The sequence below is a fragment of the Ruegeria sp. CDSA033 genome (assembly GCF_059612305.1).
Map to the genome: position 1 here is coordinate 281,545 of NZ_JBXWQI010000003.1, position 56,354 is coordinate 337,898.

A 56,354-nucleotide genomic window follows, 5' to 3' on the forward strand; every position below is an offset into this window, starting at 1 on the left:
AAAGACGTCCTGCTAGTCAGCGTCATCCGGAATGAGAAAATTCGCCTGCCGTATTTTCTGACCTACTACCGGCAGCTGGGCATCAACCATTTTCTGTTCGTTGATAACGCCAGCAATGACGGGTCACTTGAATATCTGGCGGGTCAACCCGACGTGTCGGTCTGGCGAGCCGATGCAAGCTATAAGCGTGCGTCGTTTGGAGTGGACTGGACAAACTATCTGTTGCGCAAATATGCACACCGCCACTGGGTTCTGACCGTCGACCCGGACGAGTTCTTTATCTACCCGTTCTGCGATACCCGGCCGATCCGTGCCCTGACCGACTGGCTGGACGGCTGCGCCGTGCGCAGCTTCAGCGCAATGCTGATCGACATGTATCCCGAAGGGCCGGTCGAAGGCGCCATCTATTCCGAGGGGCAAAACCCGTTCGAAATCGCCAAATGGTTTGATGCAGGCAATTATACGATCACAAAAAACCCGACCTACGGAAATCTCTGGATTCAAGGCGGACCCCGCGCGCGGGTATTCTTTAAGGACACGCCGAAAAAAGCGCCTGCGCTAAACAAGATTCCATTGGTGAAATGGGACAAGCGCTATGTCTATGTCAGCTCGACCCATGCGTTGTTGCCACGCGGATTGAATCAGGTATTTGATGAATGGGGTGGTGAAAAAACAAGCGGTGCGTTGTTGCACGCCAAACTTATCAGCACATTGGGCGAGAAGGCCCAGGAAGAGATGGAGCGCGGCCAGCATTACCGCAGCTCTGACGAATATCGCGCCTACGCCGAACATCTGGCGGACATGCCCGAGTTCTGGTGCGACAAATCCGAAGCCTACATCAACTGGCGACAGCTTGAGATTCTGGGCCTCATGTCAAAAGGAAACTGGGCATGAGCAATCTGGGCATCATTATGCTGGTTCACACCGCGCTGAACCGGGCCGGGCAAGTGGCCCGCCACTGGACAGCCTCTGGGTGCCCGGTGGTGATCCATGTGGATCGCAAGGTGCCAAACAAGGTCTATGCGGAATTCGTTGCCGCCTGTGCGAATGACCCGCTGATCCGGTTTTCTGACCGTCATGTCTGCAACTGGGGTGGGTGGGGCATCGTTGCCGCTTCGCAATCTGCCGCCGCACTGATGCTTGAGACATTTCCCGATGTCCGCCATGTTTTCCTGACTTCGGGGTCCTGCCTTCCGTTGCGGCCAGTGGATGAACTGGTCAATTACCTCTCGGACAGGCCGCGCGTGGATTTCATCGAAAGCGCCACAACCTCTGATGTGAGCTGGACTATGGGGGGCTTGGACCAAGAACGCTTTACCCTGAGATTTCCCTTCTCGTGGCGCAAGAACCGCAAACTGTTTGACGCCTATGTGAAACTGCAACGCGCATTGCGCATTCGACGCTACATACCCGAAGGGCTGGTTCCGCATATGGGTAGCCAGTGGTGGTGTCTGACCCGCCAAACCCTGTCGGCCATATTGCAGGATCCAAAACGCGAGACCTATGATCGGTATTTCCGGCGCGTCTGGATACCTGACGAAAGCTACTTCCAGACGCTGGCGCGCCTGTATTCCACCCATATCGAAAGCCGGTCTCTGACCCTATCCAAATTCGACTATCAGGGTCGTCCGCATATTTTCTATGACGACCACTTGCAGCTACTGCGCAGGTCCGACTGCTTTGTTGCCCGCAAAGCCTGGCCCAACGCGGATCGACTGTATCAGGCTTTTCTGACCGATCAGGCCGGCGCCATGAAACCCACAGAGCCCAACCCAAGCAAAATTGACCGGGTGTTTTCCAAAGCGGTCGAACGGCGCACACGTGGGCGTGACGGGTTGTACATGCAAAGCCGGTTTCCACGGCACGGCAACGAAAACGGGCTGACGTCCTCTCCGTATTCGGTTTTTCAGGGCTTTTCCGAAGTGTTCGAAGATTTTGAACCCTGGTTGAGCAACATCACTGGCGCGCGCGTCCACGGTCATCTGTTTGACCCGAAGCGCGCTGAATTCGCCGGCGGAGAAACCATCGTCAACGGCGGCCTCAGCGATTGCGCAAAGCTGCGGGATTACAACCCAACGGCTTTCCTTTCGAACCTGATCTGGAACACGCGTGGCGAAAAACAGTGTTTTCAGTTCGGCCCCGCTGACACGCAAGAGATCAACTGGCTCTTGGCTCGGGACAAGAATGCGCTGATTTCCGTCATAACCGGGGCCTGGGCAATCCCGCTGTTTAGATCAAACCTGAACTTTGCCGATATCCGCGCCGAGGCCGCCCGGCTGCAGCAGATCGAAACCAAACAACTGGAAATCCTGTCTTCTGTCTGGACCAAGGCGCGGGTTCGCAGGTGGACACTGGCAGAATTCGTTGAATCTCCGGTCGAGCCTTTACAGACCGCGGTCGAGGATACCGGAACCACCCAAACCAGCCACCTGACCGAAGCGCCAAAAATGGTGGATCTGTCCGGGTTTGGCCAGTTCCTGCAAAACCTGAAGAACCAGGGCATGCACCCTTATCTGATGGGCGATTTCCCACCGGACGACAGCTTTGCAGACCGGGTCCGGCCATATCGAAAACCCTATCTGGTGCAGTAAAGATAAATGACGCCCCAATTTGACTATTTTATCATTCTTGCAGCCATGCGGACCGGTTCCAACCTGCTTGAGGCGAACCTGAACGCCATCGAAGGAGTCACCAGCCACGGCGAGGCGTTCAATCCCCATTTCATCGGGCGTCTGAAATCCGACACCCTGCTGGGCATCTCGGTGGAAGAGCGGGATCGTGACCCTTCCACATTGCTTGAGGCAATCCGGCAGGCACCAGGGGAACTGAACGGGTTTCGCCTTTTTCAGGGACATGATCCACGTGTGTTAGAGCCAGTTTTGGGCGATCCGCGCTGCGCCAAGATCATTCTGACCCGAAACCCTCTGGACAGCTTCATCTCGTTGAAGATTGCGCGCGAAACCAAGCAGTGGCAGCTGAAAAACATCAAGCGTCGTCGCGAAGCACAGGTTGAGTTCGATGCCGAAGCGTTCATGAAATACCTGAACCGGCAGCATGAATATCACCTGATGCTGTCGCAGCGTTTGCAGCAAAGCGGCCAGACCCCATTTTACATTGCTTATGAAGACCTGAATCAGGTGCACCTGTTGAATGGTCTTGCCGCCTGGCTGGGTGTGTCCGGCAGGCTGTCGGCGATCGACGAAACACTCAAACCGCAAAACCCCGAGCCGGCGCTGGCGAAAGTGACGAACCCCGATGAGATGGAGCAGGCGTTGTCACAAATCGACAGCTTCAACCTGCACAGCACTCCGAATTTCGAACCGCGCCGACGTCCATTGGTGGCGAATTACGTTGCTGCACCAAAGACGCCGCTGATGTACATGCCCATCCGCGGGGGAATTGAAAGTCCGGTAGCAAGGTGGATGGCCGCGCTGGACCATGTTGATGTTGAACAATTGCTGACCAATCAGAACAGGAAACAGACGCGTCAGTGGTTTCTTTCCAATCCCGGGCATCGAAAGTTCGCCGTACTGCAACACCCATTGGCGCGCGCGCATCGGGCCTTTTGCAGACATATCCTCAACACAGGTTCCGGCGCCTATCCGAAAATCCGACACGTCCTGCGCAACCGGCTAAAAATTCCGATCCCCGGACAATTGCGCGATGGCAATTACCCGGTTGAGCAGCATTACGAGGCGTTTTCGGCGTTCCTGACATTCCTGCGTCAAAACCTTGCCCAACAGACCGCCATACGCGTGGATGCGGCATGGTGCAGTCAGTCGCAGGCCCTTGAGGGGATGGCGTCCTTCGCATTGCCCGACCTGATCCTGAGGGAGGATGAGGTCACGACAGCCCTGCCCGACCTGGCGCGCCGGATGGGGCACAGCACACCGCCTTTACCCGAACTCAGTGAACCGGATACCCCGTTCACCCTGGCCGAGATTTATGACGACAAACTGGAAACGCTGGCCGCCCAGACCTACCAGCGTGACTATATGCAGTTCGGATTTGAGCCCTGGAAACCGATTAGGGACGCAGAGTAATCAGCGTTCCCCGGTTTACCATTGAATAGATCTCTTCGATCTCGTCATTCTTGACAGCGATGCAACCTGCAGTCCAATCCGACGTCTTTTTGGCGCGCTTACGCTCTTTGCGACGGTTCGGTTGTCCGTGGATAAAGATATCGCCGCCCGGATCGACACCCATAGCCTTCGCTTTCGCAACATCTTCAGAATTCGGGTACGAGATCCCCAGCGACAGATGATAGCGGCTGTTGGGATTGTGCCGATCAATCAGGTAGCTGCCTTCCGGTGTACGCCCGTCACCGCGCTTTGCTTTGGTGCCGTTGGGCGCAAATCCAAGATCAACCCTGTATTCTTTCAGGATCTTATCATTGTGCAGAAGATATAGTTTCCGCGAGCCCTTGTTGATGACCAGAGAGGTCACTTCGGGTCCGTTGTAAGTTAGAATTCTGGGGTTGGCCGAGGCACAAGCTGAGAGGCTCAGCGTTGCCATTGCACCCAATCCAAATGCTCGACGATCCATGTTCACTGCCTGCTGCTCTTTTTTTCTGTATTATGCCAGAAAATGTGAAAACTGAAATCACTTTTTGATGTTTTGCTGCTCTGTCAGGCGACGTTCGATGCTTTCAAGCCGCTCCAGCACTTCGTCACGATAGGCATCGGTTTTGACTTCGTCCTCGGCATGGTGCGCGTCTTGCATCGAATTCACGATCAGGCCAACCAGCAGGTTTACCACCGCAAAAGTGGTCACCATGATGAATGGCACAAAGAACAGCCAGGCGTAAGGATAGATCTCCATTACCGGGCGCACGATCCCCATGGACCAGCTTTCCAGCGTCATGATCTGGAACAGCGTATAGGCTGAAAGGCCCAGATCGCCGAACCAGTCCGGGAAAGTCTGCGAGAACAGTTTGGTTGAAATCACCGCACCGATGTAAAACAGGATCGCCATAAGAAGGAACACGCTGGCCATGCCGGGCAAGGCCGAAATAAAACCCTCAACCACGCGGCGCAGGCGTGGCGCGACCGAGATAACGCGCAGCACCCGCAAAATCCGCAATGCCCGCAGCACCGAAAGGCCGGACCCACCCGGTACAAGAGCGATGCCGACAATCACAAAATCAAAGACATTCCAGCCGTTGGTGAAAAACCTGCGCCCTGTAGCCAGCAGTTTAATCGCAATTTCAACAACGAAAATGGTCAGGCAAAGGCTGTCCAGTGTTACGATCAATGGACCTGCAACTTCCATAAGGGTGGGTGATGTCTCCATCCCCAGCAGCACGGCGTTGAAGATTATGACACCGGTAATGAACTTCCCGAAAGCTGGTGCTTCGACAAGGGTCAGCAGGCGTTGGGTGATCCCCATTCGGGTAGTCTCCTGTAAGTCTTAAGGGTTCAGGGTGAACCGTGCCGCAAGTTCGGTGTGTGACGACCATCGAAATTGGTCAACAACCTGTACCCATTCAAGGGTGTAGCCCGCATTAACAAGAATTTTCGCATCGCGGGCGAAGGTCACCGGGTTGCAGGACACATAAGCAATCACCGGGCGCAGTGCCTGCGCCAGTTCGGTCACTTGCGCCTCGGCCCCGGCGCGTGGCGGGTCGATCACCACAGCATCAAAAGACTTTAGCTCATCCGGCATCAGCGGTCGCCGAAACAGGTCTCGTGCTTCGGTCGTTATCCGTTTGAGGCCCTGCGCCCTACGCCATCCTTGATCCAGCGCTTGCGTCATCGCTGCTTCGCCCTCGACGGCGTGAACCTCGGCCTCCTCTGCCAGGGGCAAAGAGAATGTGCCGCTGCCGGCAAACAGATCCACAATGCGTTTGGAACCACCCACAGCTTCAGAAACCGCCTTTAATAGAGCCTGTTCTCCGTCTTTTGTCGCCTGTAGAAACGCGCCGGGCGGCGGAACAACACTTGCCTGACCAAAACGCTGAACGGGTGGCTGGCGCATGGCAATCACTTCACCGTCCCAGCTAAGCCGGGCAAGACCGTGTTTCTCGGTCGCTTGTGCCAAAGCCGACTCAAGCGGGCCGTCCAGCGCTTTGCCGCCTTTGACCGCCACATCAAGCCCGGCCTCGGACAAGGTTAGCGTCACCGCCAACACGCCTTTACGGCTGCCACCCAGAACCGCCAGTGCTTCGGCCACCGGAATGGCCGCGATCAGGGCCGGGTCGAGCAAATGGCAATCCGGGATCTCGGTGATCGTGTCTGACGCACGGCCATGGAACCCGGCCAGAGTACCCTTTTTGGTCCGTCGAACCGCAATCGTCGCGCGACGCCTGGACCGTTCTGGTGACGTCTGGATCGGGCGCATCAACGCCTCCAACCCCTGCGCCGCCAGCGCGGTGCGCACCACCTCGACCTTCCAATCCGCAACGAATCCATCTGCGGCGTGCTGCAACTGGCATCCACCACAGGACTTGTAGTGACGACACGGTGCCTTGACCCGCTGGTCCGAGGGCGTCTCGACACGGATATCCGTCAGGAATTGATCCAGCAGCGTGCCGCTGACGACCTCACCCGGCAAGGTGCGCGGAGCGTAAACGGGGCCATCAGCGATGCCGTCGCCCTGATGACCAAGGCGGGTAATAGTGTAGGTTTGCGTCATGGGGTGCCTGATACCGGGGCTTGGCCGGCAACAAAACCCTTATTCCGCAGCTTCAGCCTGAATGAACCCGCCTGACTGACGATGCCAGAACCGGGCATACAGCCCACCCTGGTCCAACAACGCGTCATGTGTGCCGGTTTCCACGATACGCCCTTGGTCCAGGACAATAATCCGGTCCATCTCGCTGAGTGTGGACAACCGATGCGCGATAGCCAGAACCGTCTTGCCTTGCATCACCCGATGCAACGCCGTCTGGATCGAGGCCTCAACCTCGGAATCCAGCGCCGAGGTTGCCTCATCCAGCACCAATATTGGCGCATCCTTCAAAATGGCGCGCGCCAGCGCAATCCGCTGTCGCTGGCCACCGCTAAGCTTCACTCCGCGCTCGCCCAGATGTGCTTCATAACCGGTGCGTCCGTGGGCATCCTGAAGGCTGAGGATGAATTCATGCGCCTCGGCCTTTTTGGCCGCCTCGATCATTTCCTCTTCCGAGGCGTCAGGGCGGCCGTAAAGAATATTCTCCCGCGCCGACCGATTGAACATCGCGGTTTCCTGCGTGACCATGCCGATCTGACGGCGCAAGCTGTCCTGCGTTACTCCGGATACGTCCTGACCATCTATCAAGATCGTGCCCTTTTCACCGTCGTACAGGCGCAACAGCAGCGAAACCAAGGTTGATTTCCCTGCCCCCGAAGCGCCGACAATGCCCAGTTTCTCGCCGGGGTGCACGGTCATGTTCAAGCCTGATACACCGCCAACATCCCGACCATAGGCAAAACTTACATGATCAAATGTGATCTGGCCTTCGGGCACGGACAACTCCGCCGCGCCCGTTTGATCCTCAACCCGTTCACGCTTGGCCAGCGTATTCATGCCGTTCTCGATCTCACCCACGTTGGCGTAAAGACCCATGAGGGTGAAACTGACCCAGCCGGTCATCTGGGCAATGCGGATGGAAATGGCACCTGCAGCCACAATGTCACCGGCTGTCGCAGACCCCGCTTGCCACAGCCACAGCGTTGCACCTATCAGCAAAACCGGCAGAACCCCGGCCAACAGCATCAAGATAAAGCGGAAACTGGCCGACAGACTTCCGAACGCCAACATCTTTTCACGTAGATCAACCATGGAATTCCGCGCGGCATGATCTTCGAATTCCGAATGAGCGAACAGTTTAACGGTCTTGATATTGGTGATCGTGTCGACAACTTGCCCGGACACCATCGCGCGAGCGCCTGCCCGCGCCGCTGAGCGTTTACGGATGCGCGGCAGATACCAACGGACAAGCAGGAAATACACAACCAGCCAAGCCGCAAATGGCAACATAACCAGCGGATGAATAGACCCTAACAAAAGCAATGAGCCCGCCAGCGAGGCCAAGGCAAACACGATCGCACTGATCGTCTCGGACACCACCGACGCCATCGCGTTGGATGTTTGCATCTGCTTTTGCGCGATCCGCCCGGCAAAATCGTCGTCGAAATATGTGACCGACTGGCCCAACGTCCATCGGTTCAGCTTGGCCAGAACCAACGGCGTGATATTGGGCATGACGATATAGTTGTTGGTCAGCGACGAAAGCCCGAACAGGGCCGGGCGCAGTAGCATAAAAAATGCAACGACCCCAAGGATCATCCAGACGTTGTTGGCGGTCAGAAAGTTCCCAGGCCCGCTTGTGGTTGCTGCGTCAATGACCAGGCCCAGCATCCACGCTGTGCCCGCCTCCATCGCACCCGCAGTAGCCGAGAAAAACGCTGCGACGAAGATCATTGGCCATGCGCCAGACAGACACCAGCGAATGAACGCCCCCAGCGTTTGCGGCGGGGGCGTTTCGATGTTCTTGAACGGGTTTATGAGGTCGGCAATCCTCATTCAGCGGCCTCCGGGTTCAGGAAGCCCCCAGATTGCCGTGCCCAGAACTGGGCGTAAAGCCCACCTTGCGCCAACAATTCGGAATGCCCGCCCTGTTCAACGATCCGACCACCATCCATGACCAGAATACGATCCATCTGCGCAATGGTGCTCAGCCGGTGGGCAATGGCGATCACGGTTTTTCCTTGCATCATACCGTAGAGAGTTTCCTGAATTGACGCTTCGACCTCGGAATCTAGGGCGGATGTCGCCTCGTCCAATAGCAAAATGGGTGCGTTCTTCAGGATCACCCGCGCCAGCGTCACGCGCTGCCGCTGACCGCCGGACAGTTTCACACCTCGCTCGCCCACATGCGCATCATACCCCGTGCGTCCTTCTGGGTCTTGCAGATCAAGGATGAACTCATGCGCCTCAGCCTGTCTGGCGGCGGCGATCATCTGTTCTTCAGTGGCATCGGGGCGACCATAGAGGATGTTGTCACGCACCGACCGATGCAACAGGGCGCTGTCCTGCTGAACCATACCGATATGGCTGCGCAAACTGTCCTGCGTGACCCTGGCGATATCTTGATCGTCAATCAGGATCGCGCCCTGTTCAACGTCGTAAAACCGCAAAAGCAGCTTAACTAGGGTCGATTTTCCCGCACCCGACCGCCCGATCAGGCCGATCTTTTCGCCTGGGTGGAGGGTCAGATTGATGTGATCCAGCCCCCCGGTCTTGCGACCGTAATGGTGTGACAGATCACGGATGTCGATCTGGCCCTTGCTCAGCTGCAAGGACTTGGCATTCGGAACATCCAACAGGTCAACGGGCTGGGCAATGGTCTGCATGCCTTCGGCCACGACACCAAGCTGACGAAAGAAGCTGGTCAGCGCCCACATGATCCATCCAGTCATCGCGTTCAGTCGCAGGGTCAAAGCAGTCGCCGCCGCAACGACACCCACAGATGCACTCCCTTGCATCCACAGGGAAATGGCCCAACCAACCACGCCGACGATCAGCAAACCGTTCAGAGCGACCAGTACCGCATCCATTATGGTGAAAATCCGCATTTCGACCTGAAAGGTACGACGCGTTTCTTCAATGGCTTCGCGGGCATAGTCCAACTCTTGTTCGTTATGGGCGAACATCTTGACCGAATGGATGTTGGTATAGCTGTCCACCACCCGACCCGTCACAGCCGAGCGCGCATCGGACGCAGCCTGCGAAGCCGGACCGACCCTTTTCACCGTCCAGCGCACCAGAATGGCGTAAAGCGCGAACCAGATCAGAAGCGGCAACAGCAACCGTGGATCCGCCGCCATCAACAGGATCGCCGCGCCAATCAGATAGGCTATTGAAAATGAGATGGCGTCAAACACCTGAAACACAGCCTCGCCTGCGGCAGGCGGCGTTTGCATGATCCGGTTGGCAATCCGACCGGCAAAGTCATTTTCGAACCACCCAACGGATTGGCGCAGAACGTGTTTGTGGGCACGCCAGCGGATCAAGGTGCCAAAGTTCGGCAGGATCGTGTTGTTTAACAACAGCACATCCACGACATGCAGCATCGGGCGCAGCAGCAGCACAAACGCCGCGACCAGGATAAATTCGGTGCCGTGGTTCTGCCAGACCTCGGCCGGAGGGCCCGACAGCAGGTCAACCACTCGGCCCATGTAGTAAATCAGGCCAACTTCGACTGCCGCAACAACGACAGAGATTAAACCAGCCCAGAAGAACACCCGCATGAACGGTTGCGAGTAATCCAGCATGAATGGCCACAACCGCGTCGGCGGCGTGTCGGTTTCCTTGTAGGCAACAAAAGGGTCAACGAGGTTTTCGAAATAGCGAAACATGGAGAGTGCTCCGGTTGAGCAAAAAGTAAGTCATGCGAAGAAAGATGGCGTCAGAACACCACCCCTACGGGTCAAAGTGTTCCAGCCTTAGCTGTCCCAGATCCCGTAATACATTCGCATCCCTCCATTCATGTGACAGGGGCAAATAATCATAAACTCTTTTACTTGTCATCCCCTTTTGAGACTTCCTTTATCCGCCAAGCAGATCTTCGCGGCCCAGTGTAAACCCCGAGGCGATCCACTTCGCCTCAAGATTGGCCAGTTTCTTGCCCAGCGCAGGGCCGGTAAACTCGGGGATCAGATCGGTTGCCCTGATCGGGAAGGTCGCGCCCGCACCAACGTGGAGATCGTGCTTTATCGAGTCTAACCAGGGTTGTTCCAGAAAGGCACACCGCAATAGTGCTTCATGAAGCCCGTCTGTTTCACCGTACCGAAATCCCAATTCGGCAAAGCTGGCCGGGCTGGACGCTTCATCCCGCATTCGGGTCAGGCGCTGCAATTGCGCGCGGCTCAGGCGCAGAGATTTTGCGACTTCGGGCGGCGCGATCGCCGCCAGTCGCCGCACCGGTTCCGGATCAGCGCCAGCCTGCTGCTCTAGTGCAATCAACGGGGCCAATGCACGATCATCAGCACCCGGCAATAGTTGCACCAGTACTCCGGCGCTGCGCATTGCGGCAACGGACGGCGCAGGGTCCGGTGCGCCAAGCAGTTTCAAAAGCTCTGCCCCCACGCGTTCACGGGACAAGCCGGCCAGACCATCCAGGTTGGACGCAATGGCGGCCAAAGCGTCGGGATCGAACCCTGCCTCGGCATCGCCATACCATGCGTGAAACCGGAAATAGCGCAGCGAACGCAGGTAATCCTCGCGAATGCGGTTTGCAGCGGTTCCGATGAACCGCACGCGGCGCGTCTGCAGGTCTGGCAAACCGTTCAGAGGGTCCAGCAAGATACCGTCGGGCTGCGCATAGATCGCGTTCATCGTGAAATCGCGACGCGCGGCATCCTCTTCGACCTTATCGGAAAAGGCGACAACAGCGCGCCGGCCATCAGTTTCCACGTCACGGCGAAAGGTGGTGATCTCATGCGGGATGCCTTGGCTAACCACGGTGATTGTGCCGTGATCAATCCCGGTGGGTATGGCCTTTAGCCCTGCGCTCTGTGCCAGCTCGACCACTTTGTCGGGCCGCGCATCGGTGGCGATGTCGATATCCGATACCGGAGCGCCCAACAGCGCGTTGCGCACACACCCACCCACAAACAAGGCTTGGTACCCGGCATCGGTCAGGGCAGCGCAGACCTGTTGCGTTGCCGATTCCGACACCCAGTCTTCTTTGATTTGCGTCATTCGTTGATCCGTGCTGCCAATCCCCGCAGAATTCGGGCTGTTGCGCCCCAGATGTAATAAGGGCCGAAAGGTACCGTGAAGTAATACCGCCTTTGTCCCCGCCAGCGACGCGATTCAACGATATAATTCGCGGGGTTGAGCACATGTGCAAGCGGAACCGAAAATACCTCTGCCACTTCGCCCGGTTCAGGCATCGGTTGGAAAAGTTCCCGCAGGATCGCCACCACAGGTGTGACCGTGAAGGAGGTCACCGTTTCATGCGTTGGCAAGTGGCCAAGAATTTCCGGCATTTCCTCCGGCAAGCCGATTTCTTCGCGCGCCTCACGCAGTGCGGTGGCGGTTACGTCCGCATCGCCGCTATCCTGCTTGCCGCCTGGAAACGCTATCTGCCCCGGATGATGCTTAAGCGCCGAGGATCGCTTGGTCAAAATCAAGCGCGGGGCGCCATCTGCTACTGAAATCGGAACCAAAACACCGGCAGGGCGCAGTTTGCGACCCTCAGGCAGGGCAAAATCGGGGTTCAGGTCGAAATCACTGGACCCGTTGCCGGGGCGGCGCAAGGCCGCCCGCAGCTGATCTGTTGGATCAGGCGTTGTCAGCATCAAATCCGACCGTAGCAGGATCCAGCACATAATGTGCACCACAGAACTGACAATCAGCCGTCACGTCGCCTTCGGGCGTGGTCATCTTTTCGATGTCCTTGGCCGAATAGATCGACAGGCTCTGCCGAACACGGTCTTCTGAACAGGTACAGCCGAATTGCACTGACTGCGCATCGTATACCCGCGGCTGTTCCTCGTGAAACAGCCGGACCAACAGATCCGTAGGTGCAATCGACGGACCGATCAGTTCCAAATCGTCGACCGTATCCAGCAGGATGTTGACGCGACCCCAGTTTTCACCTTCTTCACCATCGACAAGGTCATCCGCCGTCAGGATGTTTCCGTCGCCCTCACTGGATGCCACGAAGGGCGAAGCCTTAGGCATGTGCTGCAGCATGACACCACCGGCGCGCCAATGTTCGCCAACGCCGGGTTCGGTCGATTTGCCAAAGCTCAGCGAAAACCGGGTCGGTAACTGTTCCGACTGGGCGAAATACGCCTCGGCACAGGCACTCAACGACCCACCGGCCAAGGGGGTGATCCCCTGATACGGCTGGGTCCCCTCACCCTGATCGATCATGATGGCAAAATACCCCTCACCCACTTGATCGAACGGCGCACCATCGGTCAGGCGATCGCGGTCAAAGCTGGCATAGGCGCGAATGCGGGCCGACTCACCCTCTTGCTGAGGCGCGTAATAGTCGGTCGCAATCATGCGCACCGGACCTTTAGACTGAACCTGCAGGGACAGCTTCCAGCGCAGCGCAACAGTCTGGCCGATCAATGCAGTCAGCAGGGCCATCTCAGCCACCAGAGCCTCGACCTTTTCTGGATAGTCATGCTGGCTCAGGATGCCATCAAGCACACCATCCAGACGGGCCACGCGGCCGCGCATATCCGATACATCAAGTTGAAAGGGCAGGACGGTGTCGTCCCACGCGATTTTTGTTCCAAGAGACATGGGGTTTCCTTACACGCCACAGGTTGGCATACCGCCAGCATATAGGTCGAACTATTCGGGTTTTAAGGGGCCATACATGATCAGACGGTTTGGTGAAACCCCTCAGGCCGGGCGAACATATACACGCCGGGTGGGTGTTTATGCGTTGCTGCCCCGAGGCCGCAGCCTTTTGCTGACCTGTCAGACAGAACCCGGACCCGATCTGCAATTGCCCGGCGGCGGAATTGATCCGGGCGAATCACCCATCACTGCCCTGCACCGAGAAGTGTTCGAGGAAACCGGCTGGTTGATCGCGTCGCCCCGCCGCATCGGCGCTTTTCGTCGGTTCACTTATATGCCCGAATACGATTTGTGGGCCGAAAAGCTGTGCCATATCTATCGCGCGCGTCCCATCCAGCGCATGGGTCCACCGTCTGAGCCGTTCCATGAAGCCATATGGATGGACACCGCCGATGCGGTCCAATTGCTGGGCAATGACGGAGATCGCCACTTTGCCGGGCTGCATGAACAGCGGCTTTAGTGTCCATTGTATTCAAAGAAAACAGCCGAAACGTCATCATCCATACCTCGGCTAGGTGCCATCGCTTGCGTCAGCCGCCAGAACATATCGTCCAGGAATTCCGTTCCGATCCGATCCGGCCCGCAATCCAACGCCATCTGTCGCAAGCCATCCTCGTCCAGCAGGCCACCGTCGGCGAGACTGCATTCTGTGAACCCATCGGAATACAGCAATAGCCTGTCGCCGGGTTGCATGTAGAATTCGGTCCGCTGAAACGTGACGTCCGGTAGCAATCCGATTGGCAACCCGCCTTCGCCCAGAAATTCCGTTCTGCCGTCCTGACATAGCAGCAGCGGGTGCGGGTGCCCGGCCTGTACCATTTTCACATGCCCGTTGCGCAAGTCTACGATGGCATAGACCATCGTGAAGTACTCTTCGATCCCCGTATCCGCCATCAGTCGCGAGTTCAGGGTTTCGGCTACTTCTTCCGGCGGTAGCAGAGCATAAAATTTGTCGAACCGCCGCGCCATCGCCACGTTCTGATCAAAATGATTGCTGGACAGATAGCCCCCCAAACGCGCAGTCATCATCGCAGACGTGATGCCATGTCCGGACACATCGATACTGTAGAACCCAAGCCTGTTCACACCCGGAGAGAACATCCCCACCAGATCGCCGCCGATATGACCGCAGGGTTTCAGCAACATGCTGACCCGGGACTTGCCGAAATCGCGCGTCAGCTCGGGTACCAGCGATTCCTGTATCTTGCGTGCCTGGATCAGGTCCTTGTCGATTGCGTCATGGGCGACACGCAGCTCCTCAAGCGCGGTTTCGATCAACTGATTTTTCTTGGACAATTCGCGCTGCATATCCAGAATACGCGCACCGGCTGATATACGCGCCCGTAGTTCATCCGCCTCAAGCGGTTTGATCAGAAAATCATCCGCACCGGCATCCAGACCGCGCGCCACTTCTTGCTTTTCGCTTTTGGAGGTCAGCAGGATGAAATAGCTGTATTGCTTGTTGTCCAAGGCGCGGAACGCCTTGCAGAAATCCAGCCCGCTCATCCCCGGCATAACCCAATCGCTGAGGACAAGATCCGGCGGGTCCGCCGCGCACATTTCAATCGCAACGTCGCCGCTATCGGCCTCAAGCACGTCGAAGCCCCATTTTTTGAGCGAGGCGACTAGAATACGGCGCTGCAGGCGGCTGTCATCGACGACAAGCACCTTTTGGATCACACCAAAATCCAGATCTGATCCACTGTCTGCCTGACTGACCTTTGTCACCTTAACCCTCTGCCCAGCGGCGCTTATCGGAATGGGAGGACCCTATCGCGCCGCAGTTTAACAATGGGTGAAAGCCGAAATTCATTCCGCTTAACCTGCTCTTTACTGGTTCCGCGGTACCAAATCCCCCGGCAGATAAAGCGAGGATGACATGATCAACTGGTCCAGGGTCCGGCAACTAAGGGACGAGGTTGGCGCCAGCGAGTTTGATGAGGTGGTGCAGATCTTTCTTGATGAGGTGAACGAGGCACTAACCCGGCTGCGGAACGACACCGCCCGCACAGAGTTCGAACAAAACCTGCATTTTGTGAAAGGCAGCGCCCTGAGCCTTGGGTTCGAGGCTTTGGCCAAACTGTGTCAGGACGGGGAACGGCAATCGGCACAGGGGGACAGCCAGGCAGTCGACTTTGCCAATATCCTCAGCATTTTTGAACGCTCAACCGCCGAATTCAAGGCTGGGCTGGAAGATCTTTGATGAACAAAGCCATATTCGGGACCCTCAGGCGCAAGATTTTCACACCAAACCCATCCGAAGATCGGGGTTTCTTGAGGTTGAACTCCACCCCTCAAACCTGAGTGAAAACCCAACGCCCTTCTTTTTCAGGATCCGCAACCCGGCCTGTCGGTACAATGCCACGCCGCCCTGCATACTGCAGCTCTCTGCTCGTGCGTCCCAGTTCGCGCGAACCTTGGCGTTCATTCCTGCGCGCGACCGTGCATTTTCTGCCGGTTGTTAAAACTCTGATCAGTGCCGACCAAAGAAAGAAACCCATCTGAAGGCTTTCAAATAATGCATGTCTGTTCCGGTTAGGCTTTCTGCGACAACCCCAAGCTGGCAGCGATAGTTTTTGCTGCCGCCAGAAAACTGAACTCCTGCACAACGTATTGCGCGAAGTCTGTGCGCTTGCGGCGTTTCGCAGCCGATTCCGATTTTGCCTGCGTGATTAAGTCCGCCAACGGCGAGTCATCATCAAACATATATATGAATTCCTCGAACCCATCAGGCAGACCTTTTATTCGGTCTGAAATCAGCGGGACTGCACAGGCAAGCACATCGAAGACCCGGTTGGAAATCAGACCATTCTCACGCATCGGGGCGCGGTGATCGTTCAGGACGACGCCCGCAGATCTATATAGTTGACCCAACTGGAGGTTCGGAACGCTTGCAGCACGAAGGCGATCCGCGTTTAATTTCCTGTCCCACCTGTCTCCGTAGACGTCGACAGGCAATTCCTCGGTCAATGCTTTTTGAATGACCGGCCGAACTTCCCATCTTCGGTAATTGTTTCCGACAAACAGCGTAGGACCACCATAGTCACGCTCGCCCGGGTAGAAAATGCGATGATCCGTTGCCTGAAAAAGAACGGAATCCTGAGGGCGAGTTTTGATTCCTTCGAAAAAAAGACGCGATGCAAAGAAGTTGGCTGTATGATTGTCGGCCTCTTTTGAAACCTCGCCCTGAATCATCTCGCTGATTAGCCAACTGGCAGAGCCCTGTTTTGCTTCATACGGATACTTCAACTTACCGCGAATCAAAACGGCCGCTTCGTCGGCGTCAGATTTCGATGACCACTCGTTGTGATCATCTACCCGCGCGGGAAGACCAATGTCAGAAAATGCGTCAGCAAGGCTGTGTGCATATATTTTTTCCCCCCAACTGTGCTGCTTGCCTTCTTGATAGGGTGATTTCACAGCAATCAGGACTGGGTCAGTTCTGCGCGATGTTGAGGATCTTTTTTTTTTGCCGGGGCAGATTTGACGGCACGCATGAAAGAACGCTCAAGCTGTGCGAAACGATCATATTCGTCATTCGTCAGCGTCAAACCAATGCCTTCCAATACCATTCTTGCGGTGCCAAAAATTCTTGTTTGATCGTATGAAATCTTGGGCGATCTATGCATCAGGACCTGCCTGACACCGCGCGCGATCACCCACCCCAACGGAATGTCTTGTTCTGCCTGCCATTCGACATCAATTTGCTTTAGCCCGCTGGGGGTTCTGATGAAATTGAATGGTGTAGCGTCGACATAAGAACCGTCGATGGTCCAGTCCTCACTTGAGTTGCTGTCCGCTGCTTGCGTGCACTGGGCTTTCAGATGCTCTGCCCAAGGCACAAAACTCCGCCAAAGACGGACGGGACGTGGGGTTCGGTGCATCTGGCGGATAATCTGGCCACCCTCGCTGACGCCTGAAACATATGGCGCGGAAGAGGTGTTGTGACAAATGGTGTAAGGGCCGACGTCAATTTTCCGGTCCGGCTCTGAGATTGCTGTCGTTTTTTGAACGGATATCTGACCTCTGCGGGGCACAAATGCGGTCTCGCAGGTAAATGCCAGGTGCCGTTTTCCGATGTTATGCGTGAACGCAAGTTTCGTGGCGTGTTTGAATTTCCGAGAGCTTGCAACGATCAGAAACGAGTTGGCGAACTCACCAAGAAGCCCGGCCTTGTTTAGAGTAGAAATGGCAAGACCGTCTGCGAATGCTGGCTCCCACTTTCGGCTGTAGTCGCGTGAACGGGTGCCCAGAAGCAGATCAGAGGAATTGAAGTCTGGAGCAGTAAGGCCGGCCTCGGTAAGCAAAGTCTCACAGACTTTGTAATCTGGAAAAGCGTATTGGAATTCTTGATGTTCAAATCCTCTGTCAGACAATAGATTCGCTATTTCCCGCTTACTAAATGTTTCAGCTGAGCCCCCATCATACAAATCGTGGATTCCGTAGTAAGGGCTTCCCACGTGATCTTCTGACGCCCCGTTCCAGTACTTCAAACCAAGCTTGTTCTCGATCGCGATGACCATTTTACCGCCAGGCTTTAGGTGCCGCTTGGCCACTTCCAAATAAGAACCGAACGGGTCATTCTGGTCACCAAACAACGGCGCATATTCCAGCACGCCAATAAAGAGGACCCAATCGAATTTTTTGTCGGACTGAAACTTGGTGAAATTGTCGACATAAAACTCGGCGTTTGGCAGGTCTTCGCAACGTTTTGATGCGGTTCGTGCACGCGAGACCGTTCCTTCGACGGACGTTAGATCCACGCCCTGCTCTGCCAGATACCTTGAAATGGCACCGCAACCGCAACCTAACTCCAGCACCGACTGGTTTTTCTTGAAGTCCAAGCCTTTGAGCACAAAGTGACGCTTGGACGAGAAATGGTATTCCGAAGCCCAATCCGTGATCAATGCGTCAATCTCAGATGAATTTACGGATCGATCCTTGCAGCTTGATACACCATTAAAGAGTCTGTCCTCCTTCGCGACGCCATCCGAATAGAGGATGTCTGCGGAATCGTTGCGAACCCAAATGTTGTGTTCGGCATCTTGTACGTATGTCATTTTGATCAAGCTATCTGAGGATGTTGGTGGCTGTACACTATCCGGCAACCGGAGCTGTCTCTAGAGGGAATTTGGACAAAAGCGTTCCCATTCCGTTGACCTGCACCCACGCTGCCGAGCGAACGACGACGCCACAAGCCGGCCCGTGATCCAGCAGCCGTCGAGTTTGCACTCGTCAGATCACAAACTGCGCCAGCGTTTCGTCTTCGGTGATATCGGTATAGGTAAAGCCCGCATCATCAAGATGCGCGAACAGGCGCACAAAATTCTCAGGCTTTCGCGTTTCGATACCGATCAGGACAGATCCGAAATTGCGGGCCGATTTTTTCATGTACTCAAAGCGGGCAATATCGTCCTCAGGACCTAGAATGCCCAGAAATTCCTTCAACGCGCCTGGACGTTGTGGCAGGCGGAGGATGAAGTATTTTTTGACGCCCGAATATCTCTGCGCCCGTTCCTTAACCTCGGGCAAGCGTTCGAAATCGAAATTACCGCCCGAGGTGACGCACACCACTGTCTTACCGCGAATGAAGCTTTGCACGTCGCCCACGGCCTCAACCGCCAGGGCCCCCGCTGGTTCAAGAACGATGCCCTCGACGTTCAGCATCTCGATCATCGTTGTGCAGATACGATCTTCGGACAGAACCAAAACGTCGGACAAATGGCGGGATTTCAACAGCTCAAATGGCTTTTCACCGATCCGACCAACGGCCGCGCCGTCGACAAACGTGTCCACGTGATCCAGAGCCACCGGATGGCCCGCCGCCAAAGCCGCGCGCAGACAGGCGCCACCCGCCGGCTCCACGAACAGACAATGCGTCCGATCCCCGAACCATGTGGCCACGCCAGACGACATGCCACCACCACCCACTGGCAAGATGACATGATCGGGAACCTGTCCAAGCTGTTCCTCAATCTCAACCGCTAAGGAAGCCTGACCTTCGATCACATCCTCATCATCAAAGGGCGACAGAAAGTACCCACCTTGCTGGGCGCACCAGTCTTGCGCGGCGGCCAGCGTGTCGTCGAAATAGTCTCCGGTCAGGTGGATCTCGATATTGTCGCCGCCGAAAATCCGGGTCTTCTGGATTTTCTGCTGCGGCGTGGTCACAGGCATGAAAATAACACCGCGTACGTTCAGATGTTTGCACATATAGGCAACACCCTGCGCATGATTGCCCGCACTGGCGCAGACGAACAGATCCTGCCCTTGCTGCTTGCGCATGGCATTGAACGCGCCGCGGATCTTGTAAGACCGCACCGGGCTGAGATCCTCACGCTTAAGCCAGATATCGGCGCCATAGCGGTCGGACAGGTGGGCATTCCGTTGCAACGGCGTTGCCGGAAAAACAGAACGCATCACCTGTTCGGCAGCGCGGGCGCGGGTCATGAAATCGGTCATGCCGGTTTCCCTGCCCCATCACTGCTGAAAGGGCAAGGAATACATATGTGTACGGCTCACGAGAGTTCGCGTTTCTCGATATAGACGCCATAGATCGTGGTCAGGATGCTGACATTGATCAATGGGATAACCAGCATACTTGCAAACAACACGATCAAGACACCGATAACCGGGACAAAGAACAACAATGACGCCAACAGTTGAAGCAGCAATTGGAGGAGAACGGATAAAATGACCAGAAGCACAATTGCACCGTTGGCACCCGAGGTTGCCTGCCAGGCCTCCGACAGCTTTATCGGTTTTCCTATGGCTGCGCCGGGTAAAATAGGCGAAGCCCGATAAAACCCGATGGTGAAAAAGATAATCAATGCCAACCAGACCAAAATCCCCAACACCGCTGAGGCTTGCGCCATCAATCCCATGATCAGCATCGCTGGTAACATAATCACAAAGGCTATGAGGCCAAGCATAAGAAGACGCCCGAAATAGGCGAGAACCCGGTCGAACCGGAAGGGTGGAACCAGCCCGGTCGGGTATTCCTCAAGCAGGACAAATCGGTGCCACGACACGACAATCCAGAGCATGACACCCAAGACAACCACCATTAAACACAACGTAAAACCCGTGAAGGAAGCTGCTGTTACTCCTTCGGGGAAGCCGGTCGTTTCACTGTCGAATTCTTCAAAAGGGATGCCGAACAGAAAAAACAATCCGATGACCAGAAGCCCGCCGATAAGCGCAGGCACAACTGAAATCTGCAGCGCTTGTTTGAGGTTCCTTAAAACCATCTTCACCGAATGCACCAAAATCTCTAATCCCAGCACGTATACCGCCCTTTCAACCAATCCTTGTTCTATATCCGACCGTTTCACCCCAATTCCGGGCCTGCGTCAATCCACACAGCTTGCCCCCGCGTCCAAAACCCGCTAGGGGCCAGTCGTTCTACGCATAAAGGGAAGTCAGATGTCCGCGCCCAAGAAAGTTGTTCTGGCCTATTCCGGTGGCCTTGATACCTCGATCATCCTGAAATGGCTGCAGACCGAGTATGGTTGTGAGGTCGTAACCTTCACCGCCGATCTGGGTCAGGGTGAGGAACTTGAGCCAGCGCGCCAAAAGGCCGAGATGCTGGGAATCAAGCCCGAGAATATCTTTATTGAGGATGTCCGCGAGGAATTCGTTCGCGATTTTGTCTTCCCCATGTTCCGCGCCAATGCGCAGTATGAGGGCCTGTATCTGCTGGGCACCTCGATCGCGCGCCCGCTGATTTCGAAACGTTTGGTTGAGATTGCCGAAGCCACCGGCGCCGACGCGGTTGCCCACGGCGCAACCGGCAAGGGCAATGATCAGGTGCGGTTCGAACTGGCGGCTTACGCGCTGAACCCCGACATCAAGGTGATCGCGCCCTGGCGCGAATGGGACCTGACCAGCCGCACCAAGCTGCTGGAATTTGCCGAAGCGAACCAGATCCCGATCGCCAAGGACAAACGCGGCGAGGCACCCTTTTCGGTCGATGCCAACCTGCTGCACACCTCGTCCGAGGGCAAGGTTCTGGAAGACCCCGCCGATATGGCCCCCGACTATGTCTATCAGCGTACCGTCCACCCCGAGGATGCGCCGAACGAGCCTGAATTCATCGAGATTGGCTTCGAAAAAGGCGACGCGGTCAGCATCAATGGCGAAGCGATGAGCCCCGCAACCATTCTGACCAAGCTGAACGAATATGGCGGCAAGCACGGCATCGGGCGTCTGGATCTGGTCGAGGGTCGCTTTGTTGGCATGAAATCGCGCGGCATCTATGAAACACCGGGTGGCACCGTCCTGCTGGAAGCGCACCGTGGCATCGAATCCATCACTATGGACCGTGGCGCGATGCACCTGAAAGACCAGCTGATGCCGCAATATGCGGAAGCAATCTATAACGGCTTCTGGTACTCCCCCGAACGCGAAATGCTGCAAGCTGCGATCGACAAGTCGCAGGAACACGTCACCGGCACCGTCCGCGTGAAACTGTACAAAGGTCTGGCATCGACCGTTGGCCGCTGGTCGGATCACTCGCTGTATTCAGAGGAACACGTGACCTTTGAAGACGATGCCGGGGCATATGATCAGAAAGACGCAGCCGGATTTATCCAGTTGAACGCCCTGCGTCTGAAATTGCTGGCCGCGCGCGAAAAGCGTCTGTCCAAGTAAGTCGCGCCATTGTTGGATGATGAACCCGGTGTCCAAGAGGGCGCCGGGTTTTTCTTTGTCTTCGTTGACCAGTCAGTTCCAGTAGCGTCACCCTTGCCTGTTTCGTCCCTTTTTCTTTACGCAAGGGTCAACAGGGAAAGGGTAGACCATGCTTAAGGACATCGCCGACGGGATTCAAAAAGGTCTGAAAAACAAGTCATTTGACGGCTCTCTCAAATTCGATTGCGGCGATGACGGGGTGATCGTGCTGATCGACAATCAGGCGACGACGCTAGATCAGGATGCCGACTGCACGATCCGAATTTCGCAGGAAAACCTGACCAAGCTGCTGACCGGCAAGCTGAACCCAATGACCGGCGTGGCATTGGGCAAGCTCAAGATCTCGGGCAATATGGGTGTGGCGATGAAGCTGGGGCAATTGTTGGGCTAAGCTCCGATAAACTCGTCTCACCAGCGCGTGACAAACCATGTCAGCGGATTGCAACGGCAGAAAAGTCGGGGCAGCCTGATCTTAGAAGGAGATCTGCCATGACCCGGACCGCATACCTCTGTTTCGTTAAACCGTCGCTTCTGTTTGTCCTGATCACACTGGCCGCGATGTTGCGCGCCCTGCCCGCACCAGCTGCCGGCACCGAAACCCTGACCGTCGCCGGAGGGTGTTTCTGGTGCGTTGAATCCGATTTTGAATCTGTTCCCGGCGTAATTGGCGCCGTATCCGGCTTTACCGGTGGTAAGACAGCCAATCCGACTTATGACCAAGTGACGAAAGGTGGCACCGGCCATTACGAGGCTGTTCAGATCACCTTCGACTCTGCGCGGGTTTCCCGTGAAACGCTGCTGAGCATGTTCTTCCGTTCCGTTGATCCAACCGATGCAGGCGGCCAGTTCTGTGATCGCGGCAACAGCTATCGCACTGCTGTATTTGTCTCTAACAAAGGCGAAAATGCGTTGGCGCAGAAAGCCAAAGCCAATGCGCAGCAAGCGCTGGGTCAAACCGTAGTCACGCCCATCTTGAATGCGGGCACCTTTTACCCGGCCGAGGCTTACCATCAGGATTACTACAAGGGCGACAAGCTGGTGCTCACCCGCTTTGGTCCGAAACGCCAGAAAAACGCATACAAAGCCTACCGCAAAGCCTGCGGTCGGGATGCGCGCGTCAAACAGCTCTGGGGTAGCAACGCACCTTTCGCCGGGTCCTAACCGAACCGGGCCTCCAGCACCTCTTTGAGGTCGGGAATAACATCCGCCGTACCGTGCCGCGTGACCATCAGGGCCGCGGCACGATTTGCTTGTGCAATCGCCTGCGGCATCGGCAACCCGCGGTCCATTCCGGCCAGAACGTATCCGGTAAAGGTATCCCCCGCGCCGGTCGTGTCCACGGCTTTCACCTTGTGTGCCGAAATCTCAAGTGCCTCACCATCCTTGGGTAGGTAGCGCGCGCCCTTAGACCCCAACGTGACCAGTACATGCTTAACGGGCAATTCAGCGACGGATTGGCCCGTACTTTCGCGCAGCTGTTCTGCTTCGACCTCATTCAGGATCAGGAAATCCAGATAGGGCAGCACCGCCTGTACGGCATCAGCCTGAAACGGCGCTGCGGCACAGCATACGGTCAGTCCCAGATCACGGCCCATGCGGGCGGCCTCGACCTGGGCGTTGGTCTCGTTCTGCATGACCAGCAGATCACCGGGAACAGCCTGCGATAAGGCCTGTCCCAGCTGATCCTGCTCGATGGCGTGGTTCGCGCCGGGATACAGAATGATCTGGTTCTCACCCCGCTCGTCCACCGCAATGATCGCGTGACCTGTGGGCATGTCGACCTCGGCAATGAACCGGGTGTCGACGCCATATTCGGTCATGCGATCCAGGGCCCAGCGCCCGTCCGGCCCAATGCCACCGATATGCGCCACACGCGATCCGGCACGCGCCGCTGCAACGGACATGTTGGCCCCTTTGCCACCCAGAAACCGCTCCAAGTTTGAAGCGGCCAGGGTTTCCCCGGCAGTGGGCAGATGCGGCAGGGCATAGACCATGTCCGCATTGATCGAGCCTAGGTTCCAGATCGTCACGGTTTATCCAATATCGCAAGAGGCCAGAATGGCCATGTTCAGAATGTCATTTGCTGTCGAGCCAGTCGAACAGATCTGAATCGGCTTATCGACACCGGTCAGGATCGGGCCAATGACGTTCGCGCCACCCATCTCTTGCATCAGCTTGGTCGAGATTGAGGCCGAATGCCGTGCTGGAACAATCAGGATATTGGCTGGGCCCGTCAGACGCGAGAAGGGATAAGCCTCTTGCTGTTCCACGTTCAGCGCCACATCCACGGTCATCTCGCCATCATACTCGAAATCGACGCCGCGCTGATCCAGAATCTCGGGCGCTACATGCATTTTCTCAGCCCGTTCAGATACCGGATAACCGAAGGTGGAAAAGCTGACAAAAGCAACGCGTGGGTCCAGCCCCAAATGCCGCGCGACCGAGGCCGAGCGTTCGGCGATATTGGCCAGATCATGCTCATTCGGCCATTCATGGACCAGCGTGTCACCAATCAGAACGATCTTACCCTTATGCAACAGCGCCGTCACTCCAACGGCCCCATGTTCGGCATCAGCGTCAAACACATGATTGATGCGTTCCAGCACATGTGCCGATTTCCGCGTTGCACCGGTGACCATGCCATCGGCGTGACCATGCGCCAACATCAGGCAAGAGAACACATGGCGGTCTCGCGCGGCCAGACGGTGGATATCCTTACGATCAAAGCCACTGCGCTGCAGCCGTTTGTACAGGAAATCCTTATAAGCTTCGAGATGCGTGGTGGTGGAGGCGTTAACCACCTCCAGCTCGCGCACCGCGTCCTCCAGACCGGCGGCTTCCAGCTTTTCCTTCACATCGTCTGGGCGACCAACAACCAGCGCCTTGCCAAAGCCGGATCGCTGATACATCACCGCCGCGCGCAAGACGCGTGGATCGTCGCCTTCAGCAAAGATCATCCGGCTTTGCGCCTGACGTGCACGGGCGTTCAGGCCGCGCAGGATGCTGGCGGTCGGGTCCATGCGGGATTTCAGGCTCAGCTCATACGCGTCCATATCAATGATCGGGCGTCGGGCTGCTCCGGTGTCCATCCCGGCCCTTGCCACGGCGGGCGGAATACGGTGGATCAGACGTGGGTCGAACGGCGTCGGGATAATGTAATCCCGGCCAAAGGTCAGAGATTTGCCATAGGCCATAGCAACCTCATCCGGCACATCCTCGCGCGCCAGATTGGCCAGTGCATGGGCGCAAGCGATCTTCATCTCGTCATTGATAGCGCGGGCGTGAATGTCCAGCGCGCCGCGGAACAGGTAAGGGAAGCCCAGAACGTTGTTCACCTGGTTCGGATAATCGCTGCGCCCGGTGGCGACGATGGCATCAACACGAACCTCATGCGCCTCTTCCGGCGTAATCTCAGGATCCGGGTTCGCCATGGCGAAAATCACCGGATTGTCCGCCATGCTGGCGACCATATCCTGCGTCACCGCGCCTTTGACTGACACGCCAAGGAATACGTCCGCGCCCTTCATGGCCTCTTCCAAGGTGCGCAACTCTGTGGTGATCGCGTGGGCCGATTTCCACTGGTTCATGCCCTCTGTCCGGCCCTGATAGATCACGCCCTTGGTGTCGCAGACGATGCAGTTCTCGTGTTTTGCGCCCATCGACTTGAGCAGCTCGATACAGGCGATACCCGCAGCGCCCGCGCCATTCAGGACGATTTTCACGTCTTCGATCTTTTTGCCCGAGATACGCAGCGCATTCAGCAGACCCGCCGCACAGATCACGGCCGTGCCGTGCTGGTCGTCGTGGAAGACAGGGATATCCATCTCTTCCTTCAGGCGCTGTTCGATGATGAAACACTCGGGCGCCTTGATGTCTTCCAGGTTGATACCACCAAAGGTCGGTCCCATCAGGCGCACGGCGCGGCAGAATTCGTCCGGGTCTTCGGTATCCAGCTCAATATCGATCGAGTTCACATCAGCGAACCGTTTGAACAGGACTGATTTGCCCTCCATCACCGGTTTCGAACCCAGCGCACCCAGATTTCCAAGGCCCAGAACCGCCGTGCCGTTCGAGATCACCGCAACCAGATTGCCCTTGTTGGTATAGTCGTAAGCAGTCTCTGGGTTTTCGGCGATAGCTTCACATGGAACAGCGACGCCGGGGCTATAAGCCAGCGACAGATCGCGCTGCGTGGTCATGGGAACAGTGGCCTGAACCTCCCACTTGCCGGGTGTTGGGTCGAGGTGAAAGGCCAGCGCCTCTTCTTTGGTGATCTTCGCTTTGGGCATGTGATGGGTCGTTTCTTTACATCTGCGGGACTTTTGCCTCATAGCGCAGGCAGGCGCGCGCCTCAACGAGAATACTTTTCACCTTTCGTCGAGATGGGTGGATTTGTAAGGTCGCGACCGGAATACGCCAAAAGGGGTCAGCCTTGTCCACAGTCACGCCGATGATGGCGCAATATCTCGAAATCAAAGAGGCGCATGCCGATGCCTTGCTGTTTTACCGCATGGGCGACTTTTACGAGATGTTCTTTCAGGACGCCGTCAACGCCGCCGAAGCGCTGGACATCGCCTTGACCAAACGCGGAAAGCATAACGACACCGACATTCCGATGTGCGGCGTACCGGTCCATGCGGCTGAAGGGTATCTGCTGACGCTGATCCGGAAAGGGTTTCGCGTGGCCGTCTGCGAACAGATGGAAAGCCCGGCTGAAGCGAAAAAAAGAGGCTCTAAATCGGTCGTAAAGCGCGATGTTGTGCGCCTCGTAACGCCTGGCACTTTGACCGAAGATGCCCTGCTTGAGGCTCGCCGCCACAACTTCCTGGCCGCCTATGCCGAGGTTCGCGATGAGGCCGCGCTGGCTTGGGCCGATATCTCGACCGGGGCGTTTCACGTGATGCCTTTGACCTCAGTGCGCCTCAGTCCCGAATTGGCCCGGCTGGCACCATCCGAGTTGATCGTGGCCGATGGCATCCAGGACAAACTGAACGAACCCGTTATGGATCTGGGTATCTCGCTGACCCCAATCGGGCGTGCCAGCTTCGACAGCACTGCGGCGGAAAAGCGCATATGCGGGCTGTTTCACGTGGGCGCACTGGACGCGTTTGGCAGTTTCGGCCGGGCTGAGATTTCCGCCATGGGCGCACTGATCGACTATCTGGAAATCACGCAAAAAGGCAAACTGCCGCTTCTGCAAACCCCATTGAAAGAATCTGAGGACCGAGTCGTTCAGATCGACGCTGCCACGCGGCGCAATCTGGAACTGACCCGATCCCTGTCCGGTGGCCGCGCGGGTTCGCTGCTATCTGTGATGGATCGCACCGTCACACCGGGTGGTGCACGACTGTTGGACCAACGGATTTCCAGCCCATCCCGCAATCTGGACGTCATCCATGGGCGGCTGGATGCGGTAACTTTTACGGCCGAAGACAGCCTGATCACATCAGACCTGCGCGAGGCTTTGCGCAAAACCCCGGATCTGGACCGGGCGCTGTCCCGCCTGTCACTGGATCGGGGTGGCCCGCGGGATCTGACCGCCATTCGCAACGGTCTGACACAGGCCGCCGCAATCGCCGAACTCTGCACGGGTCAAGACCTGCCGGTTCTTCTGGCCACCGCCCTGCAAAATCTGGTCGGATTTGACGACCTGCTGAACCTGCTTGACGAAGCGCTTGTGGCCGAACCCCCATTGCTGGCCCGGGACGGCGGGTTCATCGCCCCGGGTTATGATGCCGAACTGGACGAAGCCCGCACCCTACGCGACGAAGGTCGTTCCGTCATTGCCGGGTTTCAGCAGAAATATGCGGAACACACCGGCATCACGTCACTGAAGATCAAGCATAACAATGTGCTGGGCTATTTCATCGAAACTACGGCCACCCATGCCGAGAAAATGCTGAACCCACCATTTTCTGAGACCTATATCCACCGTCAAACAACCGCCAACCAGGTCCGGTTCACGACCGTGGAGCTGTCCGAGATCGAGACCCGCATTCTAAACGCCGGAAACTTGGCGCTTGAGATCGAAAAACGGCTCTATGCAACGCTTTCTGGCGAAATTCTGGATAAGGCCGCACGTCTCAACCAAGCAGCGCGCGGTTTGGCTGAACTGGATCTGACCACTGCTCTGGCCGATCTGGCGCGTGGTGAAAACTGGTGTCGCCCGCAAGTTGATGCCTCACGCGCGTTCGATGTTCAGGGCGGAAGACACCCGGTGGTCGAACAGGCATTGCGCCAGCAAAACGGCGACGCCTTCATCGCCAATGATTGCGATCTCAGTGCTGACAAAGGCGCGGCGATCTGGCTGCTGACAGGTCCCAACATGGCCGGTAAATCGACCTTCCTACGCCAGAATGCCCTGATTGCCCTGCTTGCCCAGATGGGCAGTTACGTGCCTGCGGAACAGGCGCATGTCGGGCTAGTCAGCCAACTGTTCAGCCGCGTCGGAGCGTCGGATGATTTGGCTCGCGGACGCTCGACCTTTATGGTCGAAATGGTCGAAACCGCCGCCATCCTCAATCAGGCTGATGACCGCGCTCTTGTTATTCTTGATGAAATCGGTCGCGGTACGGCCACCTATGATGGCCTCTCCATCGCCTGGGCCACGCTGGAACATCTGCACGCCTCCAACAAATGTCGCGCCCTGTTCGCAACCCATTACCATGAACTCACCGCACTTGCCGGCAAACTGGAAGGCGTGGAAAACGCCACCGTTGCTGTCAAAGAATGGGAAGGCGAGGTGATCTTCCTGCACGAAGTCCACAAAGGCGCGGCTGACAGGTCCTATGGTGTCCAGGTCGCCCAATTGGCAGGACTGCCAGCTTCAGTCGTTGAACGTGCTCGTATCGTGCTGGACCAACTTGAAAAAACCGAACGTGAAGGGGGAAAGCAAAAGACCCTGATCGACGATCTGCCTTTGTTTTCAGCCGCCCCGCCACCGCCACCACCAGCGCCCAAAGCTTCTCCGGTAACCGGCATGCTGGACGATATTCTGCCGGATGAGCTTACCCCGCGAGAAGCACTCGACCTGATCTACAAACTGAAAGAGGCGGCCAAAACCTGACCGCCCCTTCATCTTTTCAAAAATACTCTCGCCCAAGGCTTGGCTTCAACGAAGCCAATTAACTTGCCGGAGTAGACGACACCCCAACCTGCGCCGGCCGCAGCAGGCGATCATGCAACATGAAGCCTTCTGCGGACACCTGTATTATGTCACCTGCACGGGTACCCGGCACCGGGGCCTCGAACATCGCTTCATGCACGTTGGGATCAAACCGGTCGCCAACTTCGGGCGTGATCACTTCCATCCCATGCTTTTGGAACACGTCCTTCAGCGCACGCATGGTCAGTTCCACGCCTTCCAGAAGGGGTCCTGCCACTTCTTTCTGCTCATCGGTCGCGGCTTCAAGCGCACGTTTCATGTTGTCGTAAACCGGCAGCATGTCGCGGGCCAGTTTCGATCCGCCATATTGTTCCGCATCGCGGCGCGCCCGGTCACCCCGCTTGCGGGCGTTTTCCGCATCCGCCAGCGCGCGCATGAACTTGTCTTTGAAATCATCCCGCTCAGCACGCAGCGCATCAAGTTCCAGCGCTTCTTCACTGATCTCGGCAAATTCCTCGGCCAGCTCTTCCGCCTCGGCGGCTGCGATATCGTCCAGAAATTCTTCGTTTTTGGGCTCTGCCATCTCTTACCCTCTAGCTCCGGTCGGAAATCAGTTTGCCGACCAGTTGCGCCGTATAATCCACGATCGGCACGATCCGCCCGTAATTCAGACGAGTGGGTCCGATGACCCCAACCGCACCAATTATCTTTCGATCAGCGTTCATATATGGAGACACCACCAAAGAGGAACCCGAAAGTGAGAAAAGTTTGTTCTCAGAGCCGATAAAAATGCGCACACCCTCGCCTTCTTCGGTCAATTCGAGGAATTCAGCAATGTCTTGCTTTCGCTCCAGGTCGTCAAACAACGTTCGGATTCGGTCCAATTCCTCGGCTTCGCCTGGCTCTCCCAGCAGATTCGCCCGCCCGCGCACGATCAAACGGGCCGAGTCTGTCCCGTCCCCATCCCAGGCCGCCATGCCGCTTTCGACCATCTCGCGCGCCAATACATCAATTTCCTGCCTGCGCGCGGTAATCTGGGTCTGCATCTGACGCAGCACTTCGCTGAGCGTTCGTCCTTCGATCAGAGAGTTCAGAAAGTTCGCCGCCTCGCGCATCGAACTGGGTGTCTGTCCCGGCGGAGGCGTAAATAGCCGGTTTTCCACATGCCCGTCCGCAAAAACCAGAACCACCAAAGCGCGGTCATGGGCCAGCGAGACGAACTCAATATGCTTGATCTCGGACTCTTGCTTGGGGGTAAGAACCAGCGATGCGCCATGTGTCACGTGTGACAAGGCCGAACCAACTCGGTCCAGCATCCCGCCCACATCACCCGCGTTAGAGCCTAGTGTTTCATCCAACTTCTGCCGATCGTCTACACCAAGATCACCCACTTCCAGCAACCCATCGACGAACATCCGCAGACCCATCTGCGTGGGCACCCGGCCTGCACTGACGTGCGGGCTGTCGAGAAGACCCAAAAATTCGAGATCCTGCATAACATTGCGTACGGTGGCAGCGCTGACCTTTTCCGACAATGTGCGGGTCAGCGAGCGGCTTCCGACCGGTTCGCCGCTGTCCAGATAGCTCTCGACGATCAACCGGAACACCTCGCGTGACCGGTCATTCATTTCGTCCAGAACTCTACTTGCTTCGCTCATCGGCAATCCTCTGCTGGATTGGCATTAAATCGCAGACATCTGAAAGGTCAATCGGGGTTGCATCCTAAGGCACGGGGACGTTATCCCCAACCCAGCAAACAAAGGATTTTCCATGCGACCCTCAGGACGAGATTTAAGCGAAATGCGCGCCGTTTCAATCGAAACGGGGTTTACCAAACATGCCGAAGGTTCCTGCCTGATCAAAATAGGCGATACCCATGTCCTGTGCACCGCCACGATTGAGGATCGCGTGCCGCCGTTCATCAAAGGCTCGGGCCTGGGTTGGGTTACTGCCGAATACGGCATGTTGCCCCGCGCAACAAACACCCGCATGCGGCGCGAGGCGGCCAGTGGCAAGCAAGGCGGCCGTACCGTAGAAATTCAACGCCTGATCGGTCGTTCGCTACGCGCAGGCGTGGATCGGGTTGCGTTGGGTGAGCGTCAGATCACCGTGGACTGCGATGTTATCCAGGCTGATGGCGGCACCCGCTGCGCCTCGATCACCGGTGGCTGGGTCGCGCTGCGTCTGGCCGTGAACAAGCTGATGAAAACCGGGGACGTCATTTCCGACCCGCTGGTCGATCCCGTCGCGGCCGTATCCTGCGGCATCTACGCGGGCCAGCCGGTTCTGGATCTGGACTATCCTGAAGACAGCGAGGCCGGTGTTGACGGTAACTTCATCATGACCGGATCAGGCAAACTGATCGAAGTGCAGATGAGCGCCGAGGGCTCTGTTTTCAGCCGTGATCAAATGAACCAGCTGATGGATCTGGCAGAAAAAGGCGTGGGTGAGCTGGTTGCGGCCCAAAAGGCAGCCACCGCATGACCCGCAAGTTCGACGGCGACAGGCTGCTGGTGGCCACGCACAACAAAGGCAAGCTTGAGGAGATGACCCATCTCCTTGAGGCCTTCGGCGTGAAGGTTGTTGGAGCGGCAGAGATGAACCTGCCGGAACCGGAAGAAACCGAAGATACGTTCGTCGGTAACGCCCGGATCAAGGCCCATGCGGCGGCACAAGCCACCGGCCTGCCTGCCCTGTCGGACGATTCCGGAATCACGATCGACGCGCTGGACGGCGCGCCCGGTGTCTACACCGCCGATTGGGCAGAAACCGGCAATGGCCGCGATTTCCTGATGGCGATGACCCGGGCACATGATGAGCTCGAGGCCGCACAGGCGCCTCATCCACGCACTGCACAATTTCGCTGCACACTGGTCCTGGCCTGGCCCGATGGTCATGACGAAGTGTTTGAGGGCGTCATGCCCGGTCAGCTTGTCTGGCCCATCCGTGGGGAAAACGGCTTCGGTTATGACCCGATGTTCCAACCGGACGGGCACGATGTGACCTGTGCGGAAATGGTTCCGGCGGAAAAACACAAAATCAGCCATCGCGGACGCGCCGTAAACGCCTTTGTTCAAGGCTGTTTCGGTGGATGACTGGCGGCATGGAGGCTTCGGCCTCTATGTTCACTGGCCTTTTTGCGAGGCTAAGTGCCCCTATTGCGATTTCAACAGCCATGTTTCAAAAAATATTGTTCAAAAACAATGGCTTAAATCGTATTTGACTGAACTGCGTCGCTCGGCATCTGAAACCCCTGACCGGGTTTTGAACACAATCTTCTTTGGTGGCGGCACGCCGTCCCTTATGGCACCAGAAACGGTGGCAGCCATTATCGACGAGGCGCGCAAGCTCTGGCGCCCTGCGAACGACATGGAAGTCACGCTTGAGGCCAACCCCGGATCGGTCGAGGCAGGCCGGTTTGCCGCCTATCGCGATGCGGGCGTGAACCGCGTTTCCATGGGTGTTCAGGCCCTGAATGACGAGGACCTGCGCCGATTGGGTCGTATCCACACGGTCGCCGAGGCCCGTGCCGCCTTTGCCATCGCCCGCAACTGCTTTGACCGTGTCAGCTTTGACATGATTTACGCGCGTCAGCACCAAACCCCGAAGGCCTGGCAAGCGGAGCTGACCGAGGCGCTGTCGATGGCCATCGATCACCTCTCGCTCTATCAATTGACGATCGAGGAAGGCACCGCCTTTGGGGACCGGTATGCAGTTGGTAAGCTGCGTGGACTGCCCGAGGATGACCGCGCCGCCGACATGTATCTGGCCACACAAGAGATCTGCGAAGCCCACGGCCTGCCCGCCTATGAGGTTTCCAACCATGCCCGTCCGGGGGCAGAATCCCGGCACAACTTGATCTATTGGCGTTACGGAGATTACGTTGGTGTCGGCCCCGGCGCGCACGGGCGTATTACGCTGGACGGCCAGAAGATAGCGACAGAGACCTATCTGTCACCCAACGCTTGGCTCAGTGCTGTTGAAAAAGGAAACGGCGAGAAAGAAAGATCATTGCTATCTACGCAAGATCAGGCAAGTGAATACCTTATGATGGGTATGAGAATTGCTGAAGGACTAGATGTTGATCGTTTCAATGCACTTTCCGATCTCACACTGCCAGAAAACAAACTGAGAGACCTGGAAGAGCTGGGTATGATACACCGATCAAACGGCCGATTGATCGCCACCAAAGATGGTCGCGCAGTCCTGAATGCGGTCATTCGAGAGTTATTGGGATAAACGATGCAGTACCTCTGGGCCGCAATGGGATTGATCTGCGTCGGGTTGGCTGTTGTCGGCATTGTGTTGCCGCTGCTGCCGACGGTCCCGTTTCTTTTGCTGGCCGCGTTCTTTTTTGCCCGATCTTCCTCCCGACTGCACACTTGGCTGGTCAGTCATGGAACCTTCGGGCCGATGATCTTGGATTGGCAACGCTCGGGCGCCATTCGTCCGGCCGCAAAAAAGGCGGCCACCCTGTCGGTTGCCGCCGTTTTTGGATTGTCTGTCGTTCTTGCGCTTCCAAGCCACGTCATGATCATTCAGGCAGTTGTCCTCAGCGGGGTTATGATTTTTATCTGGACCCGCCCTAACGGCTGAGCTTGGCGCAAAGATCGTCCAATTGATCAAGGTTTTCGTAGGTCAGCACGACCTGCCCCGTTTCCGATCCCGCTTTGTGGTTGATGGCTACTTTCATCGCCAGAATGGCCGAAAGATCCTTTTCCAACGCGCGCGTATCCGCATCCTTGCCAGCATTCAGATTTCTGGACCGCGGCGCCGCCTGAGGAGCATCCCCCTGCTGTTGTTTTTTCACCAGCGCTTCAGTCGCACGCACGCTCAGCCCGTCCTTGACGACGATCTTCGCCAGCTCAGAGGGGTCTTCAGCCGTAATCAGCGCACGGGCATGACCGGCAGACAGTTTTCCTTCAACAACAAGCTTCTGAACGTCCATCGGCAACGACAGCAAACGCAAAAGGTTCGCAATATGGCTGCGGCTTTTACCCAGTGCTTCGGCCAGCTTTTCCTGTGTATGGCCGAAACGGTCCATCAACTGCTTGTAACCCGCAGCCTCTTCGACAGCATTCAGGTCTGCGCGTTGGATATTCTCGATAATGGCGACTTCCAGAACTTCGGTGTCGTCAAAATCCCGCACGATAACCGGGATATCATGCAGCTGCGCCATCTGAGCCGCACGCCAGCGGCGTTCGCCTGCCACGATTTCATAGTCGCCACCGCGAACCTCACGCACGATCAGCGGTTGAATGATGCCCTTTTCTTTGACCGAGGCCGCAAGTTCATCCAATCGCTCTTGCTGAAAGGTTCTGCGTGGCTGGTTCGGGTTAGCGCGCAGTTTTTCAATCGGGACTTTCATATCCGGACGGCGCGGATCCGAGGAAATAAGCCCTTCGGTATCCTGCGTCACATCCGCCATCAAAGCGGAAAGTCCCCGGCCCAAACCTCTGGGTTTTGATTTCTTGACGGCCATGGTGCCCTCCTCACTGTCGCTTAGGCGGCGACTTTCTTGTTCTTGTGCATGACTTCCCGGGCCAGATGCCGGTAAGCCATCGCCCCCAGTGATCCCGAGTCGTATTGCAATACGGGCAACGCGTAAGACGGAGCCTCGCTGACCCGCACGTTTCTGGGTATCTTGGTTTTAAATACCATCTCACCCAGATTGTCACGCGCGTCCTTTTCGACCTGACGGGACAAATTGTTGCGGTTGTCATACATGGTCAACACCACACCTTCGATTCTAAGGTCCGGATTCGCGGTTTGGCGCACCTCTCGGATGGTCAGCATCAGTTGCGACAATCCTTCTAACGCAAAGAACTCACTCTGCAACGGCACCAGGACAGAATGTGCAGCAACCATAGCGTTGACGGTCAGAAGGTTTAACGAAGGCGGGCAGTCGATCAGCACAAAATCCAGGTCAAACTTGTCGATAGCGGTTTGACGCAGTGCGTCATGCAACAGATAGCTGCGTTTTTCATTGGATATCAGCTCAATATCCGCCGAGCTTAGATCAACCGTCGCCGGGACAACAAACAACCCCTCGATTTCGGTTTCCTGAACGACTGCCTCTAAAGGCGCGTCATCCAGTATCAGGTCATACGTCGTCCAATCCCGATCCTCGACCCCCAACCCGGTGGACGCGTTCCCCTGAGGATCAAGATCGACAACCAGCACTTTGCATCCAGCCTCGGCCAGACCGGCCGCAAGGTTGATTGCCGTTGTGGTTTTCCCAACCCCGCCCTTCTGATTGGCTACCGCAATAATCCGGGGCCCTGAGGGACGAGACAAATCAACCACGTGATACTCCTTTGATTTTAAGGATAACGGCCTGAGGCTCAGTTAAACTTGTAATCGGGTCAACGTCGAAATTCCATTCTTCCTGCGCCTCTTCCAGCTCTTTTTTCCACCTTTCGCCTTTCGGCAACAGCGCCAGCCCCTTTTTGCTCAAATGTCTGTCGCAAAAGGACAATAGCGTAGGAAAATCAGCAAGAGCCCGCGCAGAAAGGATATCTGCGCTCAACGGTTCAACCACTTCGATTCGCTTGGAAACAACAGTGCATTTCGCGCCGCACACACGTGCAACGTTGCGCAGAAAGGCAGATTTTCGTTGGTCACTTTCAATAAAGATGAACTGGGCATCTGGTGCGTCTTCAATGGCCATTATGGCACAAACCATCCCGGGGAATCCGCCTCCGCTACCTAAATCTACCCAGTTTTCGAATGGGCCTGCGCATCTATAAACTTGTACGGAATCCTTTATGTGTCGAACCCAGATGTCATCCAAGCTTTTCCGTGAAACAAGATTGATCTTCGGGTTCCACCGCCTAACAAGCTCCACATAGGTTGTGAGACGCTCGAATGTTTCACGTGAAACATCCAAATCATCAATAGTGGTCCCATTCATACCTTGCGGACCTTCTGATCGCGACGAAGCTTAGCCAATAACAACGTCAGTGCCGCAGGGGTAACTCCTTCGACACGCCCCGCCTGTGCAATGTTCTCGGGCTTAGCATTTGAAAGCTTTTGCTTCATTTCAGAAGATAGCCCTTCCATCGCAAAATAGTCGAAACCCCGTGGAATCTCATATGATTCATCGCGTTTCATCGCCTCAACATCTTTTTGTTGCCGGGCAATGTAGTTTGCGTACAAAGCGTCCCGCTCTACTTGCAGACGGATCTCCTCCTCAACACTCTCAATCTCGGGCATCAGAGGAACAAGATCACCAAAGTGAACATCCGGGAACGCCAGAATAGCCATCCCGTCCCTGCGGTTTCCATCTTGATTGACATTGATACCAGCTGCTCGAACTTCTTTTGGAGTAAAGGTTTTTTCTGTAAGCTGGGACTTTGCGGCGGACAACCTCTCCATCTTGCTTGAAAACATGCTGCTCCGCTCACTGCCAACACAGCCGATTTCCAGCCCAATTGGCGTAAGGCGCTGGTCTGCATTATCGGCACGTAGTGACAAACGGAATTCTGCGCGTGACGTGAACATGCGATAAGGTTCCACAACACCGCGTGTTGTCAGGTCGTCGATCATCACGCCGATATAACTGTCAGCACGTGTAAAATGCAGCGGTTCCCGGTCAAGCACCTTTAGCGCAGCATTCAACCCCGCAACCAAGCCTTGCGCAGCTGCTTCCTCATATCCTGTAGTTCCGTTTATTTGCCCTGCTAGATATAGTCCTTCGACATCTGGTAGCGCGAGAGTCGATGTCAAAACACGCGGATCCACATAGTCATACTCAATTGCATAACCAGGCTGCAGGATCTCTGCCGCCTCAAGACCTTTGATTGAACGCACATACTCAAGTTGCACGTCCTGAGGCAAAGAGGTCGAAATCCCGTTCGGATAGATCGTGTGATCATCGACACCTTCGGGTTCCAGGAAAATCTGATGTGATTCCTTATCGGCAAAGCGAACGATCTTATCCTCGATGGATGGGCAATACCTGGGGCCCACCCCATCAATATGTCCGCCATACATCGCCGATCGAGACAAGTTTTTTTCAATGATTTCGTGCGTCCGCGCGTTGGTATGCGTGATTCCGCAAGAAATTTGAGGGGCAATCACCTTTGTTGACAGGAATGAAAACAAGGTCGGGTCATCATCCCCATCTTGCTGTTCCAGACCACTCCAATCAATCGTCCGACCATCCAACCGCGGCGGTGTTCCTGTTTTCAAACGCCCCAAGGGTAGTTCGAAACTGTCAAGCCGTTCTGCCAATTTGACTGACGGGCGATCACCCATACGACCGCCGGGCCGAGATACATCCCCAATATGAATGACACCGCGCAAGAAGGTTCCGGACGTCAGGATAACCGTTTTACTCTTGATTTCAGAACCGTCGGCCAGTTTCACACCTGAAACTTGGTTCCCGTCCATCAGGAAATCGACAACTTCCCCGGTAACGACGAAAAGATCTGGTTGTTCTTCCGTCTCTTTCTGCATGGCCGCACGGTATAGCGCACGATCTGCCTGTGTTCTGGGACCTTGAACGGCTGGTCCTTTGCGTCGATTTAGCAAGCGAAATTGAATGCCGGCCTGATCGGCAACACGTCCCATGACACCATCCAGGGCATCAATTTCGCGGACCAAATGGCCTTTACCCAGCCCACCAATTGCCGGGTTACAAGACATGACGCCTATATCTGATTCGGTCAATGTGACCAGTGCTGTCTTGACACTCATACGCGCTGCCGCATGAGCTGCTTCTGTACCCGCATGGCCTGCGCCAATTACAATCACGTCGAAATCTGAATGTTTCACGTGAAACACTCCTTACTTACCCAGGCAGAAACTCGAGAAGATCTCATCCAAAAGGTCTTCAACACCGATTCTGCCAACCAAGGTTTCTAGCGCACGGATTGCCGTGCGTAATTCTTCTGCTGCGATATCATACAGGTCTGGACCCGATTCCAGAACCGCCATAGCAGAACTCAGGGATTCCCGCGATTTGATCAAAGCAACCCGGTGCCTTTCCCGTGTCGCGATACCACTGCTTGTGGTTCGGGTACTAAGTACATCCGAAATCTGGGAAATGAGTTGATCTAAACCCTGCCCGGTTTTTCCGGATATTCCACCTTCGGACGAATCTCGAAGGTCAGATTTTGGCAAAACCTGTATATCGCCATTCACCATCTGAACACCCAGGTCCTTCGGGTCATCCGTCAGAAACACACGCAGATCAGCTGAATCCGCCCGCTTTCTTGCCAGTTCGATTCCCAGGCTTTCGACGTGATCCTCGGTTTCCCGCAATCCTGCGGTGTCCAGTAAAGTGACCGGAAGTCCCGCAAGATCCATTCGAACCTCGATCACATCGCGAGTAGTTCCGGCATATTCCGAAGTAATCGCCGCCTCTCGCCCTGCCAGAGCATTTAGCAAGGTTGATTTTCCGGCATTCGGAAGACCAACAATCGCGACTTCAAACCCTGTTCGAATGCGCTCTGCGATCTTTACGCCATCTGCTTCACGTTGCAGATCAGCCATAACGCCGGTCACAAGGGATTTAACCTCGGGTGTAACGTCTGTTGGGACGTCCTCATCCGCGAAATCAATGACAGCTTCCAGCAAGGATGCAGCGCGGATCAGATCGCGTCGCCACCGTTCCGCCAAAACACCCAAATCACCAGCCAGAATAGTCTGTGCTTGTTTGCGTTGCGCCTCGGTTTCCGCATCAATCAGATCAGCAAGACCTTCGACCTGTGTCAGGTCCATCTTACCGTTTTCCAGCGCCCTGCGTGTGAACTCTCCAGGTTCGGCCAGTCGTAGCCCGTCCATATCGGACAGGCACCGCATCACTGCGTTCACCGAAGCGGTGCTGCCATGGATCTGCAGTTCGGCCACGTCTTCGCCAGTAAAACTGGCCGGGGCCTGAAAGGTCAGAACCAGCCCGTCATCCAACCGTGCGCCATCCGCGGCATGTAACGACCGGACCCGCATGCCACGAGGCGGCAGCGGGCTTCCGGTTAAGCTGGCAGCTGCGGAATGCGCGTGTGGTCCCGAGAGGCGGATGACCGCCACCCCGGCTTTGCCTTGCGCGCTGGCCAAGGCGAATATCGTATCCATTCGAAGGCCTCGCGTCGTTTAAGACCTGTGTCAGGTGTTCATCGAATCGAAGAACTCGCCGTTCGTCTTGGTCTGTTTCAACTTGGACAACAGGAACTCGACCGCGTCGGTCGTGCCCATCGGGTTGAGGATACGACGCAAGACGAATGTCTTAGCCAGATCTCCCTTATCGACCAAAAGTTCCTCTTTCCGGGTGCCGGACTTGAGGATGTCGATGGCCGGGAACACGCGCTTATCTGCGATCTTACGATCCAGAACGATTTCCGAGTTACCGGTTCCTTTGAATTCTTCGAAGATAACTTCGTCCATCCGACTGCCAGTGTCGATCAGCGCGGTGGCAATGATGGTCAGAGAGCCACCCTCTTCGATATTTCGTGCCGCACCAAAGAACCGCTTGGGCCGTTGCAGAGCATTCGCGTCCACACCACCGGTCAGAACTTTACCCGACGATGGCACCACAGTGTTGAAGGCCCTACCAAGTCTTGTGATCGAGTCGAGAAGAATAACAACATCTCGTTTATGCTCGACCAGACGCTTGGCTTTTTCGATCACCATCTCAGACACGGCCACGTGGCGCGTTGCGGGTTCGTCGAAGGTAGAAGATACAACTTCCCCCTTCACCGAACGCTGCATGTCGGTCACCTCTTCGGGGCGTTCGTCGATCAGCAGAACGATCAGATAGCACTCTGGGTGGTTCTGTTCGATCGAATGCGCGATGTTCTGCAGGATCACTGTTTTGCCGGTCCGCGGCGGCGCCACAATCAGCGATCGCTGGCCTTTACCGATCGGGGCCACCAGATCGATCACACGCGCCGACTTGTCCTTGATGGTGGGATCCTCGATCTCCATCTTCAGGCGTTCATCGGGATAGAGCGGCGTCAGGTTGTCAAACGCGATCTTGTGTCTGGCTTTTTCAGGTTCTTCAAAGTTGATCTTGGTGACCTTGATCAGCGCAAAGTAACGCTCATTGTCATCAGGCGCTTTGATATCCCCTTCGACCGTATCACCGGTGCGCAAGGAATGCTGGCGGATCATGTCGGGTGAGACATAGATATCATCCGGACCTGGCAAATAGTTCGCCTCGGGCGAGCGTAGAAAGCCAAAGCCGTCTTGCAGCACTTCCAGCACGCCGTCGCCGCCAACGGTCCAGCCTTCATCCGCGCGTTCTCGCAGAATCTGGAACATCATTTCGCCTTTCCGCATGGTCGAGGCGTTTTCGATCTCCAGCTCTTCGGCCATCGCCAGAAGGTCTTTGGGGCTTTTGGCCTTCAGGTCGGCCAGATTCAGGGATTCAGTGGACATGATATATACCTTCGCCGCTGACATTGCGGCACGAAGTGGAATTTCAGTACGGAAGATACGCCGCCCGGACGGGCGTGTTGATCCCTACATAAGCGCGCGGGCCGTCGGAGTCAAACAGGCCCTCAGAACTTCACAACGACCGCCAGAACGATGATAACCATCAGAACGGTGGGAACCTCATTCATCATGCGAAACTGCCGCCCAGTGAGCTTATTTCGGCCTTCCAGAAAATCCTTACGTCTTGCCATCAGCCAATGATGGAACCAGGTCATGCCAATTACGGCAGCACCCTTAATCCAGGGCCAGGACCAATCCCACCCGACAATGCCGGGCGTGAACACCATGATCAAACCGCAAAGCCAGGCTACATACATCGCGGGTCGCATGATCACACGCAGCAGCTTCTCTTCCATCTCAAAGAAGATGGTTTCTGCGCCTTCGACCTTTTGGGCTTTCTCAACGTGATAGACGTATAGTCTGGGCAAATAGAACAAACCTGCCATCCATGAGATCACAGCCATGATGTGCAATGACTTCACCCACGGGTAAATCGTGAAAAGAAGATCGGTCATTCTGGCTCCGGACGTTGGTTGGAACCCTCCCTAATAAAAAAATAGGAAAAGAAAAAGGATGATGGTTTTGTAGGGTGCGTAAATTCCGTGGATTACTTTTTTACGCATGTGTTTTCCCCAGGTGGATAGAATTGTGCCGCGAATGGATGATTCTGTTGATTTCAATTTTTATGATTTAAATTCAGTATCTTAGACCTAAATCATTCAAGCTTGTCTGGGGATAACTCGTTGGGTAAGACAGGAAATCCCAGTTTTCCCGCGAAGCAAAGTTATCCTTGTCCCAAAAGGACGGTCTTCGAACGACTCATGGAAGTTTCAGGCGAAATTCCCGGGGTTGCGTGTCAACCGGAAAACCATACAAACCATCCTAGAACGCTCAACGATTTGCTCAGGGGTTTTCCACATGTCTGTCCCCATCATCCTAGCCTCGGGGTCATCTATCCGTGCGCAGCTTTTGCGCAATGCGGGCGTGCCGTTCACGGTGGAAACCGCGCGCGTTGACGAAGATACAGCCAAACGCGCTTTGTTGGCCGAAGACGCGCCCCCTCGGGATATCGCAGACACTCTGGCCGAAATGAAGGCCCGCAAGGTTAGCGACAAGAACCCAGGCGCGATGGTTCTGGGCTGTGATCAGGTGCTGGACTATGATGGCCAGCTTTTGTCGAAACCAGAAACGCCCGAAGGCGCGCTGGCGCAGTTGAAGGCAATGCGAGGCAAGCGGCATATGCTGCTGTCCGCGGCCGTGATCTATCAGAATGGCGAGCCGATCTGGCGCCATGTTGGTCAGGCACGTCTGCGCATGCGCATGAGTTCCGATGTCTATCTGCGTGACTACGTAGACCGCAACTGGGACAGTATTCGTCATGCGGTCGGGGCTTATAAGCTTGAGGAAGAAGGTGTGCGCCTTTTCGCGACCATTGACGGCGACTATTTTAATGTTTTGGGTATGCCCCTGTTGGAGTTGCTGAATTTTCTGGCTGCTAAAGGGGTGATTGATCAATGACGGATAACCAAATTCCTTTGGCTGGCGTAATTGGGCATCCGATTGGACATTCAAAGTCCCCTAAACTGCATGGACATTGGCTAAAGACCTATGGGCTGGCCGGGCACTATGTCCCCATGGACGTCGCACCTGAGGATTTGGAGAGTGTTCTGCGGACCCTGCCCAAAGCCGGGTATGTCGGCGCAAATGTAACCGTCCCCCATAAAGAAGCCGCCTTGCAGGTTGCGGATCACGTGTCAGATCGGGCGGCAAAGATTGGTGCGGCGAATACACTTGTCTTTCAGCCTAATGGCTCGATCCACGCAGACAACACCGATGGCTATGGATTTATGGAAAACCTGCTTGCAGGGGCGCCCGACTGGAACCCACAGGACGGGCCAGCCGTGGTTTTCGGCGCAGGCGGTGCCGCGCGCGCCGTTTTGCAGGCCCTGGTAGATGCCGGAGTGCCCGAGATTATGCTAACCAACCGCACGCGTACCCGGGCCGACCAATTGAAAGAAGAATTTGGGCCGCGCATATCCGTGGTTGATTGGGTCAAGGCCGGCAATGTGATCGAGAATGCGGAACTGGTGGTGAACACCACATCGCTGGGTATGCAGGGACAGCCCGAATTGCGTGTGCCGCTGGATGGGTTGCAGCCGGGCGCTGTGGTTACCGACCTTGTATACGCGCCTTTAAAGACCAAGCTTCTGCAAGCGGCCGAAGAGGCCGGGTGCACAACAGTCGATGGTCTGGGCATGTTGCTGCACCAGGCGGTTCCGGGCTTTGAGCGTTGGTTTGGCAAACGGCCCGAGGTAACGGATGAGTTGCGCGCCACGGTGCTGGGATGAGCTTTGCTCTTGGCCTGACAGGCTCGATCGGAATGGGCAAAAGCACCACGGCGCAAATGTTCGTGGATGAAGGCTGTGCACTTTGGGATGCGGACGCGGCTGTGCATCGGCTGTATTCTGCAGGCGGTGCGGCGGTAAAGCCGATGCGCGATGCGTTTCCTGAGGCAATTGTTGATGGCTCGGTCAGTCGGGATGCCTTGAAACAAGCCATATCTTTGGATCCGGCGGCATTGAAAGTGATCGAAAGCATCGTGCACCCTTTGGTGGCCGCCGACCGGGCGGGTTTTCGGGATAGCGCCACGGCGGACATTCTGGTTTTCGACATCCCCTTGTTGTTTGAAACAGGCGGCAATGCGGCGATGGATGCGGTTGCTTGTGTTCAGGTCCCGGCGGACGAGCAAAAGCGACGTGTGATGGAGCGCGGAACGATGACTGAGGCGCAGTTCGAACAGATCCGCGCCAAGCAGATGCCCAATGGCGAAAAATGCGCGCGCTCGGACTTCGTGATCGTGACGGACACACTGGACCACGCCCGCGCACAGGTGCAGGATGTGGTCAGGCAGATACGGGCGGGGATGGCTGATGCGTGAGATTGTACTCGATACCGAAACCACGGGGTTTGATCCCGAAAGCGGTGACCGGATCGTAGAAATCGGCGCGGTCGAACTGTGGAACCATATGGCCACGGGTGAGACCTATCACGTCTACATCAACCCCGAGCGTTCGATGCCCGAAGAGGCATTTGGTGTGCACGGTATCGGTCCCGACCTGCTGGACACTCCGCGCCCCCCGGAAAAGGGTGAGGTCACGCTGAAAGACAAGCCGGTTTTTGCCAAGGTTGGTCAGGGCTTCCTTGATTTCATTCGGGATTCCAAACTGGTAATCCACAACGCATCATTCGATATGAAGTTCCTGAATGCGGAACTCAGATGGATGGGGTTGCCGCAGCTGCCGATGGATCAGGCATTGGACACGTTGGCAATTGCGCGTAAACGGTTTCCCGGCTCACCCGCGTCTCTGGATGCATTGTGTCGACGTTTCAACATCGACAATACCAACCGCGTGTTGCACGGGGCGCTGCTCGATTCAGAAATTCTGGCCGAGGTGTATCTGGAACTGATTGGCGGGCGACAGCCGGACTTTGGCCTGTCCACCAGCGCGGCATCTGCCGGTGGCGGAGGGGACGATTGGCGGCCAACAGCGCGCCCGACGCCGCTGGCGTCGAAAATCACCGAAGAAGAACGCGCGGCACATGAGACATTTGTGGAAAAACTGGGCGAAAACGCCCTGTGGACCCGCGCCTGAGCCCCTGCCTGGCGCGGGTCGTACCGATTAGGCTTCGGTTTTTTCGGTTTCGGCCTGACGGCGCATCAGCTCGTTGCGGTACAGCGCAACAAAGTCGATATTATCCAGGTTGACCGGCGGGAAACCACCGTCACGGGTGATGTCGCTGACAATGCGGCGCAGGAACGGGAACAGCATGCGCGGGCATTCGATCATCAGGAACGGGTGCAACTGGTCTTCTGCCACGCCTTCGATGTGGAACAGGCCGCAATAATCCAGTTCGCACAGGAACAGAACGTCCTCCATGCCCTTAGCTTTGGAGGTCAGGTTCAGTTTTACGGCAACTTCGTACTGATGCTCGGTCGGGCGCTTTTTGGCGTCCAGGTTCACCTGAACGGCAATCTCGGGCTGAACGTCGCCAGACACGCCTTTTTGCGCCATCACGTTTTCAAAAGACATATCGCGAATGAACTGTCCCAGAACGCGCATCTGGATCTGAGGGGCGGTCTGTGCCGCGGTGTTTTCTGCAGGGCTTTCGTCAGCCATGGATCTACTCCGAAAATGAAATTTGCCACTGCTTAGCAAGTTGGGCGCGGCACCTCAATGCTGGGGTGGACCTTCGACCCATTTGGATGGCTTTGAGGGGTTCTGACGCGGGCGAACTTCGGTAAAATCTCCGTCGATCACGTCATCCTGATCAAACGGGGTGGGACCAGTGCGGAACTGCGCGCCGGTGCCCATCTGGAACTGTGTGATGGTCGCCTTGGATTTCAGGTATTTGAATACGGCCACCCGAATACCCGGAACAAGCAGTGCAAAGCCAACGGCATCGGTGAAAAATCCCGGCGTCAGCAGCAAAACACCAGACAGCAAGATCATCGCGCCATGGGCCAAAGGCTCGGTCGGGTCATCCAGTTCAGAAAAGGATCGCTGCAAATTGACCAGTGCCATGCGACCTTGTGTCCTGACCATAAAGGTGCCGATAACGGCCGTCAGAACGACGATCGCCAGCGTAGGCCACAGGCCAATCAGGCCGCCGACCTGTATGAACAGGGCGATCTCGATGATGGGCACCAACAAAAATGCCAAGAACAAGTACATCTGCGTTATCCTTTCCCTTAGGCCGGGCTGTGGACTTGCCACGATCTGTCACCTACATAGTGGCATGAGGCCGCGTATACAAAGTCGCGGTCTGAAAAGAGGATGAAATGAACGAACCGATGATCCAGTTGCTGGTCCTGGCCGGAATTGCCGTTTTCCTGATCCTGCGCCTGAAAAGCGTGCTGGGTACACGTGAGGGTTTTGAGAAACCCCCTGTTCAACAGCAACCCGAGGCGGACAAGTCGCGTCGCGGCTTCGAGGTGATCGAAGGCGGGCCGGATCATGACATCACAGACCATGTCGCCGAAGACAGCGAACAGGCGAAAACGCTGGCCGCGATGAAGCGGGTCGAGCCCGAATTCTCTGTTGGTGAATTCGTGCAGGGTGCCCGCGGAGCCTATGAGATGATCGTCATGGGGTTCGAAAAGGGCAATCTGGATGAAATCCAGCCCTTCCTGTCCGAAGAGGTGTTTGACACATTCGTTTCAGTCGTGGCGGCCCGCGAAGATCAGGGTCTGACCATCGAGGCTGAGTTTGTCGGCGTGCGCGAAACCGCGCTGGCGGATGCGACCTTCGACAAAGCCACAAACCAGGCGGAAATCACCATGCGGTTTGTGGGTGAGCTGACCTCGGTCGTACGCGATCGTGGCGGTGATATCATCGAAGGCAACCCAAACACTATAAAACGCCAAAAGGACAGCTGGACCTTTGCCCGTGTCATGGGCGCTGATGATCCAAACTGGCTGCTTGTTGCCACGGACGCATGATTGGCGCGCTCCGGTCGCTATTTCTGGTGGCAGTTATGACCACTGCCGCCAGCGCTGAACCGACGCGATCAATTCTTTCCTTTGACGATCTGGATGGATGGGCTGCCGACGATCACGGGGCGGCCCTTTCGGTATTTCTGAACACCTGCGGCGATCTGAACGATCCGGATTGGCAGGCATTGTGTCGCGTCGCCCGAACCTACGACGCAGACGCGGCGCGGTCGTTTTTTGAGCTGTTCTTTCGTCCGGTTCTGGTCGAGGACGGAGAGGAGGCCCTGTTCACCGGCTATTTCGAACCTGAACTGGACGGGTCCAAAACTCGGACCGACCGGTTCAAATACCCGATCTACAAAATGCCGCCAGAGGCGCGGGCCGAAGGGCTTTGGCTCAGCCGCCGTGAAATCCTGACGGGCGACGCGATGCAGGGCCGCGGCCTTGAGATCGCCTGGGTGGATGACCCGGTTGAGCTGTTTTTTCTGCAAATTCAGGGCTCGGGGCGTGTGCGCCTGCCAGACGGCAGTGCCTTGCGCGTCGGCTATGGCGGTGCAAACGGTCACCCCTATCGTTCCATCGGGACTGAGCTGATTCGTCAGGGGGCGCTGGGTGCGCATGAGGTTAGTGCTCAGATGATCCGCGCATGGGTCCGCAAAAATCCCGAAGCCGGGGCCGAGTTGCTGTTTCACAACCCTTCTTACGTGTTCTTCCGCGAGGTCTCGCGCGTCGCGCCCGAGCTTGGGCCGCTGGGTGCCATGAACCGGTCGGTCACCACGATGCGCAGTATTGCAGCTGATCCGGCTCATACGCCGCTGGGTGCCCCTGTTTGGGTGGAAAAGGACGGCAAGACCCCGTTGCGAAGGTTGATGATTGCGCAGGACACAGGTGCCGCCATCAAAGGGGCGCAGCGCGCGGATATCTTCTTTGGCACAGGGGACGAGGCGGGAAAGGCTGCCGGGCGCCTCAGGGATCCGGGGCGGATGGTGTTGCTGCTGCCGATCCAGCGGGCGTATGCCCTGTTACCGGATGAATTCTGATGTCCCGACGCAAATTGACGGCAGACGAGGTCGAGCTGTGGCGCAAGGTCGCCAAACAGGCTGAGCGGCTGCATCCCGAAATTCCACAATCGGTCCACCCGGTCACACTGCCCAAACCCAAGCCGAACAAACCCCCAAAACCCCGGTTTGAGGCATTCGAGGTCGGACAAAACGCGCCCGGTAAACCCTTGCGAAATGCGCTGAAACCCTCGCTCAGTGAAAATTTGCGTACCAGCCCGGTGCAAATGGACACCAAGGCATTTGGCCGTATGAAACGCGGCAAGATCAAGCCTGAAGGGAAACTGGACCTGCATGGCATGCGCATGGACACCGCGTATCCGGTGCTGACCCGGTTTATTCTGACGGCCCAGGCGTCAGGTAAGCGCCTTGTTCTGGTTGTCACCGGAAAGGGCAAGGACAGGGATGAACCGGGCCCAATCCCAACTCCACGCGGCGTATTGCGCAACCAGGTGCCGCAGTGGCTGGCGTTGCCGCCACTTGCGCAGGCCGTTTTGCAAGTGACCCCGGCCCATATCAGCCACGGTGGCGAAGGGGCCTATTACGTCTATCTGCGCCGGACGCGTTAAAGCGTGCGCACAGCGCGTGTAATTCCGATTTTAGCCGACAGGCATACAAGAATGAAAACACCGCCGATCCACAGGAACTGCGTGCTCAGCGGTATACCGGCGTCGATCAATATCCCGGTTAGGCCGGGGCCGATTGCTGATCCCAAAACCATAACTGCTGTAGCCATCGCCTTGATCGCCCCAATGTGCCTGGTGCCGTAGAATTCCGCCCAAAAAGCGCTTGGTAGCGTGTTGTTTGCTCCAACAGTCAGGCCCAAAAAGATCATTGCGATCAGGGCCCCGCCGATTGAGCTTGTCATTCCTGCGATCACAAAACCAATTGCGATCGGGATTTGGTAAAAAGGCATCAGCCTCGCGGTGCCCCATTTGTCCAGCGCCCAGCCGGCCGCAAACATCCCAATCAAGGATACGCCGGTGAAAACCGGAAACAGGGCGACCAGTTCGATATGCTGCCAGCCCTTGACTTGGGCAAGATGCACCTGATGGAAGAAAAACGCGGTGATAAAGGCCGATGGGGCTAGTATAGTCGGGGCCATGAACCAGAACAGCGGATGAAACAGCGCGTCTTTCCGGGTCCAATGGCGGCCCTGCATCCCTGTCGCTGAATACGCATCCGCCAGACTCTGTGGCGTGCGCTCCTGACGCAAAAGTCGCGTCAGAACGGGTATCCCCATCAGGACGACCACTGCGGACAACACCCACAGCCACCGCCAGTCCAGAAACGCCATCGCGGCCACAAATGCCAGCGGCAGCAGTGCTTCACCAATCGCGTAGCCGACCGATGCAATCGACAGGGCTTTGCCACGTGTAACGATGAACCATCGCGCCATGGCGACCTGTGCCAGATGAACGCTCATCCCCTGTCCGAACAGGCGCAACAAAAAGACCACCAGCGGCAACAGGACAAGCCAGCTGTTCAATGCCATGACCACCGCTGCTACGGCCAGACCAGCCAGAACGGCGGGCCCCAAAACGCGGACGCGGAAAACATCTGTCAGCCCGCCGGCCCAAATCATAACGATGGCCGAAACGGTGGTCCCCAGAGAGTAAAGACCGCCCCACGCGCCGTGCCCAAGACCAAATTCCGCGCGGATGTTTCCGGCGAAGATCGAGATGAAGAAGGTCTGCCCAAAGCTGGACAGAAAGGTCAGCAAAACCCCCGCGCCCAGCCAGGCCGCATTGTCCTGCAGGTACTGACGCAGGCTGAACCGCGTCACGGAGAGCTGACCTGCGCCTGTCCAGTTTCGGTCAGAACAATCTCGGTCGCACCGTCGGGGTTACGCTGACTGGGCGGAACCAAAACGTCGATACCGGGCCTTTTGTCTGGCCCGAATGTATTGCTGACGCGACGGACCGAGCTGAGGATTGCCAACAACGCCGGTGACGTGGCGGCCACGAAATGTGAAGACTCGGCGTCGCCGCTAAAGGCGGTGGTATCAATGACGTTGATTGGGAACTCCTCCAACGTTTCGATCGAGCTGATATTGCCCAACCGCTCTCCTTCATTCGTTCCACGCAGACGGGCCGAGATGTTCAGGATTTTGTCCTTTTGCGAAACCATCACAACGAATGGATCGGGCGGGTTCGTGATCCGCCTCATCTGCGAGCGGAACAGATCGACATCCAGATCCGGTGAAATCAGAATGACCCCCTCAATGTTCCTTTTCGCCCAACCCGGTTCCTGCAGTTCGGTTTGGCGCATCATCTCCATCGTCAAAGCGCCGCCCATGGAATGCGCGACCAGAATGACGCGTTTGACTCCTATGGATTTCAGTTCGCGGATGGTCTGCTCCAACCCGTCGCGGGCAAACAACATGCTGTCCAGATCATAGGCATATCCATACCCGGTCGCGCGGCTGGGCCAGGAATAGACCAGCGTGGAGCCCGGAAGACCAATGTCATGGGTCAGTTGTGCCGCGCGAAAGATCGTTTCGGTCTGGGTCGAGTTGTAGCCATGCACAAAGATTGTAACGTCATCCTGACCGCGCAAATGATCGCGTAGCCCCTGCGGTCCATCCAGTTCGGTCAAATTTGCCAGAACGAATTCCTTTTGTGGATTTGGATTCGCGTATGAAAACTTGAGCGTTCCCGGAGTGTGCGTTGGCGGGATCGATACCGTGGTGTCCAGGAATTTGAGCGACTCGCCGCGCCGAAAACCGTAATATCCGTTGGCCTCCCGCGCCCGGGTGGTGCTTACGAAGATGGTTTCGGGCGTACCGACATTCACGGCCGTGGGAACCACCTCGGTCACGGTCCGGTCGGCGCAGGCGCTTAGCGAAAAGGATAGGAACAGAATGACCAAATAGCGCAGCACGATAAAACTTTCATGGATGAATCGTGCTTACGCTATCTCATTCTGGCCCGGCGTCCAGCGGCACAACGCTGCCAAAGCGGCAAAAACCGGCTGGCGATGTTACAGAACGTAACGGCTGAGGTCAGTGGATTTGGTTAATTCGCCCAGATTGTCGTCCACGAATTGGGCATCAACCGTGATCGAGACTCCGGCCTGATCGGGCGCGGTAAAGGACAGCTCTTCGAACACGCGCTCCATCACCGTGTACAAACGACGCGCACCGATGTTTTCGACGCTTTGGTTCACATCAGCTGCGATACGCGCAAGGGCCGCGATTCCGTCATCGGTAAAGCTGACCGTGACCTCTTCGGTGCCCATCAAAGCGGTGTATTGACGGGTCAGCGCGTTGTCGGTTTCGGTCAGGATGCGCACGAAATCTTCTTCGGTCAGTGCGCGCAATTCCACGCGGATCGGTAGGCGGCCCTGCAGTTCCGGCAGCAGGTCCGACGGTTTGGCGATATGGAACGCACCCGACGCGATGAACAGGATATGGTCGGTTTTGACCGGGCCGTGCTTGGTGGATACTGTCGTGCCTTCGATCAAAGGCAACAGGTCGCGCTGTACCCCTTCGCGACTGACATCGCCGCCCCGCGCGTCAGTGCGGGCACAAACCTTGTCGATCTCATCCAGGAACACGATGCCATTCTGTTCAACGGATTCCAGCGCGATGCGGTTAACGATCTCATCATCCAGCAGCTTGTCGGCCTCTTCCCCGATCAGGGCTTCATAGCTTTCCGAGACGGTCATCTTGCGTTTCACGGTACGCCCGCCAAAGGCCTTGCCGAAGATATCGCCCAGATTCATCATCCCCATCTGGCTACCGGGCTGGCCGGGAATATCGAACATTGGCATCGGGTTCGACGAGTCGGACAGCTCCAGCTCGATCTCTGTATCATCCAGCTCGCCCGCTTTCAGCTTTTTGCGGAACATCTCGCGCGTGCCTTCGCGGGCATCGGTGCCTGCAATGGCTTCGATCACGCGATCTTCGGCGGCTTGATGCGCCTTGGCTTTGACATCCTCGCGCATGTATTCGCGGGTTTGCAAGATGGCGGCATCCGCCAGATCGCGCACGATCTGTTCTACGTCACGACCGACATAGCCCACTTCGGTGAATTTGGTGGCTTCGACCTTGATGAAGGGCGCGCGGGCCAGCTTGGCCAGGCGGCGGCTGATCTCGGTCTTGCCGACACCGGTGGGGCCGATCATCAGGATGTTTTTCGGATAGACCTCGTCCCGGATGTCGTCGGCCAACTGCTTGCGCCGCCAGCGGTTGCGCAGCGCAACGGCCACGGCCCGTTTGGCATCCTTTTGCCCGATGATGAAACGGTCCAGTTCCGAGACGATTTCGCGCGGGGTCAGGTCGGTCATGTGAGTTCTATCCAATTGTTTCGCACCGGAACCTAATCATAAGCCACAAAAACACAAGCTGATCACGAAAAACTCACGCCAACACACGGTCTGCACACGGAAAATCGTGGTGATGTGAATCGCCAGACAGAAAATAGCTGCGCATAGTCTGCGTCGACGGGCAAGTTCGCCTGCACTTTGAAATGGAGACCCACATCATGATGACTCGTCGTTCGCTCTTTTTGAATGCCGCTGCAACGGGCGCCGCTCTGACTCTGGCCAGTGCCAATGTCGCTGCCGCCGGCGGTGCCAAGAAAAAGGGCACATTCGAGGGCCGCTCGAAACATATCACCACCGGTTCGGTCAAAGTGGTCAAAGACGGTGAGCGCTATATCGTTGAGCTGGGTGATGACTTTTCGCTGGATAACGGTCCCGACCCACGCGTGGCCTTCGGCAAGGATGGCACCTATGATCCGAACTCGAAGCTGGGCGCGCTGCTGAACCTGAAGGGCAAGCAGTCTTATGCCGTACCGCCGACTATGGATATCTCGGGCTATAACGAAGTTTACATCTGGTGTGACGTCGCCGGCGTTCCGCTGGGCGTTGCTGAGCTTTCGTAACCCAACGACGAATTGCGCCCGGAGGCCGGTAATTACCGGCCTCTGACAAGGCGTTAGGTGCCATTGCGCCTGTCTGCTACACTTACCTCAAGGGACCAGTTCCGAGGTGTGTATCATGACGAAGATTGCCAAGATTACGTTATTGTTCGTGGTATTCGTGGATCTGATCGGACAAGGGCTGGTCTTTCCCATCATCAACTCTTTGATCATGGAAACAAAATCCGGGTTCCTGCCGGAAAGAACTTCAATGGGTCAGCGCCATTTCTACTATGGGCTGGTGATCGGGTGTTTCTTTCTGTCCTGGTTTCTGGGTGTGGTCTATGTCTCAAAGGTCTCGGACTCCATCGGGCGCAAGAATGCTTTGCTGGTGTGTTTAGGTGGGGCGTTGGCCGGTTATGCCATCACCATCACGGCACTTTACCTTAACAGTTTGCTTCTGCTGATCGTTGGTCGGTCGATCACCGGCTTTACGGCGGGTAATCAGCCCATTGCACAAGCGGCGATGATTGACGGCAGCACCGATGCCGCCGACCGCGACCGAAACATGGGGTATATCATCACCGGCGTCAGCTTTGGTCTGGTCGGCGGCCCGATTATCGGGGCTGTTCTGTCCGACGCGGCGATACTGGGCAGCTATGCCACGCTCAAGATGCCGTTCTACGGCGCGTTTGTTCTGGTGATGATCGCCATCTTCCTGGTGAGTTTTTTCTTCAAGGACACCCGCACCGAGCGCGCGGCATTTGTCTTTCGCCCACGCGATATCACCGACAGTCTGATCGCGGTACGTGAACACCCGTTGGTTCTGAAAATCCTGCCCGTCTATGCGCTGTTCATGATTGCCAATGTCACGTTCTACGTATTCGTCGATAATTTCCTGACCAGTGCATGGGGCTACGGCGTGATCGGTGGCAGCATGGCAATGGTGGTCATCGGTTTTGCCTTGGCGTTTTCCAGCACATTCCTTGTGAAACCGGCGCAAGAACGGTTCAGCAAACACTCCATCATCCACACCTCATTGGTGGTGATGGTGATCTGCGGCTTTGGCTTCGCCTTCAGCCCCAGCGGCGTACTGAGCTACGTTCCGGTCTTTTTCTTCTATTTCTTCTTTGGCGTCGCCTACCCGACCCTGCTGGGTTTGTTTTCGTCCAGCGTTGGCGAAGCGGATCAGGGTTGGGTCATGGGCGTTACGACGGCGGTCTTCTGCCTTGCCGGCGGTGTCATGTCTCTGGTCGGCGGCGGATTGATGAGTATCGACATCCGCCTACCCTATTACATCGTCATCGCAACCGCCCTGCTTGGGCTGGTCGGTATGTACCGGCGCTGGAAAGGTAAAGAGATCTCGGCGCTGTTGGCCTAGATCGTTTCAACCGTCAGATTGCCATTGGTGTAGACGCAGATGTCAGCGGCAATCGCCATAGCTTCACGCGCGACCTCTTCGGCGGGTTTATCGCTGCCCATCATTGCTCGCGCAGCGGCCAGGGCAAAGTTTCCACCTGATCCGATGGCGGCCACGTTGTGTTCGGGTTCCAGCACATCCCCCGCCCCGGTGATAACCAACAGGTCTTTGCCGTCGGTGACGATCAGCATTGCCTCAAGCTTTTGCAGGTACTTGTCGGTGCGCCAGTCCTTGGCCAACTCGACCGAGGCACGGGCCAGTTGACCGGGTGTCGCTTCCAGTTTCGCCTCAAGCCGTTCCAGCAGAGTAAATGCGTCAGCGGTCGAACCGGCAAATCCGGCGACAACTTCGAATCCGCCCGGTGACAGGCGGCGTACTTTACGCGCGGTCCCCTTGATCACGGTCTGGCCCAGGCTGACCTGTCCGTCCCCGGCAATAACGACTTGCCCGCCTTTTTTGACACCAATGATCGTGGTCCCGTGCCATCCGGGAAAATCGCTGTCCGCCATGAAAGCCTCCGTGTTCTCAGTCGCTATATATGGGCCGGGCGCGGGATCGGCGCAACCCGTTGCACAACTGCCCAAAAGATATGCACAAAACGCAAACCGGGGTTACCAGACCAGCAATTGTGAGTCGTCGCGCTTGGGACTACATGAGGCTCACAACCGACAACGGGTCGGCTGTTTCAGATATAAGGACTGGGAACATGGCAACAACTGCAAACATCCATGCCCCACTCGGAGCAGCTACCATCCTGCACGTAGTGGATGCATTCATCAATGTCTTCGAATCCGCTGTTGAGTGGAACGAAAGCCGCAAGACACGCAAGATCCTGTCGGGTCTGACCAACGCACAGCTGGAAGACATCGGTCTGGCGCGCGCGGACATCGCAAAAATCTGATCCCGCAATCAGAACCAGAATTTGAAGCAGCCGCCCGGGTATCCGAGCGGCTTTTTCTTTGTCAGCTTTGCACGTATTTACCAGCCTGATCCGGCAAATACGCCTCGATCGCGGCAGTGGCGATGACATGGCGCGTGCCAGCGGCGTCATCCACAACATCCAACCCACCCTTGACGGCCCGCACTTCGGCGCGGCCCCTTGGCAGATCGGCGGCGACCTTGTCACAGTCAACCTCATCAGGTTGTTGAACGGCGATGGTCACCTGAACCCGCATCTCCGTGTGATCGATTCCAAGCTTGGAAAACAGCGTGATCGACGAATGATGCAGCGCGTCCTGCACGGCGCGACAGGCGGCTTTGGTGTAATCCTGACCGTACAGATCGTTGCCGGTGCCCATTTCCAGAATAATACGCTTCCCGGTCATTGGGCGGGCTCCATATCGAATGAGACGATGACCGCCGCGTTGGCGATCACAGTGCGGCCATCGGTGTGGGGCTTATCGATATCCAGACCACCCTCGGTCACAGTGATGTTGGGCTGGCCATAAGGAAAGATCGCCTTCAGCGCATCAGTATCGACCTGGTCGGGCTGCTGCACACCCACCTCGGCGTCGATGATCATCGCCTCTTTCGGAAACCCGAACAGCTCGGCCATGTTCACCGAGTTATGCCACAGCGCATCCTTGATCGCCCGCAGGGCGGCCTCGGTATAATCCTCGCGCCGCAGGGATGTGCCCATCCCGAATTCCACCAGAACCCGTGTTTTCGCCATTTGCTTTCCCTGTATTGATGGCCCAATTGAGCCAGTCACAAAAAAGGGCGCCCGAATTCGGACGCCCTTGTTCAATACCGATCACATCGGATCAGATGGATTCGTCGATCCAGCTTTGCAGTGCGGCTTTGGGGGCCGCACCGGCGCGGTTCGACACAACCTGACCGTCCTTGAAGATGAACAGAGCAGGAATGCCACGCACACCCATGGCGGCAGCGGCGTTCGGGTTGCTGTCCACGTCTACCTTGGCAATTTTGATTTTGCCGCCGTATTCGTTGGCCAGTTCTTCCAGAGCGGGGCCGATTTGTTTACAGGGGCCACACCATTCGGCCCAGAAATCCACCACAACGGGGACATCAGAGTTTTTGACTTCGGCGTCAAAGGTATCGTCGGTAACGGCAACGGTCGACATATTCTGTCTCCTGAATGGGGTATCTCGGGAACAGAACGTAGGGGCCGGGCAATCCAAGGTCAAGATATCTGGGTGCGCGACAGGGCGTGCGTCACAAGATCGTGTGGCAGCCACATCAAATCTGCCGTCCTGGTCCATAGGATCGCGGTGCGGATTTCGTGGTTCGGATAGACCTGCGACAAGGCGTTGGCATACGCCCCCATCTGCCGCAAAAGCCCCTCAGGGCATGTCTCAGCACTGTTGGGAACCGTTGCATTTGTTTTGAAATCAATGACCTGAACCTCGGTATCAGTGACGATCAATCGGTCGATCACCCCGTGCATGCGGCGCCCGTTCAGGTCGGCCGTCACGGGCACCTCAGCCAAGGCGTCGGCGGCAAAGACAGGCCGAAGATGTGTGGCAGTCAAAACGTCGCATGCCTCGTCCATCAGCTCTTGCCGTTCCGCGTCCTGAATATCGGGCAGAATCCGCGCGCAAAGCTGCGGCCAGTCGTCCCGCGCGACCGAAGGCAAGTGTTCCAGCAGCAGGTGCAATCGTGTGCCGCGCAGCTTTGCCGCCTCTTCGTCCTGACCTGCATCGCCGGGCAAGGCCTTGGCACCCCCCAGATCGGAAGGGCTGAGTGTCTCGGGATCTGGTTCCTGTGGTGTGGCGGGCGACAGAAATGGGGCTGGCAAGTCCGTCACGGCCACAGCGGTCTCTGCGGCTTCAACAATCGGCGATGCATCCCAATCCCCGTGCGACAATCGCAGAGATTCTGAGCCGGGCAGCGCCACCGCCCCTGCCCGTTCCATCGCGGCCTGAACCATCTGATACCAGCTGGTCCCATCCTTACCGACATCGCCGGCAGCCGCCACGATCAACCACTTTTCAGCTCGAGTTAGAGCCACATAGAGCAA

General features: G+C 56.5%; 57 protein-coding genes (2 of these 57 only partly in view). 23 read left to right on the plus strand and 34 right to left on the minus strand.

Annotated features, from left to right (window positions below; translation table 11 throughout):
* The 3 genes in view from AC2FLA_RS06480 to AC2FLA_RS06490 are tightly spaced (at most 6 nt apart) and all read left to right on the plus strand, a layout consistent with a single transcriptional unit that may run on beyond the window.
* A protein-coding gene (locus AC2FLA_RS06480) for a glycosyltransferase family 2 protein (RefSeq protein ID WP_496721329.1) crosses the window boundary here: on the plus strand, positions 1-894 show its 3' portion. It extends 93 nt beyond the left edge of the window; the window shows 894 of its 987 coding nt (coding positions 94-987); its start codon lies off the left edge, out of view; the stop codon is at positions 892-894.
* Positions 891-2,591 carry a DUF5927 domain-containing protein gene (locus AC2FLA_RS06485; RefSeq protein WP_496721330.1) on the plus strand — a complete coding sequence of 567 codons (1,701 nt, stop codon included), beginning with the start codon at positions 891-893 and terminating at the stop codon, positions 2,589-2,591. Before AC2FLA_RS06480 ends, AC2FLA_RS06485 begins: the two co-directional genes overlap by 4 nt.
* A 6-nt stretch (positions 2,592-2,597) precedes the next feature.
* Positions 2,598-4,043: a nodulation protein NodH gene (locus AC2FLA_RS06490; RefSeq protein WP_496721331.1), complete on the plus strand. Its 1,446-nt coding sequence runs from the start codon at positions 2,598-2,600 to the stop codon at positions 4,041-4,043.
* Here AC2FLA_RS06490 and AC2FLA_RS06495 read toward each other — a convergent pair.
* From AC2FLA_RS06495 to hslO, 8 genes are all read right to left on the minus strand, one after another.
* A complete protein-coding gene (locus tag AC2FLA_RS06495) occupies positions 4,027-4,545 on the minus strand; it encodes a L,D-transpeptidase family protein (RefSeq protein WP_058275258.1) in 519 nt (172 codons plus the stop codon). The genes AC2FLA_RS06490 and AC2FLA_RS06495 overlap by 17 nt on opposite strands.
* Before the next feature lie 57 nt (positions 4,546-4,602).
* Positions 4,603-5,388 carry an ion transporter gene (locus tag AC2FLA_RS06500; protein ID WP_496721332.1) on the minus strand — a complete coding sequence of 262 codons (786 nt, stop codon included), beginning with the start codon at positions 5,386-5,388 and terminating at the stop codon, positions 4,603-4,605.
* Positions 5,389-5,409: 21 nt separating this feature from the next.
* On the minus strand, positions 5,410-6,633 hold the full coding sequence (locus AC2FLA_RS06505) for a class I SAM-dependent RNA methyltransferase (protein ID WP_496721333.1): 1,224 nt from the start codon (positions 6,631-6,633) through the stop codon (positions 5,410-5,412).
* A gap of 39 nt (positions 6,634-6,672) precedes the next feature.
* Complete coding sequence (locus tag AC2FLA_RS06510; RefSeq protein ID WP_496721334.1) at positions 6,673-8,505, minus strand: ABC transporter ATP-binding protein; 1,833 nt, start codon at positions 8,503-8,505, stop codon at positions 6,673-6,675.
* Positions 8,502-10,340 carry an ABC transporter ATP-binding protein gene (locus tag AC2FLA_RS06515; RefSeq protein ID WP_496721335.1) on the minus strand — a complete coding sequence of 613 codons (1,839 nt, stop codon included), beginning with the start codon at positions 10,338-10,340 and terminating at the stop codon, positions 8,502-8,504. Before AC2FLA_RS06515 ends, AC2FLA_RS06510 begins: the two co-directional genes overlap by 4 nt.
* A gap of 190 nt (positions 10,341-10,530) precedes the next feature.
* Complete coding sequence (locus AC2FLA_RS06520; protein ID WP_496721336.1) at positions 10,531-11,685, minus strand: CCA tRNA nucleotidyltransferase; 1,155 nt, start codon at positions 11,683-11,685, stop codon at positions 10,531-10,533.
* The gene (locus tag AC2FLA_RS06525) at positions 11,682-12,287 is read right to left on the minus strand and encodes a CoA pyrophosphatase (RefSeq protein WP_496721337.1); all 606 of its coding nucleotides are present in this window, start codon (positions 12,285-12,287) and stop codon (positions 11,682-11,684) included. Before AC2FLA_RS06525 ends, AC2FLA_RS06520 begins: the two co-directional genes overlap by 4 nt.
* Entirely contained in the window at positions 12,271-13,248 is a 978-nt protein-coding gene (gene hslO, locus AC2FLA_RS06530; RefSeq protein WP_282153625.1) for an Hsp33 family molecular chaperone HslO, read from the minus strand. The genes AC2FLA_RS06525 and hslO overlap by 17 nt, the downstream gene beginning before the upstream one ends.
* A gap of 76 nt (positions 13,249-13,324) precedes the next feature.
* Between hslO and AC2FLA_RS06535 the strand changes: the two genes are divergently transcribed.
* On the plus strand, positions 13,325-13,768 hold the full coding sequence (locus AC2FLA_RS06535) for an NUDIX hydrolase (RefSeq protein ID WP_058275119.1): 444 nt from the start codon (positions 13,325-13,327) through the stop codon (positions 13,766-13,768).
* Here AC2FLA_RS06535 and AC2FLA_RS06540 read toward each other — a convergent pair.
* Complete coding sequence (locus AC2FLA_RS06540) at positions 13,765-15,036, minus strand: PP2C family protein-serine/threonine phosphatase (protein ID WP_496721338.1); 1,272 nt, start codon at positions 15,034-15,036, stop codon at positions 13,765-13,767. The two genes, AC2FLA_RS06535 and AC2FLA_RS06540, sit on opposite strands and share 4 nt — an antisense overlap.
* Before the next feature lie 151 nt (positions 15,037-15,187).
* Here AC2FLA_RS06540 and AC2FLA_RS06545 point away from each other — a divergent pair, with 151 nt between their 5' ends.
* Complete coding sequence (locus AC2FLA_RS06545; protein ID WP_496721339.1) at positions 15,188-15,511, plus strand: Hpt domain-containing protein; 324 nt, start codon at positions 15,188-15,190, stop codon at positions 15,509-15,511.
* 332 nt (positions 15,512-15,843) lie between these two features.
* Here AC2FLA_RS06545 and AC2FLA_RS06550 read toward each other — a convergent pair whose 3' ends face one another.
* The 4 genes from AC2FLA_RS06550 to AC2FLA_RS06565 all read right to left on the minus strand — a co-directional run bounded on the left by AC2FLA_RS06550 (position 15,844) and on the right by AC2FLA_RS06565 (position 20,558).
* Positions 15,844-16,557: a glycosyltransferase family protein gene (locus AC2FLA_RS06550; RefSeq protein ID WP_496721340.1), complete on the minus strand. Its 714-nt coding sequence runs from the start codon at positions 16,555-16,557 to the stop codon at positions 15,844-15,846.
* 176 nt (positions 16,558-16,733) lie between these two features.
* Entirely contained in the window at positions 16,734-18,368 is a 1,635-nt protein-coding gene (locus tag AC2FLA_RS06555; protein WP_496721341.1) for an SAM-dependent methyltransferase, read from the minus strand.
* A gap of 175 nt (positions 18,369-18,543) precedes the next feature.
* On the minus strand, positions 18,544-19,770 hold the full coding sequence (ilvA, locus tag AC2FLA_RS06560; RefSeq protein ID WP_496697568.1) for a threonine ammonia-lyase IlvA: 1,227 nt from the start codon (positions 19,768-19,770) through the stop codon (positions 18,544-18,546).
* A gap of 56 nt (positions 19,771-19,826) precedes the next feature.
* Positions 19,827-20,558 (minus strand): hypothetical protein, encoded by a 732-nt coding sequence (locus AC2FLA_RS06565; RefSeq protein ID WP_496721342.1) that lies wholly within the window; start codon positions 20,556-20,558, stop codon positions 19,827-19,829.
* Positions 20,559-20,733: 175 nt separating this feature from the next.
* Here AC2FLA_RS06565 and AC2FLA_RS06570 point away from each other — a divergent pair, with 175 nt between their 5' ends.
* The 3 genes from AC2FLA_RS06570 to msrA all read left to right on the plus strand — a co-directional run bounded on the left by AC2FLA_RS06570 (position 20,734) and on the right by msrA (position 23,160).
* A complete protein-coding gene (locus AC2FLA_RS06570) occupies positions 20,734-21,960 on the plus strand; it encodes an argininosuccinate synthase (RefSeq protein WP_472722508.1) in 1,227 nt (408 codons plus the stop codon).
* A gap of 148 nt (positions 21,961-22,108) precedes the next feature.
* Entirely contained in the window at positions 22,109-22,390 is a 282-nt protein-coding gene (locus tag AC2FLA_RS06575; RefSeq protein WP_496721343.1) for an SCP2 sterol-binding domain-containing protein, read from the plus strand.
* Between the two features lie 98 nt (positions 22,391-22,488).
* Positions 22,489-23,160: a peptide-methionine (S)-S-oxide reductase MsrA gene (msrA, locus tag AC2FLA_RS06580; protein WP_496721344.1), complete on the plus strand. Its 672-nt coding sequence runs from the start codon at positions 22,489-22,491 to the stop codon at positions 23,158-23,160.
* Here msrA and AC2FLA_RS06585 read toward each other — a convergent pair.
* Together AC2FLA_RS06585 and AC2FLA_RS06590 are read right to left on the minus strand one after the other, a co-directional pair.
* Positions 23,157-24,029 carry a ribokinase gene (locus AC2FLA_RS06585; RefSeq protein ID WP_496721345.1) on the minus strand — a complete coding sequence of 291 codons (873 nt, stop codon included), beginning with the start codon at positions 24,027-24,029 and terminating at the stop codon, positions 23,157-23,159. The genes msrA and AC2FLA_RS06585 overlap by 4 nt on opposite strands.
* Before the next feature lie 3 nt (positions 24,030-24,032).
* On the minus strand, positions 24,033-26,288 hold the full coding sequence (locus AC2FLA_RS06590) for an NADP-dependent malic enzyme (protein WP_496721346.1): 2,256 nt from the start codon (positions 26,286-26,288) through the stop codon (positions 24,033-24,035).
* Between the two features lie 161 nt (positions 26,289-26,449).
* Between AC2FLA_RS06590 and mutS the strand changes: the two genes are divergently transcribed.
* On the plus strand, positions 26,450-29,065 hold the full coding sequence (gene mutS / locus AC2FLA_RS06595) for a DNA mismatch repair protein MutS (RefSeq protein WP_496721388.1): 2,616 nt from the start codon (positions 26,450-26,452) through the stop codon (positions 29,063-29,065).
* 58 nt (positions 29,066-29,123) lie between these two features.
* Here the strand turns inward: mutS and AC2FLA_RS06600 are convergent, their stop codons facing one another.
* Both AC2FLA_RS06600 and hrcA read right to left on the minus strand, forming a co-directional pair.
* A complete protein-coding gene (locus tag AC2FLA_RS06600) occupies positions 29,124-29,687 on the minus strand; it encodes a nucleotide exchange factor GrpE (protein WP_058275130.1) in 564 nt (187 codons plus the stop codon).
* A gap of 10 nt (positions 29,688-29,697) precedes the next feature.
* Positions 29,698-30,762, minus strand: a complete 1,065-nt coding sequence (gene hrcA, locus AC2FLA_RS06605; protein WP_282119790.1) for a heat-inducible transcriptional repressor HrcA — start codon at positions 30,760-30,762, stop codon at positions 29,698-29,700.
* A gap of 112 nt (positions 30,763-30,874) precedes the next feature.
* On the opposite strand from hrcA, the gene rph reads away from it, so the two are divergent.
* Genes rph through AC2FLA_RS06625 form a run of 4 tightly spaced genes read left to right on the plus strand, consistent with a single transcriptional unit; the run spans position 30,875 to position 33,700 of the window.
* The gene (gene rph / locus AC2FLA_RS06610) at positions 30,875-31,588 is read left to right on the plus strand and encodes a ribonuclease PH (protein WP_058279370.1); all 714 of its coding nucleotides are present in this window, start codon (positions 30,875-30,877) and stop codon (positions 31,586-31,588) included.
* A complete protein-coding gene (rdgB, locus tag AC2FLA_RS06615) occupies positions 31,585-32,199 on the plus strand; it encodes an RdgB/HAM1 family non-canonical purine NTP pyrophosphatase (RefSeq protein WP_282170591.1) in 615 nt (204 codons plus the stop codon). The genes rph and rdgB overlap by 4 nt, the downstream gene beginning before the upstream one ends.
* On the plus strand, positions 32,192-33,343 hold the full coding sequence (gene hemW / locus AC2FLA_RS06620) for a radical SAM family heme chaperone HemW (RefSeq protein ID WP_496721389.1): 1,152 nt from the start codon (positions 32,192-32,194) through the stop codon (positions 33,341-33,343). Before rdgB ends, hemW begins: the two co-directional genes overlap by 8 nt.
* Positions 33,344-33,346: 3 nt before the next feature.
* Positions 33,347-33,700, plus strand: a complete 354-nt coding sequence (locus tag AC2FLA_RS06625; RefSeq protein WP_108860522.1) for a YbaN family protein — start codon at positions 33,347-33,349, stop codon at positions 33,698-33,700.
* Here AC2FLA_RS06625 and AC2FLA_RS06630 read toward each other — a convergent pair.
* The 7 genes from AC2FLA_RS06630 to AC2FLA_RS06660 all read right to left on the minus strand — a co-directional run bounded on the left by AC2FLA_RS06630 (position 33,690) and on the right by AC2FLA_RS06660 (position 41,055).
* Positions 33,690-34,586: a ParB/RepB/Spo0J family partition protein gene (locus AC2FLA_RS06630; protein ID WP_496721347.1), complete on the minus strand. Its 897-nt coding sequence runs from the start codon at positions 34,584-34,586 to the stop codon at positions 33,690-33,692. The genes AC2FLA_RS06625 and AC2FLA_RS06630 overlap by 11 nt on opposite strands.
* Positions 34,587-34,606: 20 nt before the next feature.
* Entirely contained in the window at positions 34,607-35,410 is an 804-nt protein-coding gene (locus AC2FLA_RS06635) for a ParA family protein (RefSeq protein WP_058279264.1), read from the minus strand.
* Complete coding sequence (gene rsmG / locus AC2FLA_RS06640; RefSeq protein ID WP_496721348.1) at positions 35,403-36,017, minus strand: 16S rRNA (guanine(527)-N(7))-methyltransferase RsmG; 615 nt, start codon at positions 36,015-36,017, stop codon at positions 35,403-35,405. Before rsmG ends, AC2FLA_RS06635 begins: the two co-directional genes overlap by 8 nt.
* Positions 36,014-37,882: a tRNA uridine-5-carboxymethylaminomethyl(34) synthesis enzyme MnmG gene (gene mnmG / locus AC2FLA_RS06645; protein WP_496721349.1), complete on the minus strand. Its 1,869-nt coding sequence runs from the start codon at positions 37,880-37,882 to the stop codon at positions 36,014-36,016. Before mnmG ends, rsmG begins: the two co-directional genes overlap by 4 nt.
* 12 nt (positions 37,883-37,894) lie before the next feature.
* Positions 37,895-39,181 (minus strand): tRNA uridine-5-carboxymethylaminomethyl(34) synthesis GTPase MnmE, encoded by a 1,287-nt coding sequence (gene mnmE, locus AC2FLA_RS06650; RefSeq protein ID WP_496721350.1) that lies wholly within the window; start codon positions 39,179-39,181, stop codon positions 37,895-37,897.
* Positions 39,182-39,211: 30 nt separating this feature from the next.
* On the minus strand, positions 39,212-40,483 hold the full coding sequence (gene rho, locus AC2FLA_RS06655; RefSeq protein WP_113791245.1) for a transcription termination factor Rho: 1,272 nt from the start codon (positions 40,481-40,483) through the stop codon (positions 39,212-39,214).
* Positions 40,484-40,605: 122 nt separating this feature from the next.
* Positions 40,606-41,055, minus strand: coding sequence for a CopD family protein (locus tag AC2FLA_RS06660; RefSeq protein WP_496721351.1), 450 nt, complete (start codon positions 41,053-41,055; stop codon positions 40,606-40,608).
* 403 nt (positions 41,056-41,458) lie between these two features.
* Between AC2FLA_RS06660 and AC2FLA_RS06665 the strand changes: the two genes are divergently transcribed.
* The 4 genes from AC2FLA_RS06665 to dnaQ are packed head-to-tail and all read left to right on the plus strand — an operon-like array spanning position 41,459 to position 44,193.
* Positions 41,459-42,058: a Maf family protein gene (locus tag AC2FLA_RS06665; protein WP_496721352.1), complete on the plus strand. Its 600-nt coding sequence runs from the start codon at positions 41,459-41,461 to the stop codon at positions 42,056-42,058.
* Entirely contained in the window at positions 42,055-42,888 is an 834-nt protein-coding gene (locus AC2FLA_RS06670) for a shikimate dehydrogenase (RefSeq protein WP_496721353.1), read from the plus strand. Before AC2FLA_RS06665 ends, AC2FLA_RS06670 begins: the two co-directional genes overlap by 4 nt.
* Positions 42,885-43,478 (plus strand): dephospho-CoA kinase, encoded by a 594-nt coding sequence (coaE, locus tag AC2FLA_RS06675; protein ID WP_496721354.1) that lies wholly within the window; start codon positions 42,885-42,887, stop codon positions 43,476-43,478. Before AC2FLA_RS06670 ends, coaE begins: the two co-directional genes overlap by 4 nt.
* A complete protein-coding gene (dnaQ, locus tag AC2FLA_RS06680) occupies positions 43,471-44,193 on the plus strand; it encodes a DNA polymerase III subunit epsilon (protein ID WP_496721355.1) in 723 nt (240 codons plus the stop codon). The genes coaE and dnaQ overlap by 8 nt, the downstream gene beginning before the upstream one ends.
* Positions 44,194-44,220: 27 nt before the next feature.
* Here the strand turns inward: dnaQ and secB are convergent, their stop codons facing one another.
* Both secB and AC2FLA_RS06690 read right to left on the minus strand, forming a co-directional pair.
* Positions 44,221-44,718, minus strand: coding sequence for a protein-export chaperone SecB (secB, locus tag AC2FLA_RS06685; RefSeq protein ID WP_058275145.1), 498 nt, complete (start codon positions 44,716-44,718; stop codon positions 44,221-44,223).
* Positions 44,719-44,772: 54 nt separating this feature from the next.
* Positions 44,773-45,273: an FxsA family protein gene (locus tag AC2FLA_RS06690; RefSeq protein ID WP_282170582.1), complete on the minus strand. Its 501-nt coding sequence runs from the start codon at positions 45,271-45,273 to the stop codon at positions 44,773-44,775.
* 107 nt (positions 45,274-45,380) lie between these two features.
* Here AC2FLA_RS06690 and AC2FLA_RS06695 point away from each other — a divergent pair, with 107 nt between their 5' ends.
* Genes AC2FLA_RS06695 through AC2FLA_RS06705 form a run of 3 tightly spaced genes read left to right on the plus strand, consistent with a single transcriptional unit; the run spans position 45,381 to position 47,658 of the window.
* A complete protein-coding gene (locus AC2FLA_RS06695; protein ID WP_496721356.1) occupies positions 45,381-46,040 on the plus strand; it encodes a Tim44/TimA family putative adaptor protein in 660 nt (219 codons plus the stop codon).
* Positions 46,037-47,071, plus strand: coding sequence for a murein transglycosylase A (gene mltA / locus AC2FLA_RS06700; RefSeq protein ID WP_058275148.1), 1,035 nt, complete (start codon positions 46,037-46,039; stop codon positions 47,069-47,071). The genes AC2FLA_RS06695 and mltA overlap by 4 nt, the downstream gene beginning before the upstream one ends.
* On the plus strand, positions 47,071-47,658 hold the full coding sequence (locus AC2FLA_RS06705; RefSeq protein WP_496721357.1) for a Smr/MutS family protein: 588 nt from the start codon (positions 47,071-47,073) through the stop codon (positions 47,656-47,658). Before mltA ends, AC2FLA_RS06705 begins: the two co-directional genes overlap by 1 nt.
* On the opposite strand, the gene AC2FLA_RS06710 is transcribed toward AC2FLA_RS06705, so the two are convergent.
* The 3 genes from AC2FLA_RS06710 to hslU form a co-directional block, all read right to left on the minus strand.
* Positions 47,655-48,875 carry an MFS transporter gene (locus AC2FLA_RS06710; RefSeq protein ID WP_496721358.1) on the minus strand — a complete coding sequence of 407 codons (1,221 nt, stop codon included), beginning with the start codon at positions 48,873-48,875 and terminating at the stop codon, positions 47,655-47,657. The two genes, AC2FLA_RS06705 and AC2FLA_RS06710, sit on opposite strands and share 4 nt — an antisense overlap.
* Positions 48,872-49,972, minus strand: a complete 1,101-nt coding sequence (locus tag AC2FLA_RS06715) for an alpha/beta hydrolase (RefSeq protein WP_496721359.1) — start codon at positions 49,970-49,972, stop codon at positions 48,872-48,874. Before AC2FLA_RS06715 ends, AC2FLA_RS06710 begins: the two co-directional genes overlap by 4 nt.
* A 99-nt stretch (positions 49,973-50,071) precedes the next feature.
* Positions 50,072-51,379: an ATP-dependent protease ATPase subunit HslU gene (hslU, locus tag AC2FLA_RS06720; protein WP_496721360.1), complete on the minus strand. Its 1,308-nt coding sequence runs from the start codon at positions 51,377-51,379 to the stop codon at positions 50,072-50,074.
* Between the two features lie 197 nt (positions 51,380-51,576).
* On the opposite strand from hslU, the gene AC2FLA_RS06725 reads away from it, so the two are divergent.
* Both AC2FLA_RS06725 and AC2FLA_RS06730 read left to right on the plus strand, forming a co-directional pair.
* Positions 51,577-51,978 carry a DM13 domain-containing protein gene (locus AC2FLA_RS06725; RefSeq protein WP_496721361.1) on the plus strand — a complete coding sequence of 134 codons (402 nt, stop codon included), beginning with the start codon at positions 51,577-51,579 and terminating at the stop codon, positions 51,976-51,978.
* Between the two features lie 115 nt (positions 51,979-52,093).
* The gene (locus AC2FLA_RS06730; protein ID WP_496721362.1) at positions 52,094-53,335 is read left to right on the plus strand and encodes an MFS transporter; all 1,242 of its coding nucleotides are present in this window, start codon (positions 52,094-52,096) and stop codon (positions 53,333-53,335) included.
* Here the strand turns inward: AC2FLA_RS06730 and hslV are convergent.
* On the minus strand, positions 53,332-53,883 hold the full coding sequence (hslV, locus tag AC2FLA_RS06735; RefSeq protein ID WP_109313826.1) for an ATP-dependent protease subunit HslV: 552 nt from the start codon (positions 53,881-53,883) through the stop codon (positions 53,332-53,334). The genes AC2FLA_RS06730 and hslV overlap by 4 nt on opposite strands.
* A gap of 197 nt (positions 53,884-54,080) precedes the next feature.
* Here hslV and AC2FLA_RS06740 point away from each other — a divergent pair, with 197 nt between their 5' ends.
* Positions 54,081-54,275, plus strand: a complete 195-nt coding sequence (locus tag AC2FLA_RS06740) for a DUF1127 domain-containing protein (RefSeq protein WP_108860504.1) — start codon at positions 54,081-54,083, stop codon at positions 54,273-54,275.
* A gap of 61 nt (positions 54,276-54,336) precedes the next feature.
* Here AC2FLA_RS06740 and AC2FLA_RS06745 read toward each other — a convergent pair whose 3' ends face one another.
* The 4 genes from AC2FLA_RS06745 to addA all read right to left on the minus strand — a co-directional run.
* Positions 54,337-54,699, minus strand: a complete 363-nt coding sequence (locus tag AC2FLA_RS06745) for a Lin0512 family protein (protein ID WP_496721363.1) — start codon at positions 54,697-54,699, stop codon at positions 54,337-54,339.
* Positions 54,696-55,046: a Lin0512 family protein gene (locus tag AC2FLA_RS06750; protein ID WP_496721364.1), complete on the minus strand. Its 351-nt coding sequence runs from the start codon at positions 55,044-55,046 to the stop codon at positions 54,696-54,698. Before AC2FLA_RS06750 ends, AC2FLA_RS06745 begins: the two co-directional genes overlap by 4 nt.
* A 91-nt stretch (positions 55,047-55,137) precedes the next feature.
* Positions 55,138-55,458, minus strand: coding sequence for a thioredoxin (gene trxA, locus AC2FLA_RS06755; protein WP_058275159.1), 321 nt, complete (start codon positions 55,456-55,458; stop codon positions 55,138-55,140).
* 59 nt (positions 55,459-55,517) lie between these two features.
* On the minus strand, positions 55,518-56,354 hold the 3' end of the coding sequence (addA, locus tag AC2FLA_RS06760) for a double-strand break repair helicase AddA (RefSeq protein WP_496721365.1). 2,523 nt of this gene lie beyond the right edge of the window; only the last 837 of its 3,360 coding nucleotides appear in the window; the start codon falls outside the window, past its right edge; it ends in the stop codon at positions 55,518-55,520.

Bases quoted from the DNA above. Each gene is read 5' to 3' on its own strand.
- trxA (WP_058275159.1), bottom strand. From the start codon at position 55,458: ATGTCGACCGTTGCCGTTACCGACGATACCTTTGACGCCGAAGTCAAA.
- AC2FLA_RS06705 (WP_496721357.1), top strand. From the start codon at position 47,071: ATGTCCCGACGCAAATTGACGGCAGACGAGGTCGAGCTGTGGCGCAAG.
- AC2FLA_RS06520 (WP_496721336.1), bottom strand. From the start codon at position 11,685: ATGACGCAAATCAAAGAAGACTGGGTGTCGGAATCGGCAACGCAACAG.
- AC2FLA_RS06670 (WP_496721353.1), top strand. From the start codon at position 42,055: ATGACGGATAACCAAATTCCTTTGGCTGGCGTAATTGGGCATCCGATT.
- AC2FLA_RS06570 (WP_472722508.1), top strand. From the start codon at position 20,734: ATGTCCGCGCCCAAGAAAGTTGTTCTGGCCTATTCCGGTGGCCTTGAT.
- AC2FLA_RS06495 (WP_058275258.1), bottom strand. From the start codon at position 4,545: ATGGATCGTCGAGCATTTGGATTGGGTGCAATGGCAACGCTGAGCCTC.
- AC2FLA_RS06555 (WP_496721341.1), bottom strand. From the start codon at position 18,368: ATGACATACGTACAAGATGCCGAACACAACATTTGGGTTCGCAACGAT.
- AC2FLA_RS06630 (WP_496721347.1), bottom strand. From the start codon at position 34,586: ATGGCCGTCAAGAAATCAAAACCCAGAGGTTTGGGCCGGGGACTTTCC.
- msrA (WP_496721344.1), top strand. From the start codon at position 22,489: ATGACCCGGACCGCATACCTCTGTTTCGTTAAACCGTCGCTTCTGTTT.
- AC2FLA_RS06660 (WP_496721351.1), bottom strand. From the start codon at position 41,055: ATGACCGATCTTCTTTTCACGATTTACCCGTGGGTGAAGTCATTGCAC.
- AC2FLA_RS06730 (WP_496721362.1), top strand. From the start codon at position 52,094: ATGACGAAGATTGCCAAGATTACGTTATTGTTCGTGGTATTCGTGGAT.
- hslV (WP_109313826.1), bottom strand. From the start codon at position 53,883: ATGGCGGACAGCGATTTTCCCGGATGGCACGGGACCACGATCATTGGT.
- rph (WP_058279370.1), top strand. From the start codon at position 30,875: ATGCGACCCTCAGGACGAGATTTAAGCGAAATGCGCGCCGTTTCAATC.
- AC2FLA_RS06485 (WP_496721330.1), top strand. From the start codon at position 891: ATGAGCAATCTGGGCATCATTATGCTGGTTCACACCGCGCTGAACCGG.
- rho (WP_113791245.1), bottom strand. From the start codon at position 40,483: ATGTCCACTGAATCCCTGAATCTGGCCGACCTGAAGGCCAAAAGCCCC.
- rsmG (WP_496721348.1), bottom strand. From the start codon at position 36,017: ATGAATGGGACCACTATTGATGATTTGGATGTTTCACGTGAAACATTC.
- AC2FLA_RS06510 (WP_496721334.1), bottom strand. From the start codon at position 8,505: ATGAGGATTGCCGACCTCATAAACCCGTTCAAGAACATCGAAACGCCC.
- mltA (WP_058275148.1), top strand. From the start codon at position 46,037: ATGATTGGCGCGCTCCGGTCGCTATTTCTGGTGGCAGTTATGACCACT.
- AC2FLA_RS06745 (WP_496721363.1), bottom strand. From the start codon at position 54,699: ATGACCGGGAAGCGTATTATTCTGGAAATGGGCACCGGCAACGATCTG.
- AC2FLA_RS06505 (WP_496721333.1), bottom strand. From the start codon at position 6,633: ATGACGCAAACCTACACTATTACCCGCCTTGGTCATCAGGGCGACGGC.
- rdgB (WP_282170591.1), top strand. From the start codon at position 31,585: ATGACCCGCAAGTTCGACGGCGACAGGCTGCTGGTGGCCACGCACAAC.
- secB (WP_058275145.1), bottom strand. From the start codon at position 44,718: ATGGCTGACGAAAGCCCTGCAGAAAACACCGCGGCACAGACCGCCCCT.
- hslU (WP_496721360.1), bottom strand. From the start codon at position 51,379: ATGACCGACCTGACCCCGCGCGAAATCGTCTCGGAACTGGACCGTTTC.
- AC2FLA_RS06545 (WP_496721339.1), top strand. From the start codon at position 15,188: ATGATCAACTGGTCCAGGGTCCGGCAACTAAGGGACGAGGTTGGCGCC.
- AC2FLA_RS06740 (WP_108860504.1), top strand. From the start codon at position 54,081: ATGGCAACAACTGCAAACATCCATGCCCCACTCGGAGCAGCTACCATC.
- ilvA (WP_496697568.1), bottom strand. From the start codon at position 19,770: ATGACCGATTTCATGACCCGCGCCCGCGCTGCCGAACAGGTGATGCGT.
- dnaQ (WP_496721355.1), top strand. From the start codon at position 43,471: ATGCGTGAGATTGTACTCGATACCGAAACCACGGGGTTTGATCCCGAA.
- AC2FLA_RS06575 (WP_496721343.1), top strand. From the start codon at position 22,109: ATGCTTAAGGACATCGCCGACGGGATTCAAAAAGGTCTGAAAAACAAG.
- AC2FLA_RS06750 (WP_496721364.1), bottom strand. From the start codon at position 55,046: ATGGCGAAAACACGGGTTCTGGTGGAATTCGGGATGGGCACATCCCTG.
- AC2FLA_RS06690 (WP_282170582.1), bottom strand. From the start codon at position 45,273: ATGTACTTGTTCTTGGCATTTTTGTTGGTGCCCATCATCGAGATCGCC.
- AC2FLA_RS06515 (WP_496721335.1), bottom strand. From the start codon at position 10,340: ATGTTTCGCTATTTCGAAAACCTCGTTGACCCTTTTGTTGCCTACAAG.
- mutS (WP_496721388.1), top strand. From the start codon at position 26,450: ATGATGGCGCAATATCTCGAAATCAAAGAGGCGCATGCCGATGCCTTG.
- AC2FLA_RS06590 (WP_496721346.1), bottom strand. From the start codon at position 26,288: ATGCCCAAAGCGAAGATCACCAAAGAAGAGGCGCTGGCCTTTCACCTC.
- AC2FLA_RS06625 (WP_108860522.1), top strand. From the start codon at position 33,347: ATGCAGTACCTCTGGGCCGCAATGGGATTGATCTGCGTCGGGTTGGCT.
- AC2FLA_RS06695 (WP_496721356.1), top strand. From the start codon at position 45,381: ATGAACGAACCGATGATCCAGTTGCTGGTCCTGGCCGGAATTGCCGTT.
- AC2FLA_RS06665 (WP_496721352.1), top strand. From the start codon at position 41,459: ATGTCTGTCCCCATCATCCTAGCCTCGGGGTCATCTATCCGTGCGCAG.
- AC2FLA_RS06490 (WP_496721331.1), top strand. From the start codon at position 2,598: ATGACGCCCCAATTTGACTATTTTATCATTCTTGCAGCCATGCGGACC.
- AC2FLA_RS06725 (WP_496721361.1), top strand. From the start codon at position 51,577: ATGATGACTCGTCGTTCGCTCTTTTTGAATGCCGCTGCAACGGGCGCC.
- AC2FLA_RS06565 (WP_496721342.1), bottom strand. From the start codon at position 20,558: ATGGTTTTAAGGAACCTCAAACAAGCGCTGCAGATTTCAGTTGTGCCT.
- hslO (WP_282153625.1), bottom strand. From the start codon at position 13,248: ATGTCTCTTGGAACAAAAATCGCGTGGGACGACACCGTCCTGCCCTTT.
- mnmE (WP_496721350.1), bottom strand. From the start codon at position 39,181: ATGGATACGATATTCGCCTTGGCCAGCGCGCAAGGCAAAGCCGGGGTG.
- coaE (WP_496721354.1), top strand. From the start codon at position 42,885: ATGAGCTTTGCTCTTGGCCTGACAGGCTCGATCGGAATGGGCAAAAGC.
- AC2FLA_RS06500 (WP_496721332.1), bottom strand. From the start codon at position 5,388: ATGGGGATCACCCAACGCCTGCTGACCCTTGTCGAAGCACCAGCTTTC.
- AC2FLA_RS06525 (WP_496721337.1), bottom strand. From the start codon at position 12,287: ATGCTGACAACGCCTGATCCAACAGATCAGCTGCGGGCGGCCTTGCGC.
- AC2FLA_RS06600 (WP_058275130.1), bottom strand. From the start codon at position 29,687: ATGGCAGAGCCCAAAAACGAAGAATTTCTGGACGATATCGCAGCCGCC.
- AC2FLA_RS06535 (WP_058275119.1), top strand. From the start codon at position 13,325: ATGATCAGACGGTTTGGTGAAACCCCTCAGGCCGGGCGAACATATACA.
- hrcA (WP_282119790.1), bottom strand. From the start codon at position 30,762: ATGAGCGAAGCAAGTAGAGTTCTGGACGAAATGAATGACCGGTCACGC.